This window comes from Natronocalculus amylovorans (genome assembly GCF_023638035.1).
GTDB lineage: Archaea > Halobacteriota > Halobacteria > Halobacteriales > Haloferacaceae > Natronocalculus > Natronocalculus amylovorans.
In genome coordinates this window covers 54,677-112,347 of sequence record NZ_JAKRVX010000001.1, presented here as the reverse complement: position 1 = coordinate 112,347, position 57,671 = coordinate 54,677, and the positions used below count along the sequence as shown (strand labels likewise).

Annotated in this window: 54 protein-coding genes, 1 tRNA gene and 1 pseudogene (2 of these 56 running past the window's edge); 28 read left to right on the top strand and 28 right to left on the bottom strand. The window is 50.6% G+C overall.

Translation table 11 applies throughout. The features are described 5' to 3' along the window. Positions 1–623, bottom strand: the 5' portion of a protein-coding gene (locus AArcSt2_RS00610; protein WP_174653019.1) for an HD domain-containing protein. Its footprint begins 67 nt before the window's first position; the window shows 623 of its 690 coding nt (coding positions 1–623); the start codon lies at positions 621–623; its stop codon lies off the left edge, out of view. Between the two features lie 157 nt (positions 624–780). Here AArcSt2_RS00610 and AArcSt2_RS00605 point away from each other — a divergent pair, with 157 nt between their 5' ends. The 4 genes from AArcSt2_RS00605 to AArcSt2_RS00590 all read left to right on the top strand — a co-directional run bounded on the left by AArcSt2_RS00605 (position 781) and on the right by AArcSt2_RS00590 (position 3,980). Next, the gene (locus AArcSt2_RS00605) at positions 781–1,515 is read left to right on the top strand and encodes an alanyl-tRNA editing protein (RefSeq protein ID WP_250582227.1); all 735 of its coding nucleotides are present in this window, start codon (positions 781–783) and stop codon (positions 1,513–1,515) included. Between the two features lie 113 nt (positions 1,516–1,628). After that, positions 1,629–2,081 (top strand): FlaD/FlaE family flagellar protein, encoded by a 453-nt coding sequence (locus AArcSt2_RS00600; protein ID WP_174653021.1) that lies wholly within the window; start codon positions 1,629–1,631, stop codon positions 2,079–2,081. A gap of 31 nt (positions 2,082–2,112) precedes the next feature. After that, a complete protein-coding gene (locus AArcSt2_RS00595) occupies positions 2,113–3,183 on the top strand; it encodes an actin-like salactin (RefSeq protein ID WP_250582225.1) in 1,071 nt (356 codons plus the stop codon). A gap of 68 nt (positions 3,184–3,251) precedes the next feature. Further along, entirely contained in the window at positions 3,252–3,980 is a 729-nt protein-coding gene (locus tag AArcSt2_RS00590) for a hypothetical protein (protein ID WP_250582223.1), read from the top strand. 145 nt (positions 3,981–4,125) lie between these two features. Here AArcSt2_RS00590 and AArcSt2_RS00585 read toward each other — a convergent pair whose 3' ends face one another. The 6 genes from AArcSt2_RS00585 to AArcSt2_RS00560 are packed head-to-tail and all read right to left on the bottom strand — an operon-like array spanning position 4,126 to position 10,679. Beyond that, the gene (locus tag AArcSt2_RS00585) at positions 4,126–4,410 is read right to left on the bottom strand and encodes a hypothetical protein (RefSeq protein ID WP_250582221.1); all 285 of its coding nucleotides are present in this window, start codon (positions 4,408–4,410) and stop codon (positions 4,126–4,128) included. Between the two features lie 60 nt (positions 4,411–4,470). Further along, the gene (locus AArcSt2_RS00580; protein WP_250582219.1) at positions 4,471–5,784 is read right to left on the bottom strand and encodes an ABC transporter ATP-binding protein; all 1,314 of its coding nucleotides are present in this window, start codon (positions 5,782–5,784) and stop codon (positions 4,471–4,473) included. Further along, positions 5,784–7,013 carry an ABC transporter ATP-binding protein gene (locus AArcSt2_RS00575; RefSeq protein WP_250582217.1) on the bottom strand — a complete coding sequence of 410 codons (1,230 nt, stop codon included), beginning with the start codon at positions 7,011–7,013 and terminating at the stop codon, positions 5,784–5,786. Before AArcSt2_RS00575 ends, AArcSt2_RS00580 begins: the two co-directional genes overlap by 1 nt. 1 nt (position 7,014) lies before the next feature. Beyond that, positions 7,015–8,016: an ABC transporter permease gene (locus tag AArcSt2_RS00570; RefSeq protein ID WP_250582215.1), complete on the bottom strand. Its 1,002-nt coding sequence runs from the start codon at positions 8,014–8,016 to the stop codon at positions 7,015–7,017. 16 nt (positions 8,017–8,032) lie between these two features. Then, complete coding sequence (locus AArcSt2_RS00565; RefSeq protein WP_250582213.1) at positions 8,033–9,022, bottom strand: ABC transporter permease; 990 nt, start codon at positions 9,020–9,022, stop codon at positions 8,033–8,035. Between the two features lie 34 nt (positions 9,023–9,056). Beyond that, entirely contained in the window at positions 9,057–10,679 is a 1,623-nt protein-coding gene (locus tag AArcSt2_RS00560; protein ID WP_250582210.1) for an ABC transporter substrate-binding protein, read from the bottom strand. A gap of 203 nt (positions 10,680–10,882) precedes the next feature. Between AArcSt2_RS00560 and AArcSt2_RS16775 the strand changes: the two are divergent. After that, positions 10,883–11,838: pseudogene (locus AArcSt2_RS16775) on the top strand (hypothetical protein); the annotation flags it as partial. A 100-nt stretch (positions 11,839–11,938) separates the two neighbouring features. On the opposite strand, the gene AArcSt2_RS00545 reads toward AArcSt2_RS16775, so the two are convergent. The 7 genes from AArcSt2_RS00545 to AArcSt2_RS00515 all read right to left on the bottom strand — a co-directional run bounded on the left by AArcSt2_RS00545 (position 11,939) and on the right by AArcSt2_RS00515 (position 20,976). Then, positions 11,939–12,011: transfer RNA gene (locus AArcSt2_RS00545), tRNA-Gln, on the bottom strand. A gap of 91 nt (positions 12,012–12,102) precedes the next feature. Then, positions 12,103–12,543, bottom strand: coding sequence for a metal-dependent transcriptional regulator (locus tag AArcSt2_RS00540; RefSeq protein WP_174653029.1), 441 nt, complete (start codon positions 12,541–12,543; stop codon positions 12,103–12,105). A 43-nt stretch (positions 12,544–12,586) separates the two neighbouring features. Continuing rightward, complete coding sequence (locus AArcSt2_RS00535; RefSeq protein ID WP_174653030.1) at positions 12,587–13,084, bottom strand: ferritin-like domain-containing protein; 498 nt, start codon at positions 13,082–13,084, stop codon at positions 12,587–12,589. A 131-nt stretch (positions 13,085–13,215) separates the two neighbouring features. Next, positions 13,216–14,424, bottom strand: coding sequence for a Fe-S cluster assembly protein SufD (gene sufD / locus AArcSt2_RS00530; protein ID WP_174653031.1), 1,209 nt, complete (start codon positions 14,422–14,424; stop codon positions 13,216–13,218). Beyond that, positions 14,421–15,848 (bottom strand): Fe-S cluster assembly protein SufB, encoded by a 1,428-nt coding sequence (sufB, locus tag AArcSt2_RS00525; RefSeq protein ID WP_174653032.1) that lies wholly within the window; start codon positions 15,846–15,848, stop codon positions 14,421–14,423. Before sufB ends, sufD begins: the two co-directional genes overlap by 4 nt. Positions 15,849–15,898: 50 nt before the next feature. Further along, the gene (locus AArcSt2_RS00520) at positions 15,899–16,810 is read right to left on the bottom strand and encodes an ABC transporter ATP-binding protein (RefSeq protein ID WP_174653033.1); all 912 of its coding nucleotides are present in this window, start codon (positions 16,808–16,810) and stop codon (positions 15,899–15,901) included. 179 nt (positions 16,811–16,989) lie between these two features. Then, positions 16,990–20,976 (bottom strand): DNA polymerase domain-containing protein, encoded by a 3,987-nt coding sequence (locus AArcSt2_RS00515; RefSeq protein ID WP_250582204.1) that lies wholly within the window; start codon positions 20,974–20,976, stop codon positions 16,990–16,992. Positions 20,977–21,093: 117 nt separating this feature from the next. Between AArcSt2_RS00515 and AArcSt2_RS00510 the strand changes: the two genes are divergently transcribed. The 3 genes from AArcSt2_RS00510 (at position 21,094) to AArcSt2_RS00500 (ending at position 22,257) form a co-directional block, all read left to right on the top strand. Next, complete coding sequence (locus AArcSt2_RS00510) at positions 21,094–21,273, top strand: DUF7331 family protein (RefSeq protein WP_250582202.1); 180 nt, start codon at positions 21,094–21,096, stop codon at positions 21,271–21,273. 65 nt (positions 21,274–21,338) lie between these two features. Continuing rightward, positions 21,339–21,779 carry a DUF7322 domain-containing protein gene (locus AArcSt2_RS00505; protein WP_174653035.1) on the top strand — a complete coding sequence of 147 codons (441 nt, stop codon included), beginning with the start codon at positions 21,339–21,341 and terminating at the stop codon, positions 21,777–21,779. 25 nt (positions 21,780–21,804) lie between these two features. Continuing rightward, positions 21,805–22,257 (top strand): DUF7346 family protein, encoded by a 453-nt coding sequence (locus AArcSt2_RS00500; protein ID WP_250582200.1) that lies wholly within the window; start codon positions 21,805–21,807, stop codon positions 22,255–22,257. On the opposite strand, the gene rad50 is transcribed toward AArcSt2_RS00500, so the two are convergent. From rad50 to AArcSt2_RS00480, 4 genes are all read right to left on the bottom strand, one after another. Then, positions 22,254–24,941, bottom strand: coding sequence for a DNA double-strand break repair ATPase Rad50 (rad50, locus tag AArcSt2_RS00495; protein WP_250582197.1), 2,688 nt, complete (start codon positions 24,939–24,941; stop codon positions 22,254–22,256). The genes AArcSt2_RS00500 and rad50 overlap by 4 nt on opposite strands. After that, positions 24,938–26,209 carry a DNA double-strand break repair protein Mre11 gene (gene mre11, locus AArcSt2_RS00490; RefSeq protein WP_302927989.1) on the bottom strand — a complete coding sequence of 424 codons (1,272 nt, stop codon included), beginning with the start codon at positions 26,207–26,209 and terminating at the stop codon, positions 24,938–24,940. The genes rad50 and mre11 overlap by 4 nt, the downstream gene beginning before the upstream one ends. Positions 26,210–26,268: 59 nt before the next feature. Beyond that, complete coding sequence (locus AArcSt2_RS00485) at positions 26,269–26,523, bottom strand: hypothetical protein (protein WP_250582195.1); 255 nt, start codon at positions 26,521–26,523, stop codon at positions 26,269–26,271. A 70-nt stretch (positions 26,524–26,593) separates the two neighbouring features. After that, positions 26,594–26,854, bottom strand: a complete 261-nt coding sequence (locus tag AArcSt2_RS00480) for a MarR family transcriptional regulator (protein ID WP_174653040.1) — start codon at positions 26,852–26,854, stop codon at positions 26,594–26,596. Between the two features lie 138 nt (positions 26,855–26,992). Between AArcSt2_RS00480 and pan1 the strand changes: the two genes are divergently transcribed. Further along, the gene (gene pan1, locus AArcSt2_RS00475; protein ID WP_250582193.1) at positions 26,993–28,207 is read left to right on the top strand and encodes a proteasome-activating nucleotidase Pan1; all 1,215 of its coding nucleotides are present in this window, start codon (positions 26,993–26,995) and stop codon (positions 28,205–28,207) included. Between the two features lie 270 nt (positions 28,208–28,477). Then, positions 28,478–29,161, top strand: coding sequence for an endonuclease III (nth, locus tag AArcSt2_RS00470; RefSeq protein ID WP_250582191.1), 684 nt, complete (start codon positions 28,478–28,480; stop codon positions 29,159–29,161). Here the strand turns inward: nth and AArcSt2_RS00465 are convergent, their stop codons facing one another. Then, positions 29,162–29,641: a DUF7321 family protein gene (locus tag AArcSt2_RS00465; protein ID WP_174653043.1), complete on the bottom strand. Its 480-nt coding sequence runs from the start codon at positions 29,639–29,641 to the stop codon at positions 29,162–29,164. An 89-nt stretch (positions 29,642–29,730) separates the two neighbouring features. Between AArcSt2_RS00465 and AArcSt2_RS00460 the strand changes: the two genes are divergently transcribed. From AArcSt2_RS00460 to AArcSt2_RS00400, 13 genes are all read left to right on the top strand, one after another. Further along, positions 29,731–30,537, top strand: coding sequence for a DUF7319 domain-containing protein (locus tag AArcSt2_RS00460; protein WP_174653044.1), 807 nt, complete (start codon positions 29,731–29,733; stop codon positions 30,535–30,537). 99 nt (positions 30,538–30,636) lie between these two features. Further along, positions 30,637–31,263, top strand: a complete 627-nt coding sequence (locus tag AArcSt2_RS00455; RefSeq protein WP_174653045.1) for a halocyanin domain-containing protein — start codon at positions 30,637–30,639, stop codon at positions 31,261–31,263. Beyond that, entirely contained in the window at positions 31,263–31,652 is a 390-nt protein-coding gene (locus tag AArcSt2_RS00450) for a DUF7318 family protein (RefSeq protein WP_174653046.1), read from the top strand. The genes AArcSt2_RS00455 and AArcSt2_RS00450 overlap by 1 nt, the downstream gene beginning before the upstream one ends. 6 nt (positions 31,653–31,658) lie before the next feature. Continuing rightward, the gene (locus AArcSt2_RS00445; RefSeq protein ID WP_174653047.1) at positions 31,659–32,453 is read left to right on the top strand and encodes a cytochrome b; all 795 of its coding nucleotides are present in this window, start codon (positions 31,659–31,661) and stop codon (positions 32,451–32,453) included. 4 nt (positions 32,454–32,457) lie between these two features. Then, on the top strand, positions 32,458–33,231 hold the full coding sequence (locus tag AArcSt2_RS00440; RefSeq protein WP_250582189.1) for a cytochrome b family protein: 774 nt from the start codon (positions 32,458–32,460) through the stop codon (positions 33,229–33,231). A gap of 104 nt (positions 33,232–33,335) precedes the next feature. Next, positions 33,336–33,704 carry a DUF7315 family membrane protein gene (locus AArcSt2_RS00435; protein ID WP_250582187.1) on the top strand — a complete coding sequence of 123 codons (369 nt, stop codon included), beginning with the start codon at positions 33,336–33,338 and terminating at the stop codon, positions 33,702–33,704. Continuing rightward, positions 33,697–33,969: a DUF7314 family protein gene (locus AArcSt2_RS00430; RefSeq protein ID WP_174653050.1), complete on the top strand. Its 273-nt coding sequence runs from the start codon at positions 33,697–33,699 to the stop codon at positions 33,967–33,969. Before AArcSt2_RS00435 ends, AArcSt2_RS00430 begins: the two co-directional genes overlap by 8 nt. A 76-nt stretch (positions 33,970–34,045) precedes the next feature. Then, a complete protein-coding gene (locus tag AArcSt2_RS00425; protein WP_250582185.1) occupies positions 34,046–34,423 on the top strand; it encodes a DUF7541 family protein in 378 nt (125 codons plus the stop codon). A gap of 45 nt (positions 34,424–34,468) precedes the next feature. Next, positions 34,469–34,825 carry a DUF6684 family protein gene (locus AArcSt2_RS00420; RefSeq protein WP_174653052.1) on the top strand — a complete coding sequence of 119 codons (357 nt, stop codon included), beginning with the start codon at positions 34,469–34,471 and terminating at the stop codon, positions 34,823–34,825. A gap of 200 nt (positions 34,826–35,025) precedes the next feature. After that, entirely contained in the window at positions 35,026–36,786 is a 1,761-nt protein-coding gene (ctaD, locus tag AArcSt2_RS00415) for a cytochrome c oxidase subunit I (RefSeq protein ID WP_174654565.1), read from the top strand. Between the two features lie 240 nt (positions 36,787–37,026). Further along, complete coding sequence (locus tag AArcSt2_RS00410) at positions 37,027–37,299, top strand: DUF7520 family protein (protein WP_174653053.1); 273 nt, start codon at positions 37,027–37,029, stop codon at positions 37,297–37,299. 43 nt (positions 37,300–37,342) lie between these two features. Then, on the top strand, positions 37,343–37,732 hold the full coding sequence (locus AArcSt2_RS00405; RefSeq protein WP_250582183.1) for a universal stress protein: 390 nt from the start codon (positions 37,343–37,345) through the stop codon (positions 37,730–37,732). 73 nt (positions 37,733–37,805) lie between these two features. Further along, the gene (locus AArcSt2_RS00400) at positions 37,806–38,681 is read left to right on the top strand and encodes a MinD/ParA family ATP-binding protein (RefSeq protein ID WP_250582182.1); all 876 of its coding nucleotides are present in this window, start codon (positions 37,806–37,808) and stop codon (positions 38,679–38,681) included. 55 nt (positions 38,682–38,736) lie between these two features. Here the strand turns inward: AArcSt2_RS00400 and AArcSt2_RS00395 are convergent, their stop codons facing one another. Beyond that, the gene (locus AArcSt2_RS00395) at positions 38,737–40,347 is read right to left on the bottom strand and encodes a long-chain-fatty-acid--CoA ligase (RefSeq protein ID WP_250582180.1); all 1,611 of its coding nucleotides are present in this window, start codon (positions 40,345–40,347) and stop codon (positions 38,737–38,739) included. Positions 40,348–40,442: 95 nt separating this feature from the next. Here AArcSt2_RS00395 and AArcSt2_RS00390 point away from each other — a divergent pair, with 95 nt between their 5' ends. Next, on the top strand, positions 40,443–41,813 hold the full coding sequence (locus tag AArcSt2_RS00390; protein ID WP_174653057.1) for an HD domain-containing protein: 1,371 nt from the start codon (positions 40,443–40,445) through the stop codon (positions 41,811–41,813). Between the two features lie 373 nt (positions 41,814–42,186). Here AArcSt2_RS00390 and AArcSt2_RS00385 read toward each other — a convergent pair whose 3' ends face one another. The 8 genes from AArcSt2_RS00385 to AArcSt2_RS00350 form a co-directional block, all read right to left on the bottom strand. After that, complete coding sequence (locus AArcSt2_RS00385) at positions 42,187–42,648, bottom strand: universal stress protein (RefSeq protein ID WP_174653059.1); 462 nt, start codon at positions 42,646–42,648, stop codon at positions 42,187–42,189. Positions 42,649–42,650: 2 nt separating this feature from the next. Further along, positions 42,651–44,282: a sodium:solute symporter family transporter gene (locus AArcSt2_RS00380; protein ID WP_425493632.1), complete on the bottom strand. Its 1,632-nt coding sequence runs from the start codon at positions 44,280–44,282 to the stop codon at positions 42,651–42,653. After that, entirely contained in the window at positions 44,279–44,698 is a 420-nt protein-coding gene (locus AArcSt2_RS00375; protein ID WP_250582178.1) for a DUF4212 domain-containing protein, read from the bottom strand. The genes AArcSt2_RS00380 and AArcSt2_RS00375 overlap by 4 nt, the downstream gene beginning before the upstream one ends. Before the next feature lie 94 nt (positions 44,699–44,792). Continuing rightward, complete coding sequence (gene acs / locus AArcSt2_RS00370) at positions 44,793–46,772, bottom strand: acetate--CoA ligase (RefSeq protein ID WP_250582176.1); 1,980 nt, start codon at positions 46,770–46,772, stop codon at positions 44,793–44,795. Positions 46,773–46,861: 89 nt separating this feature from the next. Further along, the gene (locus AArcSt2_RS00365; RefSeq protein WP_250582174.1) at positions 46,862–48,601 is read right to left on the bottom strand and encodes a bacterio-opsin activator domain-containing protein; all 1,740 of its coding nucleotides are present in this window, start codon (positions 48,599–48,601) and stop codon (positions 46,862–46,864) included. A 127-nt stretch (positions 48,602–48,728) separates the two neighbouring features. Next, entirely contained in the window at positions 48,729–50,690 is a 1,962-nt protein-coding gene (gene acs / locus AArcSt2_RS00360) for an acetate--CoA ligase (protein WP_250582172.1), read from the bottom strand. Between the two features lie 63 nt (positions 50,691–50,753). Then, positions 50,754–52,454, bottom strand: a complete 1,701-nt coding sequence (locus tag AArcSt2_RS00355; RefSeq protein ID WP_250582170.1) for a methylmalonyl-CoA mutase family protein — start codon at positions 52,452–52,454, stop codon at positions 50,754–50,756. Positions 52,455–52,503: 49 nt separating this feature from the next. Beyond that, positions 52,504–53,142 (bottom strand): FAD-dependent oxidoreductase, encoded by a 639-nt coding sequence (locus AArcSt2_RS00350; protein ID WP_174653066.1) that lies wholly within the window; start codon positions 53,140–53,142, stop codon positions 52,504–52,506. A gap of 326 nt (positions 53,143–53,468) precedes the next feature. On the opposite strand from AArcSt2_RS00350, the gene AArcSt2_RS00345 reads away from it, so the two are divergent. The 4 genes from AArcSt2_RS00345 to AArcSt2_RS00330 form a co-directional block, all read left to right on the top strand. Continuing rightward, positions 53,469–55,232 carry a 2-oxoacid:acceptor oxidoreductase subunit alpha gene (locus tag AArcSt2_RS00345; protein ID WP_174653067.1) on the top strand — a complete coding sequence of 588 codons (1,764 nt, stop codon included), beginning with the start codon at positions 53,469–53,471 and terminating at the stop codon, positions 55,230–55,232. Continuing rightward, a complete protein-coding gene (locus AArcSt2_RS00340) occupies positions 55,229–56,092 on the top strand; it encodes a 2-oxoacid:ferredoxin oxidoreductase subunit beta (RefSeq protein ID WP_174653068.1) in 864 nt (287 codons plus the stop codon). The genes AArcSt2_RS00345 and AArcSt2_RS00340 overlap by 4 nt, the downstream gene beginning before the upstream one ends. Positions 56,093–56,207: 115 nt before the next feature. Beyond that, positions 56,208–57,455 carry a digeranylgeranylglycerophospholipid reductase gene (locus tag AArcSt2_RS00335; protein ID WP_174653069.1) on the top strand — a complete coding sequence of 416 codons (1,248 nt, stop codon included), beginning with the start codon at positions 56,208–56,210 and terminating at the stop codon, positions 57,453–57,455. A gap of 76 nt (positions 57,456–57,531) precedes the next feature. Beyond that, on the top strand, positions 57,532–57,671 hold the start of the coding sequence (locus AArcSt2_RS00330; RefSeq protein WP_174653070.1) for an aldo/keto reductase. Its footprint extends 700 nt past the window's final position; 140 of the gene's 840 nt are visible here — the first part of the coding sequence; its start codon is at positions 57,532–57,534; its stop codon lies off the right edge, out of view.

Genomic DNA, 57,671 nt, shown 5'->3' with positions numbered 1-57,671 from the left:
ACTCGTTTGAGACGTTGAAACGCGATGCTCTCTGCAGTGTCGGATTCAACGCGATCGGCGTGATCTTGTCCGCGTTCAAGAACGCGATCGACCATTGCCGCGGCATCCATGTGTGTCCGGGCTTCATATCCCATTCGCAGTAACATGAGTGCAGTTCCGTTTGCACCGATTTTGTCCAGTACGTCCGCTTCAATTAGACACTGGCTTTCCAATGACACATCATCAAGCGGGCCTTGATAAGAGTGATCGATAATCGATTGACAAACCTGTTCAATAAATGACTGTGGGACGTTGGCATGTGTCTTGAGGTACTCTCGTGCGACTCGTGCGCCTTCGTCAGCATGCGCTTCCTGATCTGCTTCGAGTTTTGAAATGTCGTGAAAGATTGCCGCTGCACGAACCACGTCAGCATCTGCTCCTTCTCTTTCAGCGATTTTTGTAGCAAGTGCAGTCACGTTTTTAATGTGATTAAATCTGTACTCCGCACTATGCCACGGGTACCACCGCATTCGTCCGCCACCATCTTCATTCTCCACGCTTGCGGAGAGATAATCGTAAACAAACTGCTCCATGTCAGCAAACTCTTCATCACTGATGGCGGATTCTTTTATTTCAACGCCCACGCATGCACCTCCCAGTGGGGCTTTTTATGTATCTCATTACATGAATTAACGGTTCTTCATGCCTTATGCGTTACGACACCCCAAACAATCGGTGATCAGCCGTTCACAGATATAACCACAAGAGAGACCATCCTGCGTTACTAAACACATGATATCCATGACTGAACCGCTCTATTTTATTGACAGCTCTGTTGGAACATTTACCGGAACCGTTGAGCGAACGCTCGACGATCGTGTGGTCCTCGATCGAACGCAGTTCTACCCAACCGGTGGGGGACAACCACACGATACTGGTGTCATAACAAGTGCCGAAGCTACATGGGACGTGACTGCAGTGGAAAAGAACGATGAGATATATCATACGTTAGCAGGCCCTGACCCGCTCCCCGAACCTGGAACGAACGTTTCAGGTGAGCTCAATTGGGACCGCCGTTTTGCGCACATGCGCTATCACACTGCCCAGCATCTCCTCTCTGCCTATTTGTTAGAGACATATGACGCAGAAACAACAGGCAATCAACTCTATGATGACCATGCACATCTGGATTGTGCGCACGACCGATTCACTGAGACGGATCTTGCGGATATTGAGGCTGGATTAAACGCGCTTGTTGTGGACGAACGTGACGTGACCTGGTATGAAATGGATCGAGAGGCTGCAGAACAAGCGTTGGATCCAGACCGAACCCGAATTAATCTTCTCCCGGCGTCTATCACCGAACTTCGAATTGTCGAGATTTCAGGGGGCTCCAAGTCCGAGATACCGTTCGATCGGACTGCATGCGCTGGCACACATGTCGAAAATACAGCAGAGATTGGGACTATTACCGTAACAAAGCGACAAACACAGGGCAGTGAACATGAGCGGATTCATTTCGAACTGTCACCGTAGATTGTTTGTAGCGGATGGAAATCACCACAATACTGATAGTCTGTGCATGAGTTATATCACGGTAGCGGGACGAAAGCGGTCCAGCAACTGTGAGACATGGTGTGATGAGTAGTATGGGAGTAAACCCACGAGAGTATGATCCAACTGAACTGCGATCGCTGGCAGGAATCGCAGAGCCAGAGGTTCGCTCGACAGCAACGGTAAAAAAGAGCCTTACTGCAGAGGAATCTGTCCGGGCACAGCAGTTCAAAGAGCTGCTGGCCCTCCGTACAAAGAAGGCTGCAGACGGTCTGGAACGACCATACCTCCGGACGATACCCGACACTGACCTTGGACGTCGGCTTCTTTATGATTGGGTCGAATTTCTCACACTCGTCGGAGGGCACGCTGAAGCGCGTACTGCACTTCGATATTACAAGCAACTCGGGTGGATCACACCAGCAATTCAACATACAATCTCGGGCGAGGTTGGTTCATTACCAGAGCCGGTCCACGCCCGATCGTTTGAAATTGGCGACCACCGTCTTAGTCTCCTGTATATTGCTACGTTGGCATCGCTTTCGTGAGCCGTATACTACAATCTAACAACGAATACTTATGACAGAAACAGAATCCGATGCATTCGACGGGAGCTCAACCAGTAGTGACGATCCAACACCAGTCGGTGTGAAGCTTGGAAGTACTCGAACAGTTATCCAGATCGAGCGAAACGGCGAGATCGAAACAATACGAACACTAACGTGTCTCGCAACGTATGAAGATCCAATTACCGGCAGTGAGCGGGTACTGTACGGCGAGCAAGCTGCACAAGAATATCCCGATAGTGTCGAATTTATGCTCCGATCGGGACTTCCAGAGGACGATGCCCGCGCAGAGCTTGCAAAAAAGTTCTTCAATGAACTGATCACCGCTCAAAATATTCCGGAAGATAGTGTGGTCGTGTATGCAATACCAACGATCGACAACGAAGCTGGATTGAAAAACCTCAGCGACGTAATTGAAGGGAGTCCAATTGGTGAAGCAACGATCAGAAGCTTCCCGGAGTCCCTCTGTGGGTCGATTCCAGCAATGGGCGATGAGCTTGAAGCAATTGATGAGGTCTTCGTATCGATCAATATGGGATCAACAAATCTCGAAGCATGTGCATACCGCCACGGTGAGCAGCTTGCGCCGTTCTCAACCGGTGCGGTAACTGGTACCGAGGTCGATCGACGCATTGCAAATGCTGTCGAAGAGGAGACACAGGGGCGAGTCAACATCGACCGTACAACCGCACGAGAGTACAAAGAAGAACACGCCTCCTTCGTTGATTTCGAACCATTTACCGACATTATCCAGCAGCCGGGCGGTGGCTCACATGAGTTTACTGTCAACCGTGGACTCATGGACCCTGTCGATGAGTATGTGGATGAGGCTGTTGATGAGATTGCAAATAACTTCCTCTCAGAGCTTGCAAACACACACATGAAGCCATATCAGCTTGCGCTCGGAAAACCGATCGCGCTCACTGGTGGAATGGCATGTATCCCAGGCATTACAGATGTGTTCGAAGAACGTCTCTCAGAAGAGCTTTCACGCGATATTTCGGTTGTCTCCGCAGAGCGCCCTGACCTTGCAGCAGCAGAGGGTGCCCACCGAATCGCAGAAAGACTCGCAGATAACCTATAGTTGTCATTACAGTGAACTGATTTATCAAACGACGGCAGATTTACCTTTTTTGCGTGTACATCATTGGTATGAATAGGCGCTCATATCTTCTCCTCTCGGGTGGGGCACTCACAGCGGTTGCGGGCTGTACGGGCGATGGTGATGGAAACGGTGAACGAACGCCATACGCGGACTCAAGTAACTCATACGAAAGCGACGGTGGCGACGCCGTCACACACACGTTTTCGGGCACCGGAACGGCTGGTGGTGACGACAGCGACGGAGAACCAGCGTACACAGATACGTTCTCTCACAACACTACCGGGCCAACAATTGTCGAATATGATCACGATGGGGATGACGCGTTTTCGGTTTGGTTTGTCGACGAGAATCAAGACCGTATTTCGCTTGGCTACAGTGCAGTCGGTCCGTTTGAGGGCCGGACAATCCACTCATTTGATGAACAAACGCTTGGTCTGTCTGTTGACGCTGACGGTGACTGGGAGGTTTCGGTTACAGAACTCCCAGTGTACAACACCGGTGAGTCGTTGCCAGTCACTGTTGAGAGTATTCTTGTAGATGTTGTTGGCCCGGTCGAATTCTCTGATGATTCCGACATTACCTTCACATTCACTGCAACCGGTGGTGCCGGCCACACTGTTGATCTGTTCAATCGTGAGGGTGAGCTTAGTGCGCGCGTATTTGAAATCGAGGATGATATTGAGGATGAAACGCTCACTGCGGATATCGGTGGTGTCGGGTACATATTGGTCGAAAGCGGTGGTGAGTGGGAACTCAGTATTGACACCGTAGACTAGGTACGTCCTATTTTTTGGCCGATAGATTTAGGATATTACCCATATGAGTATCTGGTATGTTTGGTTGGCTTCTCCGCCGGGCAGCGCAAGCACTGACATGGAAACTACTCACACGGATCGCTAAACGGCTGTTCAAAAAGTAGCATTACTTTTCAAGTGTATCCAGTGCCATCGAAATCGCATTGATAAGCGCCTCTGCATCTGATTCCGTGAGTTCAATATCGGCGTGGCCGGTTGCATGATCGCCCGCTGTTGCATCGATAGTCAATAGAATCTGCGAATCGGTTCCTGTTTGCACGCTTAGATCGACGCTGTCAGGATACTCTCGTGGACGTCCAATTTCAGTATTAAATTCGCCTCGTGTGGCCCCTATTCGAACCCGGCCGGGGCGGGTTAGATCGATTGTCGCAAGTGGATCGGTATCACTCATCGCGATTTGAACTATCCGTCTATCCTCTTAGCTGTGAGGTGTAATCTGATCCAGTGTCACCTACTCTCGGGTCGCTTCCCACTCCCGTACTTGATCGGTGATGTGAGCAGGTTGTTCAACAAGGTGACACGCAGATGGGTGTGCTGTATCCTGTAGCACTGGATTCACCTGCTCGCAGATCGACGCGAATCGATCGGTAAGAAGTGCGGTTGCAGTCTCTGTATCGTCTTCAGCGAGACAGCGAAGCGATTCTTCGATGATCTCCTCATTCTCCCCAGCGAAGGTATGAGTGAACAGTTCATCACGCAGTGATTCAATGAATGCTCCTGTATCCTCTTTGTCTGGATCGCCAACAAGGTCCCAACGGCTCTTGATGCTTATTCGCCCTGTTTCAAGCCGGGTTCGGTACTCCGTAACCTCCCTATATGCGTCCTGCTCCATCTGTAATCCCGGTGGCTGAATAATCGACGGACAGCGAGTTCGGAATGAACACCCAGATGGTGGGTTTCGCGGGGATGGGACATCTCCGGTAATAACGTCTCGATCACGGCCCTGTTCCTCTGTTGACGCACGTGGGACACTTTCAAGCAGTGCACGAGTGTATGGATGCTGTGGGTCCTTGAAGATCTCATCAACTGGGCCGATTTCGACGATCTCACCAAGATACATCACTGCAACACGATCGCAAACGTGTTTGATTACAGAGAGGTCGTGGCTAATAAGTAGATACGTGAGATCAAACTCGTCTTGGAGGTCTTCAAGCAGATTCAGCACCTGTGCCTGCACAGAGACATCCAGCGCACTTGTTGGCTCATCAAGCATAATGAAATCGGGCTCTAAGGCAAGCGCTCTTGCAATCCCGATTCGCTGGCGCTGACCACCTGAAAACTCATGTGGGTAGCGATCGACCTGCCCCGCAGACAGCCCAACATACTCCAATAGCTCTTTTGTTCGCTCCAGTCGCTCTTTTTTTGTCCCAATATTGTGGACATTCATCGGCTGCATGATGCTTTGGCCGATCGTCAGCCGAGGATCGAGACTTGAGAATGGGTCTTGGAAGACCACTTGACACTCTCTTCGGAACTGCTGAAGCCCCTCGCCATCAAGATCGTAGATATTCTTCCCTTCGAACTCAACAATACCGTTTGTCGGTTCTTGGAGCCGTACCATCGTTTCTCCAGTGGTGGACTTCCCACACCCGGATTCACCAACGAGGCCAAGGGTCTCGCCTCGTTTAATATCAAAGCTTATTCCATCAACTGCTTTGACTGCCGTTGGCTCTTGCCCAAGCAAGCGATCAAGGAGCCCGTCATTCTCATAGAAGTATTTTTGTAGCCCGTCCACTCGAACGAGCGGCTCATCAGCGCTCGCCATTACTGTGTTCCTCCATCTGATTCAATCTGTTGTGTCTCAGCAGTTTCACTACTGAAATAATCCTCGGTCAGCGCGTCTGTTTCGTCGTAGCTCGTCCGTGCTAAGTAGCATTTTGTTGCGTGTGACGATGACTCCGCAATTCCAAACTCAGGTGGTTTCTCAAGACACTCTTGCATTGCTTTCGGGCATCGATCGGCGAAGAAACACCGGTCTGGCATTTCATGATCCAAGAGGCTTGGCACATTGCCCGCAATTGGCTGTAACCGATCTCGCGTGCCGTCTAAATCAGGGATACTGCCAAGCAATCCTTGCGTGTACGGATGAACGGGGTCATTGAACACGTCATGTAGTGTCCCACGTTCAACAATTTCTCCAGCATACATCACCCCAAGTCGGTCACACATTCGCGCAACAACACCAAGATTGTGCGTGATGAGGAGGATTGTCATTCCCGTTTCCTCTTGCAACTCCAACAGAAGATCCAACACTTGCGCTTGAATTGTCACATCAAGTGCCGTTGTCGGCTCGTCTGCAATAAGCACATTTGGTTCCCCTGCAAGCGCTTGTGCGATCATTGCACGCTGGAGCATCCCGCCTGAAAACTCGTGTGGATACTCTTCGGCTCGAAGCACCGGATCAGGTATGCCAACCATCTCCAACAGTTCGATCGCCCGATCCAGACTCTCCTCTTTCACGTATCGCTTTGATGGCATTACGGTGCTCATAATGAATGAGCTCAGTCCGTATCCTTGGGTGCGCGAAGCGACCGATCGGGGGTTTGCCCGTGCGCGCTGTTGTGATTCAACTGCCTCTGCAATCTGCTCTCCAACGGTGAGGCTTGGGTTGAAACTGCTCATTGGATCTTGGAAGATCATACTGAAGTGTGTCCCTCTCAGTGTGCGACGGACTCGAGGAGAGAGCGCTTGTAGATCAACATACTCACCATCAACTGCCGATGGTTCATCTGCACCAATGGATTCAACAAGCTCTGGGCTGCGGTACCAGACATGTCCATCCGTGATTCGACCGGGGGACTCAATTAGCCCCAATACCGAGAGTGCGGTCACACTTTTTCCGGACCCGGATTCACCAACAATACCAAACACTTCGCTGTCATTGATCGAGAGATCAATGCCATCGACTGCGTTTACTTGCCCTTCTTCTGTAAAGAACCGTGTCTTGAGCCCTTCAACACGAAGGAGTGGTTTCTCACCTGTATGTACACTCATGTTAGACGCCTCCCTCACCGCTTAAACCTGGATCAAGCGCATCACGGAGCCAATCACCAAGTAGGTTGATACCAATCACTGCGAACATGATGGCTAGTCCTGGAATGCTCGAAATCCACCATGACGTTCCAAGATAGTCTCTGCCCTGTGCAATATCGAATCCCCAAGAGAGCGTTGTCCCAGAGAAGCCGAGGAAAGACAGCGAACTCTCTAAGAGAATAATCGCCGCAACTTGGATCGTCGCAAGTACGATGATCGGTGTTAGACTGTTCGGCAGAATATGCTGCCGTAAGATCGTCCAATCACTCGCACCAACGCTTCGAGCAGCTTTCACGTACTCCTCTTGTCGTATAGATAACGCTTCCCCACGAGCAATCCGCGCAAACCAGACCCAATTTACCACACCAACAACGATGGTTAACGTAATCGGGAAGACGAACGTTGCTGGCATTCCCTCAACCAATCCTGCTGCCACGAATGGATCCGGTATCCTGACTGTTAACGGTCCGAGTAATCCGACAAGCGCAATTGCCAACACAAGTGCAGGGAACGCTAACATAATGTCTGCAAACCGCATCAGCGAATCATCAACGCGCCCGCCGTAATACCCGGCAACGAGACCAATGCTCACACCGGTTCCAACTGCAAACAACGTCCCAAACAGCCCAACCATGAGCGATGTTCTCGCACCGAATAACACCCGCGAGAACAGATCACGGCCCAGTGAATCAGTACCGAATGGGTGTTCAGCAGTTCCTTGAATGGTTACTTCTTGTATCTGCCGTTCACCATCAACAAATCGGAACTCTTCGCTCGTCTGTGTCACACCAAGCGGCGGCTGGTGCGCCCGATCGAGCTGCTGTTGTGTTGGATTATGCATCGCAAAGAACGGCGCAAACATCGCCATCAACATAATAGCAAGAACAAGTACAATACCAATCTTGGCCATCAAGCTATGATTTAGCTCACGCTTGAGGCTCTTTTTCACTCGATCTGAAATCATAGATACCCTCCTCGGTTCATTCGTAGCTCACCCGTGGATTCAGTTTTGTGTAGAGTGCATCAACCGCAATGTTGATGACAACGAACCCAATCCCGATGACGATCAGTGCGCCCTGAATAATCGGCCAATCTCGAACCACAATTGCATCAATCACCAGCGTCCCCAGCCCAGGCCAATTAAATACAAATTCAGTAATTACAGCACCGCCAATAAGCGAACCCAGCTGAAGCCCGAGCACGGTAATGATTGGAATCATCGTATTCCGTAGTGCGTGTTTGTATGTGACAAGTGTCTCCGGAAGCCCTTTTGCGCGAGCAGCCTTGACATATGGCTGTCCAAGCTCATCAAGCATCCCACTCCGGGTGAGGCGAACGATCATTGCAGTAAAGTACGTGCCAAGTGTCACTGCTGGAAGGATCATGTGTGCGATCCATGTGCGTATCCCGCTAATCTGTAGCTGGAATATCAGCATCTCTAATGCAGGTATCAGCCCGATCGGCCGCCGACTTGTCGGCAGTATTCCCAACCCAACAGAGACAATGAGGATCAGCATAATGCCAAGCCAAAAGTTTGGCGTGCTGATTCCAACCAGCGAGAACGTGGTTGCAGCATAGTCTGTTGGCTCGTGTCTCCGTGTTGCGCTCAACACGCCTAGTGGAATTGAGAAGATGATCGCGACAATAGTCGCAGCGACTGCAAGCTCAATGGTTGCAGGGAGCCGTGAGAGGATAATCCCGCTTGCTGGCCGCCCTCGAATGTAGGAAAATCCCATGTCACCGCGAACAAGCCCGAATAAATAGTCAAAATACTGTACGTAAATCGGTTGGTGAAGTCCAAGATTGATCGCGATCTGGGCGCGTAGCTCAGGTGATGCATCCAGTGGCGCAACAAAATCAACCGGACTCCCAGGAGTAATAAACCGGAGTAAAAATACCAGTGTAATCACTCCCCAAACGACTAGTAGCCCTTGCAGACTCCGTCTGATAAGAAATCTAGCTTGTGACATTATGCAAATAACTCAAAATTAACAGTCGATTCGCCTATCTGAACGACATCTCGTATGCAAGCGAGTATTCGTCCTGCCGTGGCTCCCACTCGACACGTTGGCTGAGGCCGTAAATAAGATATTCTCGATTCAAGAAAACAAACACTGCTAATTCATGCGCACGAGCATTCGCTTCCTGAAGTAGTTGTTCACGGGCGTCTTCGTCAACTTCGGTCTGTGCAGCGCTGATAAGGTCTTCAAGTTCCTCGTCAACAAATGTGTACTGTGACGTTCCCTCAGTCAACCACGGAAGGAGGTTTTGTTGCGCGTCGAATGTTGTGTTACCCCACCCAATGAGGAAGAACGGCGGCGTTGAACTGATATCTCCATCGAGTAATTGGCCTGCGAGTTCACCGAAATCACGAATTTCAGCTTCACAAGAGACGTTACTCAGATCGTCAATAAACCCGACACAGGCTTGAGCAATCTCGTCACTACGGAGATATCGGCCTGCTGGGATGTGCAACTCGATCTCTGCACCTGCGTATCCGCTTTCTTCAACAAGTTCTTCGGCTCGCTCTGGATCGTATGGATACGGTTCAAGATCCGGGTTGTGTCCAAAGTATCCTTCAAGTGTCGGTTGCGCCGTTGCATCACCGAAGCCAGCGAGAACAGTATTAATAATTTCATCGAAATCAATTGCGTAGTTCATCGCTTGACGGAATTCAACGCTGTCAAATGGCTCTTCATTGTACAGCATCGGGAGCATCAGAACACGCGTACTAGGTGCGTCTCCAACGTACGTGTCCTCGTCTGCTTCGATCGCTGATGCATCGCTTGGTGGAATTGCTGTTGCCACATCAATTTCACCGGCACGGAGGCTGTTAACACGAGAACTTGATTCGCTCGCTGCGTCAATAATTAGCTCACCAATCGGCGGCTCGCCATTCCAATGGTCGGCGAAACTGCTGAATCGAGTGAATTCACCGTCAACAAACTCTTCTAATTGGTATGGACCTGTTCCGTTGATATCTTCTGCGACTTCTTCAGGTTGGCGGTCCATAATCCACGACTCTTGGACGACTGGTACGTATGAAGCAAGGTTTGAGAAGACCATCGGGTTTGCTCCCTCTGTGTGGACAATAATTGCATGATCATCGTCGTCGACCTCTGCACCAGTTACACCTGCAATCTGGTCTTGCTGTGGACTCTGCAAATTCCCAACATCATCATCTGCGACACGGTTGATGGTGAATGCACAGTCTGCGGGGGTAAGTTCATCACCGTTGTGGAACATTACGCCTTCACGAATTGTGAGTTTGTGGCGATCTTCTTCAAGAACTTCCCAGTCAGTTGCAATTCCATCACCCATCTCACCATCACGGTCACGGGAAATGTGGTGATCATATGCTTGGAGCAACACATTGTCGGTTGTCGTTTCACGGTGGTCATGAGGATCAAGCGTTGTTGGGTTCTGCGTTTGGGAGATACGAAGGGTATCGTCATCATCACCAGTTCCAGTATCGTCAGTCCCATTGCCGTTTCCGTTTCCATTTCCGGCACCAGGGTCTTCAACGTCTTCGCCTGTACAACCAGCGAGCGTCACCGCAGCCGCTGCAGCACCTGCATATGAGAGGTACCGACGTCGACTTACGTTATGATTGGTATTTTCTGGCATAGCTATGCGGTAGTGACCCCGGTATAAATATTCACCGCCTGGTCCGTTTCACAACCCATTATATGATTTTTATTTGACTTTTATTTATTTCAGATATGTGATGGGATATCGTGTCAGCCACTCGAATATGTATTGTAACTCTGAGAATTATACATTTATTGCCATTTTATTCCTCATAAAATATTACTGTGGTTAATTTCACCCTCATTCCCAACCGTGGGTACGACGAACCGAAGTACGGCGGCTCGTCGAACTGGGGAGTCTGCAACATCCGGATCGACGCACCTGAGGCAAACGGCATCATGCCTGCACATGCGAAGAGCGTCCGGTTAGAGAATATCTATGGTGACAGAATCTACTACCACCACATCGATATCGTCTCGTCGAAAAACGTCGTCGTGGACGGCTACTGGGCAACTCGCGGCGGGGAAGGCAACTCCGACGCGCCGATTCAGTTCGACAATCAGACCGAGGGCACAACTGCCAACGGCGTGTGGGACGGAGACAGCTATACACTTGCAGCCAACGACGGAACACCGACTAGCAACTGCGCGCTCAGGACTTCACAATCGATCCAGCAAACGGCCCCTCGAACGGTGTCCACCTCCACCGCGACGGGAACAAGACGATCACGATTGAAGACAGCTATATTATCGGCTGTGAATACGCGGCGATTCGGGCTGATACCGGCGCGCTGCTCGAGGATCTAACGATCGATCGCATCTCATGTATCGAAAATGCGTGGGGGATTTCGCTGGGTCACAAAAAGAGCGGACGTCGGGAGTTGGCGATCAGCAACGTTACTGTCAGGACTGACGATAGTGACCTAGCGTCTGGGTCAGGTCTGTATGCAAGCGGATGCAATGGTACTGCGATTTCAAACGTCAGCATTGAGGGCTCGTTTACAAACACATTTGTTTTTGACGATATGGATGATCTGAAAATGACCAATATCACAGCGAAGAGAGCGATAGACCAAGCCTTCCGGTTCCGGGAAAACGTTGACGCAACGCTCACGACTGTTCATGCCGAAGATTGTGGACGCGCAGCTATTTATTCGGGAACAGACAGTTGTATCGCTTACGGTGGCGTTACGTTGGATAACGTTGGGGCAGAAGTTGTTACTGACGGAGAGATTCGAGAATGGAAAACATCGTGAGTTTATCTGCGGATTTGAAGGGTTCTAGAGTGTAGATCAATCGAAAAAGAATATCTTTTGAGAGTGAAATCATCGAGAGGGAATATTGTCAGTAGGTTGATAGTCCCGGGCGGATTCGAACCGCCGTCAACGGCTCCAAAGGCCGCTATGATTGGCCACTACACCACGGGACTGCATCGATCGTCATCGCGCCGATCACGACTACACTCAATCGTAGTTGCTACCACGTAAAACGGTTTGCGATTTCCGTTGGTCGATCGGTAGTCAGTCTGCTGCTGGCTCTTCGCCAAATGGTAACTCAAGACACGCACACGCATCATCTTCTGGATCAAAACAGTCAGGACACTCCGGGCGACGTTCAATAATGGTATCCAGACGCTCGGCGACGGTCCCATCAATCACTGCTTCAAGTTCTCTGGCCTCTTTTCGAAACTCTTTGACTGCAAGCACATTTGCAAGAAACCGCTCAATAATACAGTAGGTCTGGATTGCATCCCGTGCGCGAACGATTCCCTCATCAGTTAGCTGCACACCTTTGTACTTTTCATGCTCGGCAAACCCTCTTGATTCGAGTTTCCCGATCATTTCGTTTGCACTCGCCGGACTCACATCCAACATGTCTGCAAGTTTTCCTGTTGCAGCGGGGCCATCCTCCATCTGTTGAATGAGGTAGATCGCCTTGAGATACTGATCTGCGGTATTCATGCTCAGATACCTCCAAACTGTACACGCATATTCACGGTCATGCTCATGCTCGTTCCTCCATGATTTTCGTCACTGTTTCAACGCCATCGCGCTCTGCTGCTCGTAGTTCTCGAAGGACGGACAGCACATGCGATCGATCAACAGAAAAATCTGCATCACTAGCTTCGATTGCATCAATCAAGTCATCGTAGAACTTGTATGCAGTCTCCTCATTGCAGAGTTGATCATAGAGTACCCCGTCGAAATCCTCTGGCTTTGTTTGTCCATATCGGGCCTCAACAAGCGTTTCAACGTCCTCAAATGGAATGCTTTCGACATCTAGCCCATCAATAAGTCCCTCAAGCATCTCTCTGTGCTCTGCAGATTCTTCTGCAGCATGCTCAAGTAACTCTTCTAACTCAGTATCTAGCTCTCGCTCTTCCTCAGATAGTGACTGATAGTGGTGATATGCTCGTGCCTCAACGACCTCTTCAAGGACAATCCCAATCTGCAGGAGTCGAGCTAGCTGATGATCCGATGAGACGCTGTGGCCAACACTCATGGCCACCCTGTGTGTCTGTAATCATCTCTCGTCACGATACAACGCATACACAGTTCTCCGAGTGTGTCCAACTTAAGCCGTTCCCTCTTGATAATGAAATAAAAAGATGGGCCGTATTGTACTTGCGACAGTTAGTTCAATCGAGCCTGTACAAGCTCTTCGAGGTCGTTTCGGAACTCATCAACCTCAATCTCTTCGAGCACCGGTACAAAGAACCCTTCAACAAGCATGTTCCGTGCTGTTTGTGGGTCAATCGCTCGGGATGTCATGTAGAACATCTCCTCTGCGTCTACCTGCCCGACGGTTGCGGAGTGGCTTGCTTCAGTGTCGTGGTTGTGGATGATCAGCTTTGGTGAGGCATCTGCTTCGGACTCATCCGAGAGCATAAGCGTATTCTCACGCTGGTAGGAACTCGTGTTCCATGCATCAACACCAACATCTTGGACACCCTCGTACACCGATCGTGCCTCATCGTCGAGGACGCCGCGGGTGACAAGATCCGCGGTGGTGTGCTCGGCTTGATGCCAGACACGTGCGTTGACGTCAAGATGCTGGTCATCGTGGCCGAAGAAGGCACCGACAATCTTTGTCTCGGAGCCATCGCCGTTGAGTGTGGTCTCAACATCCGATCGGGTGAGACGTGAGCCGATGTTCCCTTCGATCCAGTTGATCGTGCTGTAGGTATCGGTATCACCACGTTTGAGCGTGTAATGATACGTGTCTTCGTTCAGATTTTGTAGCGATCCGAACTGAACATAGCTATTCTCACCAGCGACCACTTCAACGATATTGCTGAAGTAGCGATCGCCGTCGACATCATCTCCGCTCTCGATCGATTCGAGAATTGTTGCGGAGGAAGACTCCTCAGTCACAACAAGCGTGTGGCTAAAGAGCGTCTGTGAGTTCATCTCTGCACGAATCTTCACATCTTCGGCGTCGACGCCTTCTGGAACGTAGATGAATGTTCCCGTTGTAAAGAGCGCCGCAGAGAGCGCAGTCAGATAGTTTGTATCTGCAGGAACCACTGAGCCGAAGTACTCTTTAATGAGGTCTTCGTGCTCGTCAAGCGCGTCAACAAATGAGAGGACAGTTGCGCCCTCTGCACTGACGCGCTCGGTCTCATCGGACTGGTTGAGCGGGTCAACAAGGTTCTCGAAATCAAGCGCTTCGAGGTTTGTCCAGCGCCGCCCCGGTGTCTGGATAACATCAGGAAGCGCAACGTCGTCAAGCGCTTCAAATGCATCAAGACGGGCCTCAAGCAGCCATTCTGGCTCGTTTCGATCCTCGGAGATCTCTCGAACAGTCTCCGCAGAGAGCGTTGGTGGAATCTGCACGCTCATCCGAGACTACCCTCCATTTCGAGTTCAACCAAGCGGTTAAGTTCGACTGCGTATTCGATCGGTAGCTCTTCCGTGATTGGTTCGATGAATCCTGACACAATCATCTGTTTTGCATCGTCATCATCGAGGCCACGGCTTTGCAGGTAGAAGATATCTTCGTCGCCGATCTTGCCGACGGTTGCCTCGTGTGCAACGTCAACACGTGATTCGTTGATCTCCATGTATGGCATCGTATCCGATGTCGATTCGTTATCGAACATCAGTGCGTCACACTCGACTGCTGTTGAGGAGTTGTACGCTCCGTCTGCAATGTGGACCAATCCACGGTAGTTCGTTCGGCCACCGTCTTTCGAGATCGATTTTGACTCGATCGTCGATTTTGTCTCGGGTGCGTTGTGGTAGACTTTTGCACCAGTGTCGATGTTCTGGCCTTTTCCCGCGAACGCGATCGTAATGTGGTTGTCGGATGCACCACGGCCTTTGAGGATCGATGCTGGGTAGAGCATCGTTGCTTTCGACCCCATCGAGCCGGAGATCCACTCCATCCGGCCGTTCTTCTCAACGATTGCACGTTTGGTGTTGAGGTTGTAGGTGTTTTTCGACCAGTTCTGGACGGTGGAGTACTGCACGTGCGCGTCTTCTTTGACGAAGACTTCGACGCCACCGGAGTGGAGGTTGAATGCGGAGTACTTCGGTGCGGAACAGCCCTCAATATAGTGGACCTCCGAGCCTTTCTCTGCGATGATGAGCGTGTGCTCAAACTGTCCCATTCCTTCGGAGTTCATGCGGAAGTATGCCTGAATTGGCATATTAACCGTGACATCTTCTGGGACGTAGACGAACGATCCACCGGACCAGATTGCCCCGTGAAGTGCAGCGAACTTGTTGTCGCTCGGTGGCACGCACTTGGTCATGAAGTACTCTTTGACGATCTCTTCGTGCTCTTGGACCGCTTTGTCCATGTCACAGAAGACAACGCCTTTCTCTTGCCACTGCTCTTGCATGTTCTGATACACAATCTCGGATTCGTACTGTGCGCCGACACCCGAGAGTGCGTTCTTTTCTGCCTCTGGAATCCCCAGTTTGTCGAACGTGTCTTTGATCTCGTCTGGGAGATCGCGCCAGTCGTCAACCCCACCGCGGACATCGACGTCCGGACGGATGTATGGGACGATGGCATCAACGTCGACTTCGCTGAGATCTGGGGCTTCCGGCCAGCCAGTCGGCATCGGCATGTTCTGGAAGTGCTTAAGGGCGCGGAGACGGCGCTGTAGCATCCATTCGGGCTCATCTTTGTCTTCGGAGATGACGCGAATCGTTTCCTCATTGAGGCCTTTTTCGGCCTGGAACGCCGATTTCTGCTCCTTTTTAAATTCGAAGCGGGCTTCGGTGTCTGTCTGTTTTAGGTGTTCTTCGGAACTCATAGTATGTATTTACGTTTGCTTGCTTTTGGAGTATTCGCAACCTATTGTGGTTACGCAGTCTCGTAGACTTCTTCGCGGACCCAGTCGTATCCTTTGTCCTCAAGCTGGCTTGCCAAGCTTGCGTCGCCGCTTTTTACGATACGGCCGTCAAGCATGATGTGGACGTGGTCGGGCTCGACGTAGTCAAGGATTCGCTGGTAGTGTGTAATCTGGAGGATTCCCGTTCCCTGCTCGTCGCGTAGCGCGTTGATTCCCTCAGAAACATCCTGGAGGCGATCGATATCAAGTCCTGAGTCAATCTCGTCAAGAACTGCGATCGATGGCTCAAGAATTGCCGCCTGTAGAACCTCGTTCTGTTTCTTCTCTCCGCCAGAGAAGCCAGCGTTGAGGTATCGGCGTGCGAACTTCTCGTCCATGTCGAGCAGTTCCATCTTTTCTTTGAGGAGCTGTTGGAACTCAGCAACGCCAACCTCACCATCGTCAACTGGTCCTTCCATCGGGGAGGTCTCGTAGCCTGCCTCTTCCTCTTCTGCGTCTTCATCCTCGTCCTCGAAGAGTTCCTGTCGCTCTCCAAGTTTGGCATTGAGTGCCTGACGGAGGAAGTTCGTCATGGTGACGCCTTCGATCTCCGCTGGGTACTGGAAGCCAAGGAAGATGCCGAGTGCTGCGCGCTCGTTTGGTTCCAGCTCAAGAAGGCTCCAGCGGTAATCTTCCTCATCGAGGTCCTCGTCGATATCTGCGAGATCGTCCTCGTCAAGGTGGAGAATAATGTCTCCGTCAGTGACTCTGTACGCTGGGTGGCCAGCGATGATTTTGGCGGTCGTAGATTTACCGGATCCGTTTGGACCCATCAGTGCGTGAATTTCTCCGGAGTTGACCTCAAGGTCAACGCCGCGAAGAATCGTTTCGCCATCCTCATCGGCTACCTCAGCGTGAAGGTTTTTGATTTCGAGTGTTGCCATTGTTAAATTGTTCCCTCGTACTCGAAGGATGGGGGTTTATGCCCATAATGGTTACGCATTTGCCCCTCTGTATTTCTATTGAGGAAAAATATATTTTCCAAAATGGAAACCCAGTGCAAGCACCCGTATTGTTACTATCTTTCACAAAACAGCATCTAAACGGGGCTTAACCCCTGTTTCTACATAAAGCTTCCAAGGCCAGTCTGCTCTTGGCCGCTTTTGACTTCATCCCAAGACATTCCAAGTGCCTCAATAACCCGTTCGATCGGCCCTTTCAACGTCTTTTCGAGCATTTTGTCCCAATCGATTTCAAACTCATCTGGAATTTCGTCGGCGTATTCAAAACAGATTACGTCCGGGTCCCGCTTGAACTCTCCATATAGCAGATTTGTTTGTGGATTAAGCTCGTGTTCATTCTCCATCCGTTGCCAGAAGTCCGGATGAACCTTTTTTAAATAGAGTCGCTTTGGCTTTGAGCCGCGATCAAAGTTCGTTCCCAACATGAGATTCGCATATTTTGCACCCCGTACCTGTGCAGTGTCCGTCTCATAGTTTGAGAGTCGTTTTCCGATTCCGCCAGGAATACCGATCTCTTCGAGCGAGAGTTCTCCTTCTAAGAACCCAGTTATTACCTCATTGAGATAGGTTTTAACCTCCTCTAGATCGTCGTCGATGTTCTCTCCAGTCACGATCGTGTCGATCACGTTCTTTTGGACTTCCTTCGTGATCTGTGCAATATCCGATCGTTTGTACTCAAACCCAGTAATGTCAATGTCATCGACATCCTTGCCCTCCTTCCAGATAATGTGGCCCGCGTATCGTTTTTTTCGACCGGCTTGGAAGAAGCGCCGATACAGCTTTTCGAACTCGATCTGGAATCGATGGGCCTCCGCATTGAGCTCTTCTCGAGCAAAGTCATCATATCGATCGTTGATATACTCCTCAATGTCGAAGGACTGCTCGATCGCATCTGATTTTGTTGTGTCATGTCCAAGTTCTAACATGACAGAATCCGTATCTCCGTATGCAACCTGATAGTCTAATTCCGTTGCAGCAGTCTCTGTAAAGTTGATCACCTCTCTTCCAGTGGCGGTTACCGCTGCGGCACCCTCCTTATCATAGAGACGGAACCGATCCCACCCCGTCACGCCGTATAGACTCTGTCCAACAAATTGGAATTTGCCGTTTCTGCCGGCAAGCAGGGAGTGATTATCTGCAACCGTTACACAGTAGACACCATTATCTGCTGTACTACGGCTCGAACTTCGATGCATACGAAGGGAGTTTTTGTTGTCTTCGAGACCATACACTCTCCACGAACCGCTATCATGATTGTAGCTTGCAGTCGTTCCAAGTTCGGCACAAAGCCGGAGCACATCGTCTCGCAACCGTTCGCTCGCTGTTGTGTATCTCCAAGAGCCAGATTGGCGATCGCCATCACCATCAATCAGTCGTTCGAGGAACTGTTCTTTTTGTGATGTGGCTGCTTCAAAAACAAGCGATGGAATCTGTTTGTTGAAGCTTCCACTGCCGCACAGAGACTCTAATACGCGTCCGAGAAGTTCCGACGTGAACTGATAGGATTTATTATCGACGTAGTAATCGAATCCCATCCGATCGAGCAATTCTCCGATCCCTGCATGATGATCGATTCCGCCATCTGTAACGGCGTCTTGTGCAATCTTGACAGTAGTGCTTGACCCACGATAATTTTCACCAAACTGTTTTGGCGTTGACGTGTATACATTTCCTTCCGTAATATACCATGCGAGCAATACGAGGAAGTCATCTCCGTCGTAGGTTCGTGGAATCCATTTCTGTCCGGATTTGAGGTGTATGTAACTTCTCTCACAGACTGATTCAATGTATTCTCTGTGGGCTTCAAATTCTTCTGCAGTAAAAACATAGCCTGTTTGTCCAAGATCCGCTTTTGGGACTCGTCGAGGTTTCCACCCTAACTCTGCGGTAAATGTGTGTCCATGTATTGATGGCCGTACCCAAATCTCATACTCATCAGCGAAGGTTGTCAAATCAATCTCTTCGAGGAACGTACCGTTGTCATATGACCACCCATGTGGCAGTTCGTAGTGACAATAATCATATAATTCGCCCGCTTCGACAAAATTCCATCCGTTCTCAGTAATCCCATTTGTATCGTTTTTCCGGACAAGCATTCGGTGATTTGGCGTCACGCGGAAATCGATCTTGTTTGTCTGTATATCAATGAGCTCACCACGATAATCTGGATATGCATGGGTCTCTGTTACGGGTTTGACCTCCATAGCCATCGTCTCCGGATCGAGTGAGTACACCAGATCACCAGTTTCCAGTTCGGTAATCGATCGAACACCCTTCGGTGTCAAAACTTCTGTATCCGGTGTAAAGCAGTTCATGATCACTTTCACTGCCCCTTGTTGACGATCGTACTGGATGTATGGCTCCGATCCAGGATCGTGCTCGTTTCGCAACGATTTCTTCTCTTCACGTTCGGTCAACAACTCATCGACCATCTCCCGCATAATCCCGTCCGGCTCCTTTCTAAATCGCGTCCCATTTGGTGCACGGTAGGTTTCACCATCAAATTCATCTCCCACCTTTGTTTCCGGCCCCGCGTTAATTGTGACCATGCACATTGGATAGAGCGACTTCAAATCCAGTACCGTCACATTCTCACGAACGCCGGTAATCGGATCGAACACTGCACCTCCTTCGAAGTCCTCGGACTCCTGTTGTCCCTTTGTCGGGAGCGCAAACTTGCCATGCGCTTTATGAAGGACGTACACATCCACTGCATCACCCGGTGTTGGTGCATCCTCAATCTTACAGCCGACAAATTTTCGCACCTCATTCCAGAATGGAATGATTGCTTGCTTCCGATCGATCTCGACACATAGCTCAACATCCCGAACGTTGTACTCAAGCAATCGGGTTGGGTCCTGCTCCCAAAGATCCCCAATATCGCCGGAGTATCGCTCTTTTCCAATATCCAACTCCAACTCACCAACTGCATCAAGCCTGTAGGATTCAAGTTCGGTGAACTGTGTCCGCTTGTACGCATACAACAGATCGAAGACAACTCGTCCTTTGATGTCGGGACCACCCCAGCCCGATCGCCATACCTCTCCAACTCGCGAGAGCCGTTCGATCGAGAGATCGTGTTCGGTTTGGGGGTTCAACAGCTCAAGCCGATCGAGGAAGTACGGCGCGTCGAAATCTTCAAAATTCCATCCGGTGAGGAGGTCCGGATCCGTCTCCTCGATGTAGCTGATAAACGCGTCAAGCATCGCTTCCTCTGTCGCAAACGCTCGAATGTCGATCGCCGTTTCATTTTTTAATGGCTCATACCCAGGGAGCGAATCAGGTGTGGAGTTGTTAGTTGCCGCTGGCGCTTCATACAGCCAGCAGATGTAGACATCGTCAACGGAATCATGACTCGTAATACAGATGATCTCCTCTTCACCATCTTCAGGGAAGCCGTTTCGATCGTCAACCTCGATATCGAACGTGTTAACGCGAATATCCGCAGCGACGGTTGCCGGTTCGACCTCCGTATGGGGAACCTGAATCGGTTGTCGACCCGCAGCGTTGTGTTCATCGTCAAGACGTCGTGCAGGAACTCGGACTCCATCACCAAGCCCGTTATCAATCAAAAACCGATTTGGGAATAGAATATCCGCTTCGTAATGTTCGAAATCATCACGGATCTGCCCGACATCTCGTGGTGTCCGTGCAATAATCTTTGTCAGTTTTTCACCACGGATACTCTCATATGGTTCACCATTTGTATCCGTTTCTTGTGCGGAGAGAACGACATCATACTCCTCCACAGGGTCACGGTTTAGTGTGTCCGTTGGTGTGTAAAAATATGGTTCAAACCCGAGGACACGAACGTGCTCGACGTCACCTGCCTCAGTCCGGCCAAACACGTGCACTACGGGGTATTCCTCGCGCCCACTGCCTTCGATCGTATAATCGACCTGTGTGATTGTAAGTTCGATATAGCCGTCCGCTTCTGGGAAGCGGGCGTCATCAATACTGATCACCTCGCTTACGTGTCCGCCACCGTTCCCGGCGATCGCAGCAGCCTCTGCAGCTACAGAATCAGGATCCGAATCGCCGTCGGAGTCGGCGGATGAGCCAAACTGTCCGAGAGCCGACTGTGTCATACTCGTGGCTCCGTCTCGTGGGGTAAAAAGGACGGGTATTCGGCTTTCACCCACCGTTGCAAAACCATGCCCCGAACAAAAGAGCTATATCCTGGTATGTTATAGCATATCTTGGTTATGACTACCCGCGCCAATGATACGGAGTTGGATCGTGCCGACGGACTGCCAGCCCTGCCTGAAGGGAATGCAACCGTCGAGACGTATGACGTAGAGAACGGCGTGGTGTTCTATGACGCAGAGAACCCGCTTGCGTGGCTTGAGTCCTCACACGCGTTTTCTCTACAAGATTGCACCTAACCATCCGGGCAACGACTCAAACGCCGAAACGAACTCTTTTGCAGGCTCCGGCCAACTGTACAACCATGAGCGATCGGTCTTCCGATGAAACTGCGTCCGATCGGGTCGCACGGTACGTGGATGAACATGCATCGGATGATGGGTTTTCCGACATGCCTGGTGTTGGATTCCCCGGAGGGTCCTCGCTGGAAAAAGAGATTCAAGTTGATACCGAAAAGCTGGAAAAGAATCTCAGTAACGCGGATCCAAATACAAGCCGTCGATTCATTACCGCTGTTATACTCGCAAACGTTGGCCTCCTTGCAGTGAGCCTTAGTCTGATGCTCATCGTTTTTCGAAGCAGTTTCGATGTCGGCGGAGTGTTACTTCTTGTTGGACTCCTCGCACTTGGACGGACATATCAACAGGTGAAATCACATCGAAGATACGTCGAAAAAAAGAACGAGTCAGAGCCCGAAACGGACGCAGAGGAGCAGTCGAACACCCCGGCTGAGCACAACGGCTAACCGCTCGCGCCCCTGAATCCGTTCTATGCGTACTGTTCGGGATGCTGATGGTACTGAATATATTCTTCGAAAGTCTTCAAGCGACGCGTGGCTCGTGTATGATCCGAACGCAAAAACGGAGTCGTATATGCCAGCTGACGAGCTCACAATCGTCTCAGACACGTCTCCGCTCACTGTTGCTGCCTCAACGGTCTCCCCACCTGTTCGTCGGATTCTCTCTGCAACACATAATGACCAATCGCTTGGACTCCTCATCGAACTTGTCGATCGTGGACCGATTTCAGTAATTGATTTATTGAATTCGTATGACTTTTGTGAGAGCGATCTTCACGGTTTACTTTCCGAGTTTCGTGCGGCAGGATTAGTGACAGAAGAAGCGGTACTCGATACACGTGGGTATGCCGCCACAGATATCGCTAGTGACGGTATCTCAATGCTTCGATCGACAGCGCGTGGTGACGAATATCACTCCGATTAGTCGTCTCCAACTTGTACTTGCAATGCTGATAGTGCTGGTTTGTCTGCACGGTTGACTGTCGACCGGTTTGTGGTCGGATTCTTTTCAACGGTTACGAGATCGTCCGCTGCATCGATTAGTTTGTCATCGTGACTTACGATCAAAATCTGGTCGACACCAAATCCACGCATTTCGGACACAAGTTGGACGAGGCGATCGACGTGCCCAGTGTCAAGGAAAACAGTTGGCTCATCAAGTATAAGCGGCGGTGTCGGTGCCGCCCCATCAATCCCTTCTGCAAGCAATCGGTAGATTGCACACCGGAGACTCAGGTTGAACAGCGCACGTTCGCCACCGGAGAGCTGTTCGGGGTCTAATCGCTCCCCATCTTTTTGGAACACGGACAGTTCGTACTCCCCGTCTAATTCAATATGTGAGTATGCATCATTCGCGTAGATCAGATCGAACATCTCGTTCACCATCCGTTCGAGCGTTTCGACGTTCTGTTGACGGAGTGTTGCCCGAATCTCCCCGTACATCGATTCAAGGTCCGAAGTCTCCGATCGGAGCGCACTAAGTGCATCAACCCGCTGTTGTAACTGTGTTTGTTGTTTGTTTAGCGATTCAAGTTGCTCGATCTCTGCGGTAATCTCTCCACGCTCGCTCGTGAGTCGGTCGCGCTTTGTTGTGAGTTGCGTGAGCATCTCGGTAACTTGTTCGAGATACTGCTCTGCATTCGACTTTTGTTCTTTTGCGGATTCAATTGCACGTTCATCAACGGCCTCTTTGAGCGACTCCCGCTCATCGCGTTGCTGCTTGAGCCATTCTCGCCGCTCATCGTTTCGTGATTGTAGCTCAGAACGCTTCTCAGTCAGTCGTTCAATTCTCTCTTCGAGTTCAGTTTGACGCTCCGTAATTTCACTGAGTTCTGTTAGTTGGTCACGTTCAGATTCGATCTCAGATAGCTCGTCAGTGAACGCAGAAATTTCCGCCGTAACCTCCGCATGTTGATCCTGTTTTGTTTGTGCATCTGCAGAGACTGATTCCGCTTGTGAACGATACTCTGCGATCGCGTCTTGTTTTGTGTTGAGTTGGTGTTCCTTCTGTGATCTGCGCTCGGCTAACTCATCAATCCGTTCTGTAAGCAGTGTTATGGTGGTCTCAATCTCGTCAATACGGGATTCGGTTTCGACGAGCTTCTGCGCTTCAGCCAGCTCCGTTGTTAGCGACGAAACCTTCTCTTCGATCGCTGCTTTTTTCCTCTGATATTCTGATAGCCTTTCACGATCATCAGACAAGTCATGCACATGTGGTGAGCCATCGACTGGCTGACCACATTCAGGACATTTTCCCTCCGCAAGCAGATGTTCTGTCTCTTCAATTGCGTCGGTGAGCGACTCAATCGTTGCCGAGAGCTCCGCTTTCCGAGTCGTTTGTTCTTCTTTCTGGGTCTGTATCTCTTTCACATACGACGACGCAGAACCAGAGTCGATCGGTGCAGCATCAAAACGACTGCTGAGTGATTGGCGCTCTGTTTTGAGCGTCTCTAGCCGCTCTTTTTGTTCCTTGATCTGGTCGGTCACCGACTGAATCTCTTCTTGGAGCGTTTCTACCTCTGTTTCTGTTGTCTCTGCACGCTCTGAGAGGTGTGTCGCTTTTTCCGAGAGCGCATTTGCTTGGTTTTTGTACGCAGACTGTTTGATACGCAACTCTTCGCGCTTTTCACGAATTTCATCCAAGTTTTCGGTGAGTTGCTGTTCGTACTCTTCAATGATATTCGCTGTTGGAACTTCTTTTGAGAGTGATTCACGGAGGCGGTCTGCTTGTGCTGACAGCTGTTGGATCTGTGCTCTGTGCTCCGTACTTTGTTCTTTGAGTGTCGACCGTTCGGCTGCAGTTGATTCAATCTGGTTCTGGATGCCGTCGATTGATTCAGTCAACGAGGCAACTCGTTGTTGCTTTTCTTCGTATTCCGAAAGAGTAGATTCGGCAGCATCGCGGGCTTTTTCGGCCTTCTGTTTTTCTCCTTCATAGTTTTCGATACGTGTCGTAACGTCTGATAACTCGTTTTCAACGTTATTGAGCCGCGCGTACGGTTCTGTGTCCTCTTTTGTTTTGATCTGGTTCCTAATATTTTGGAGTGCGCCCTCTGTGTTTCCAAGGACGTCCTCAACGCCAAGCCGTGCCTGTCCTGCACGCGTTCGATACTCCTCAAGAACCCCTAATTGGAGCAGGTCATCGATCATATCCTGACGCTGTTTCGGCGTTGCGTTGATTAGCTTGTTAACATCACCTTGCTGCACATACGCACAATTAATGAATGCTTCTGCGTCCATCCGCAAGAGTTCGGTAACAAATGTCCGAACATCACGTGCACCCTCGATCGTCACATCCGGTCCAGTAAGTACGCATTTACGCGTTGAAACACGTTCGCCCGATCGTTTTAGCTCACGAATGAGTTCATACGTCTCACCTTGATGTGTGAATATGAGGTCGATCTCACATGCCTCTGTGCCATTCGTCACAACATCGTCAAGCGTTCCTTCGAGCGCTTTTGATCCATACAGTGCAAAAAATACCGCTTCAAGTAGCGACGACTTACCGCTTCCGTTCACTCCGTGAATAACAGTTACTCCATCACGAAGATCGATCTCTGCTGTCGCATATGGCTTAAAATTCGTCAGTGAGAGTTTAGTTACCCTCATCGGTACTCCTCCATCGAGGCCTGCCCATCAACGTCTTGCTTTTGTTCTGTTTTTTCCACGTTCCCATTCAATTTCACGCTCCCTTTGTTTTCTTGCTCAGGTTGTTCTCCTGACGCGTCTACCGTGTCTGAGCGGTTTGGATCCGACTCACTGACGCCCATGAAGGCTGAAAGCCCATCGTCAAGCCGATCGGTAATCTGCTCTTTAACGAGCGATCGAACGTTCGAATCGGCAACTTTTGACGCGCGAACCGCTTCGTCAATATCTTGGGCCGCCTCCGAAAGCCCAAGTTCACCGATGCGTGTATCAACAGCGGCATCAGGATCTGCAAATTCAACACCGATTTCTCGTCCCGCGTCCGCTGCTCGGTCTCTGTTATCAGTGACACGAGCGATAAGTGCGCCATGCTCCACCGCATGCGACTCTACATCTGCTGGTGCGATAGGCTCACCCGACCCATCTATACGGACAATCACAACCGCATCTGTAAGCTCATGCTGACTAACCTGCTCTCGAACACGATCGATGCCCTCGTTTTCACCCAATTGAACGTCAACGAACACAAATGTGCGTGTGTCAAGCGTCCGTCTTCGGATATCGACGCCATCAGTTACCGAAATAATGTTGTATCCACGAGGGGCTTCTTCGCTTGCGCTCGCACGCTCTGTCGAACCACAGTATGTTACCCAGGTATCGTCTACTTGCTCAACCCCTGGTGCGTGATTATCACCAAGTAACACTGCATCGAACTCAACAGTGGCTGCTTCGAGGACATGCTCTGTCTCCCAGTCAGCATATGCAAACGGAGTAAACAGCCCGTGGCTCACAAGAATATTGTGTGTCGCTTCGCAGCGATCAAACTGGTACGTTAGGTCATCTCGGCGAGATGGTGGAACGTGATCTAGCCCGTAGAATGCAACGTCATTCACTTGAACCGGTGTTGACCCAAGCCGTGTCGCAAGCCCCAGTCGCTCAAAAAGGTCGAGCCATTGTCCGCTTCGCGTTGATTCGTGGTTACCAACGACAGCAAGAAATGGGATCGCTGCATCATTGAGCCTTCGAAGGACGCTGAGTGTGCCAAGCAGGTCTTGAAGATCTGGTCGTCGATCATGGAATAAGTCTCCTGCATGGATAACTGCATCAACGTCGTCTTCGATCGCAGCAGAAATTACGGCCTCAAATGCAGAGAGAAAGTCCGCTCGTCGTTCCGGCGAGTGGTACTGTCGATACCCAATGTGGGTGTCGCCGGTGTGGATCACCCGTGTCATCTATTCGGGTGTTATCTATCCATGAGTAAAGACGTTCCGTGACTGGAGCGAAAGTGGAGTTAGGATTCGTCAGCTGGTATTCGCCCTGCTAATTGCTCATGGGCCTGCCGTCCATCTGCCGCAAGCTGTGTTCGCTCGTCTGCCGTCGCGGAGTCTACTGCACGCTCCAGTCGAGAAAGGAATGTCTCGTCGATGGGTGTGTCTGTCTGCTCTGCAAGACGGACTGCTTCAGTGATAATAGCCTCATACGGAGGACATTCAATCGTTGTTGCTTTTTGCGCCCGTTTGATGACGTCAACAACCAGTTGATACATTATGGGTTCTGTGAATGCAATAATAAAAAAAGCGCCGGGTGGAGAGAACGGGTAACGTTGTACTGAGTGGTTAGATGCTGAGTGTGTAGAGCCGTTTTCGAGCGTCCGAAAATGAAAACCGCGATTCAACGACATCTTCTTCCTCGAGTCTGCTTAGTGCGTATCTGACAGTGCGCGGCGGAAGTAGCGTTTCTTCAGCCAGTTGGCTCTGTGTAAGGGTTTCGTTATAATCTAGCACTTTTGCAACCAGTTTTGCACTCGGTGGGAGGTCACGCACTGCTTCCCAGCGATCGCCTGTGTCTTCCGTCGCAACTGCTTCTGATACGCTCATTCTCATTTGCACATGTGGGATACTCAGTAATAATACTTCTTATCTCTATTAATTACTATAGGGCATAATGCCGCTTGGTAACTCATAATAAGGTCCGTGACCCGAAGCCTCTTATTCGTCTCCGTCCTATACCCGTCGATGACCGACACTGTGGACGATGTTGATCTCCCATACGACGAGGAGTCGACGTCCCATCAGGAGAAGATCGAGACACTCGAAGATCGTCTCGAGGTTCTTGAGTCGCAAAACGAGGAGATGCGCGACAAACTCCTTGATGCGAACGCCGAGAACAATAAATACCAACAGAAACTCGAACGCCTCACACACGAGAATAAAAAGCTCAAGCAGTCCCCACTGTTCGTCGCAACCGTCCAAGAGCTCAACAGCGACGGTGTGATTATCAAACAGCATGGGAACAATCAGGAAGCGCTCACGGAAGTGACCGCAGAGATGCGTGACGAATTAGAACCGGATGCGCGTGTCGCGGTTAACAACTCACTCTCTATTGTAAAGCGGCTTGATAATGAGACTGACGTGCGCGCTCGCGTGATGCAAGTTGAGCATTCACCGGATGTCACATACGAGGACATTGGTGGACTTGATGAGCAGATGACGGAAGTTCGCGAAACTGTTGAGATGCCACTGAAACACCCTGAGATGTTTGAAGAGGTGGGTATTCAGCCACCATCTGGTGTTCTTCTGTACGGGCCGCCGGGAACCGGGAAAACAATGCTTGCAAAAGCAGTTGCAAATCAGACAGATGCATCCTTTATAAAAATGGCTGGCTCAGAGCTGGTTCACAAATTCATTGGTGAGGGTGCAAAACTCGTTCGTGACCTGTTCGAGGTTGCACGAGATAACGAGCCGGCTGTAATATTCATTGATGAGATCGATGCGATCGCATCCAAACGAACTGACTCAAAAACCTCTGGCGATGCAGAGGTTCAGCGGACGATGATGCAGTTGCTTTCGGAGATGGACGGGTTCGATGAGCGCGGCGAAATCCGAATTATCGCTGCAACGAACCGCTTCGATATGCTCGATCCCGCAATTCTCCGTCCGGGACGTTTCGATCGACTCATTGAGGTTCCAAAACCGAACGCAACGGGCCGCGAACTGATCTTCCAGATTCACACCCGCAACATGAACGTTGCAGACGACGTGAATTTCGAAGAGCTTGCAGAGCTCGCAACTGACGCCTCCGGTGCGGATATTAAAGCGATCTGTACTGAAGCAGGAATGTTCGCTATCCGTGACGATCGCACAGAGATCTACATGGGTGACTTCATTGACGCGTGGGAGAAAATTAACATCGAAGACGACGACACCGGCGACTCGCTCGCGTTCGCCTGAAACGCCCTTTTTGACCGGTGGCTTCCGGTTTATGTTATAACGCTGTAAACAGTAGATACGGCAGTATAAAAAGCGCCACAAAGATTATTGTAAGCAATAGTAGATATCCGATGCTAACGGCTCCGATCGTATACCACGACCCGTGTTCATATGTTAATGGACGCATCTGTCTAATACAGCATTGTGGTTCGTACATAGCTTTTGCTCTCGATTGGCTCCGATCGAAACGTCTATCGAACGATTCAATCTATCAGACACAAACACCACAGCATGGGCACACCGATTTCTGATAGACACGATCAGACGCTTGAAGTGATCGATCGACTGTATGATGCATATCCTGACACCACAATCTCGCTTCGGTTTTCAAATCGTCTGGAACTGCTTATCGCTGTCATGCTCTCTGCACAGTGTACTGACGAGCGAGTGAACAAGGTCACAAAAGAACTGTTCAAACAGTATCAGAGTGCGGATGAGTTCGCAAACGCCGAGCAAGACGAGCTTGCGGATGCCATCTCTTCGATCACCTACTACAATAACAAAGCCAAATATATCCGATCTGCCTGTACTGACATCATTGAGAAGCACGACGGAAATGTTCCAGACACAATGAACGAACTCACCGATCTTGCAGGCGTCGGCCGCAAGACCGCAAATGTCGTGCTTCAACACGGCCATCAAATCGTTGAAGGGATCGTTGTCGATACACATGTCCAACGAATCTCGCGACGATTAGGGATCACCGAGGAACAGTACCCAGAACAGATTGAACAGGATCTGATGCCGATCGTCCCTGAAGAGGACTGGCAGTGGTTTACACATCTGATGATTAGTCACGGGCGAGCAACATGCACCGCGCTTAATCCGGATTGCAAGAGCTGTAGGCTCGAAGACATCTGTCCATCTTCAAAGAGTGATCATGATGTTGACCTTGCAAGCGGTGACACGTGGTAACTAGAGCACGTACCCGATTACGTACCGATAAAGGCCGGTAAGCCACGCAGCAAACCAGAAGAACACGTAGCCGAAGACACCAACACGGAGCCGCATTCGCCAGTGACCCATGTTTTCATGTAGTTCGTCGATATCGACATGTGGGTCCGGATTATGGTAGAGGTCTGCTTCTCGCTTTGCTTGGAAGATTCGAACAATTCCAGTGAGTGCAAACAACAACAACGCATACGCCTGAAGACCAAGCACTGCGTGGAGACCAGTAATCCCGCTCAACTGGTCCACAAGCCGCGGGATCATCCATGTGACCATCGGAACTGTCGTCAGCGTCAGTCCGACAACAATGTATTTCAGATGGTGGATAAGGATCGCCCACGTAACCGTTTCTGCATCAATCATGATCCACGCACCCTTGAGATAGAATGGGAGGCTCAGTGTAACCATGATTGCTACGATGGTTGCAGTCGTCGCATCGTCAAGCATTAGATGCTACTTAGGACGACGCTTGGGTAAAGGGTCCGAATCACTGCGATACCGTCATGCTAAGGACGCTTGAGTACGTATACTCACCAATGAGTAACGCCTCTGACGAGCAGTCAACGGAAGAGACGCTCGACCCACCAGTAGATGCTGATGATTCGCAATCGAGCGATGAAGAGCTTGAGGCGCTTCGACAAGCGGTCGAAGAGAAGTACGACTTCGATGACTTTCGGCCCGCAGACATGGCCGAAATGACCCCAGAAGAGTGGGATGCAGTCTTCGATGCGGACTCCTGGGTTACAGGCGCTGAACTGCTTGATCGAGTAGAGATGGACCTCAAATCCCGTATCGCAACCCGAGATGTATTCGCTGTGCTTGAACGTGTTGTTCAAGATGGCGAAGAGACGATCGTCGCCTATTCGGATGAAGGCTACGCAACAGTGTATCCTGATGGAAGTGTGGAGGGGCGTGGAACGATACTGCGGGATGTTAAACCAACAGTGGCGCTCTGTTCGATGGATGATTACACGCCACAGGTTCCACCTGAAGATTACGAGCTTCCATCACCGGATGATGTAGCTGAACAAAGTGGTGAGCTTGGAAATCTTATGTTGCAGATCATCGCTTTTGGACAGCTCTTTGCGGGAGTTGGGTTATTGGCGGTTTGGCTCCTCCCTGGATTTATTGCACGAGATAATATTGTTGCACCAATTGTTGGTGCGATATTCGTTGTTATCGCTTTGTTTTTATTCACTGTTGTCGCAAATGCACGCCTCTCCGATCGGTTCCGTTCCGAACAGTATCGGAATCGACTTCGCGCAGTCCAGATCGAAGGTGGTGAGCGTCCCGAAAATCTTCCGATTGAAACCCCAACTGAGCAGGAGAAAACCAACGAGTAGCAATGCGTCGATATCGCGTGACTGAATGGCCTTACTCGCGCGTATTCGGTCGGTGATAGTCGGTGGGTTTAAGAACGTCCCATTCTGACCATTAGCTGTATGAAACGGCGGGAGTTTATGCGTACAGCCGGTGGGTCTGCCGCCGCCGCAACGGCCGTTGCCGCAGGAAGTGGCACGGCTGCCGCTCAGGAAGAAGAGCCCGACTGGGGCGGCTTCCTTGACGGCATTGACGGTGGCTATGAGGACGCCCGTGGACAGGATGAAGTGACTGTGGAAGTTGGCGCATCTGGGAACGATGGCAACCTTGCATATAGCCCAGCTGGTCTTTGGATCGATCCTGGTACCACAGTGGTCTTTGAGTGGACAGGACAAGGAGGCGAGCACAACGTTGTTGCACGAAGTGGCCCTGCTGACCTCGACAGCGAGTTGCTTGAAGCAGAGGGTGAAACATACGAGCACACATTCGAAGAAGAAGGTATCACAGAATATGTTTGCACGCCACACGAAAACCTTGGAATGGTTGGTGCCGTCGCTGTTGGCGATGTCGATACTGTAGAAGTAACAGCAGGCGGTGGTGCATGGCCAGAGAATATGGCTGATATTGGTGTTCCGCTCCAGAAGCACTTCCTTGGGATTATTACCTTCCTTGCAATTGGAATGAGCCTCGTGTTCACCTTCTACGTGCTCAAATATGGTGAATCGCCGAACACTGGGAGGGGACAGTAATGTCTTCTTCAGGAAGTACATACGGTGACATCCATCGATATGAGCCTGCACGTGAAGATACTGCAGCAGCAATTGCGATCGTCCTCTTGACAATCATTGAGGTCATTTTTGTCTTTATTTTCATTTATGGCTTTATGGAAGGATGGGGGCTCACAGAGTTCGGTAATCAATTCCTTGGTGGAGTTCTTGCGATCATATTCATTGATCTTGGGTTCATTCTTGCACTCTACCGCAAGGAGTTCCTTCCAGATGTGATGATTGTGAAGAAGCGCCGACGCAAGTGGGAAGACATCTACATTGAGGAAGACCAAGTTGATGGTGCCCAAGTTGGTGCGGATCAGGCATGGGATACGGTCAAGCGAGCGATCTATCCATACTACAAACGGTGACCTACGATGAGTTTAGAAAAAAAAGACGACTTCGATCATAACGCGTGGCTCAAAGAGCGCGATTTAACGCTGATCGAGACAACATTCCTCACGACGCTTATCTATCTTGATCGTCGTCTACGGATTGTTGACTACCTCGAGATTCTGGAGACAATGTACTATCGAATCAATCTCCAGATGCCGAAGAGCCACACAGAACAGTACAATCTTGATAACAAATTCTGGTACTGGTACCCGCTGTATTCGCTTGGATTCTTTTCGATCCTCGCATACATCATTGCGGCAGTCAGTGGCGCACTACTTGGATTCTACTATTCCCCATCGACAGAGGGTGACCCAAGTGCGGCGTATAATTCCATCATTGCGATCTCACAGGACCTCAACTTCGGAGCGTATCTACGGAGCCTCCACCGATGGTCTGCGCAGTTCATGACCGCTGCGGTCTTCTTGCACATGGTCCGTGTGTACTTCACTGGATCGTACAAAGAGCCGCGTGAACTCAACTGGATCCTTGGAATTATTTTGATCAGTCTTACACTGGTCTTCGGATACACTGGCTATCTGCTCCCATGGAACCAGCTTGCATTCTGGGCCGCTCAGATCGGCGTCGAGATGTCGCTTGCAGTTCCAATTGTCGGTGAATGGGGTGCACAGCTACTCTTCGGTGGGTTCACATTAGGAGAGGCAACGATTGTGAGAATGTACATCCTGCACGTGTTCATCTTACCATTTGTGGTGACTGCACTGATTGCACTCCACGTTGGTATTGTCTGGATGCAGGGAATCGCGGAGCCACACTGATACTATGAGCGATAACGAATCAGACAATTCAAACGCAAACGAAATTCGAACCGACGGCACGGGCATCGTCGCACCTGACGATGAAACACCGACATGGTCGGAGCGAAAAGCACGAAAGACGGGCTTGTCACGAGTCACGTACGAGTACTTCGAGCGTGCCCGCCGTGAAGACCAAGACCTACGCACAGAATCCGACTATGTCGAACGTGACGTGCTTGGATTCCCAACATGGCCACACGAAGTCATTCGGAACCTTGCGATCGCCATGTTCTTCAGTGGAATTATATTGCTCGTCTCTGCGGCACTCCCACCACACCTTGGTGACGCAGCCAACCCAAGTCAGACGCCGGAGATTATCCTTCCTGACTGGTATCTGTACTGGTCATTCGGGCTGCTCCACTTGGACCCAGTCAACCCAGAGCTAGCTGTGCTTGGTGGCGAGAAGATCATGTCGGATGAGCTGTACGGCGTACTCGCAAACGTTGTCGTCGTCGGCATCGTTGCAGTTGTCCCGTTCCTTAACAAGGGAAGCGCTCGCCGACCAGTTGAACAGCCATTCTGGGCTGCAGTTGGTGTCGCAGGTGTTGTGTTCTCGCTAACGATCGCAGCACTCGCAATTCAGAATTTGATCCCAATGCCCTTGGACCTCCTGTTGAATCTGGTGTTCGTCCTTCCACTTGTGAGCGGGTTCATCACGTATGCAGCGCTGAAAACAATGCGCGAAGGATACACCTACGATCTCAACCGCCGATACTACCGGCTCCGCCCACCAAAGTAACGCCGGGGCAGTTAGTATTGTTGAATTAGCAGCCTTTTTTTAACCCGTACGATCACACAAGATATCTCGTTGGATAAATATAGCCACGGCACGAATGTTGGGGTATGAGTGGTGCTGATACGGAGAAACCCAAATCAACCGGGCGTGGACGGAGAGATATTGTGGTCCCAATGCGGTTGTACAAAACAATCACCGTCTTTTCGACGATGATTGCGGCCTTTTCTATTGTTGCTGGGTTCTTTTTCCTTGATGCGGCAACACTGCAAGTCAGTATCTTCAGAGCAATATTAGAGCTGTTCTTTGCATCGATCGGCTTCCCACTTTCGCAAGATGTGTTAAGTGGAATCCTCGCAACGATTGGAATAATCATCATTGCGCTTGGGACAGGTGTATTTGTCCTCGGAACCCGGTTCCGCACAGAAGGGATGGGAAAGTCTCAAGAGGACTCCGACGAAGAGTCTACTAATGGCTGATGAGTTCATCAAAGGGTTCGGAATTATGTCAACGGCCGGCCTCGCGTGGATTACGCTCGCTGCATGGTATCAAACGCCGTCGTTCTACGATGTCCAGCTGATCGCGCCCCCACCAGAGCCTGAAACGCTATTTGACGCAATGGGTATCTTCCTCATTGATGTATTCCTGTGGACAACCATTCTCGGGATGCTCGCATTTTGGGTACTTATTCCGCTTGGACGAGAAATTGCAACGAGCGTCGAAGAGCGTCGAAACGCCAACTAAACAGACTGATTGTTGAGCAGCTATTTGTAGACCTTGCTTCCGAAGGGCTTTGTATCAACCATTCCCTATATTGTGTATGGATGAGAACCCCGGACTGAGCGACCAGTACCGGAAAGCAAGCCCGTGGCCGATCTTTATTGCACTCGGACTGCCAGTCTCTGAGATCGGACTTGTGTTCGACATTTTTCCACTTGCGGTTGGGGGGCTACTGCTCTTCTGTGGCTGTATCGCAGGAATCCTACTTGAATCGAACTATGCGAAGACACTGTGGGGACCAGTTCTCACGATGATCGCCATTCTGGTTGCCTTCGGTGCTGCGTTGCTGGTCGCAGATGGATATACAGAGATTGGATTAGTCACGCGCGCGTACGCTGTATTTGCATCGGCAATAATCATGAGTGCAGGGCTTGTTGCAGGTAAATTATTTGTTCCAAAGCAACAGGCATCGGTGTAGCGACGAACCAATAATCTATTTGTGCTCGACTCGTAAGCGAAGTATATGGCAACGAAAATCTTCGACAAAGATACCATACTTGACCTAACGGTTAATTTTGTCCCGCTTGGGATCTTGGCCGTATTTATTGGCATCTTTGTATTCGCCGATCCGTGGGGATTTGACCTGCGAGCATCGCTCCCAATGTACCTCATCATGTTTTCAATGGTGATTAGTCTCGGTATTCTCACATACATTTCCGGAAAGGCGATCGCCGGTGATGAAAAGAAGGCCGAAGTCTACTCACAAGGGCAAGCATTTCTCGATGGTGCGGAGCCAATTGATCCTCACGGACACGGTGAAAACAGCGAAGAGACAGACGAACACGAATCGAAGACTGATCCCGAAAACGAAGAACACTGATTGCGCGGGATTCGATTACTTAAATTACACCAGCAAACACTTGATTTTGACGTTTAAATTCCAATCAAATACTGTATGGAATTTATCTATCAACGGTGGTGATTTATAATACTTCCACGACGGACATGCAAGCGTTCTTTAGGGAGTATCCCTGAGAGGTATTCATGGAGATTAACGCCCAGATCGCACTAACGGTTTTCATGGGGGTTCTCCTCGTGGCCGTGGCTGCGTGGCTGACCCGCATCGAGGATTGGCGGTCCTACTCTTCGACTGCTGGAGGCGTGGTTAGTCAAGGAGAACGATCCGAATATATCGAACAAGAAAAGCCGGCCGGGCTCATTCGCTGGCTGACAACAGTTGATCACAAAGATATCGGTATTTTGTACGGCATCTATGGCCTTACCGCATTTGCAGTTGGTGGCTTGATGGTCGTTTTAATGCGTGTCGAACTTGCAACGCCAAGTACAACGCTCGTAGGACCTGCGTTGTATAACTCATTGATGACGAGCCATGGAATCACGATGTTGTTCCTTTTCGGAACACCAATTATCGCTGCATTCTCTAACTACCTCATACCGCTCATCATCGGAGCGGACGACATGGCATTCCCACGGATCAATGCCATTGCATTCTGGTTGCTTCCACCGTCTGCACTAATGATTTGGGCAGGGTTCTTCGCTGGCCCACTCGGTCTTGGGTTTGAAGCGCCACAGACCGCATGGACTCTATATACGCCACTTTCAACTGGTTCCGCTGGTGGAAGCTTGGATCCAGCAGGTGGTGCCGGTATCGATCTCATGCTTCTTGGGCTTCACCTCTCGGGTGTTGCAGCAACCATGGGTGCAATCAATTTTATCGCGACAATCTTCACCCAGCGTGATGAGAACGTTACATGGGCAAACCTCGACATCTTCTCATGGACGATTCTCACACAATCGGGCCTGATTCTGTTCGCATTCCCACTCCTTGGTAGTGCACTACTGATGCTGCTCGCCGATCGAAACTTTGGAACATCGTTCTTCCTTGCAGACGGTGGGAATTTGCTCTGGCAGCACCTGTTTTGGTTCTTCGGCCATCCAGAAGTGTACATTCTCGTATTGCCGATGATGGGTATTGTCAGCTATGTCCTCCCGCGATTTGCAGGGCGCAAACTGTTCGGTTTCAAATTTGTTGTGTACTCCACGCTCGCGATTGGTGTCCTTTCGTTTGGTGTTTGGGCACACCACATGTTCGCGACTGGGATGGACCCACGTCTTCGAGCATCCTTCATGGCAGTCTCAATGGCGATCGCAATCCCATCGGCTGTGAAGACGTTTAATTGGATTACGACGCTTTGGAACGGCCGAATTCGACTCACTACACCAATGCTGTTCTGTATCGGATTTGTCTCGAACTTCATTATTGGTGGTGTGACCGGTGTCTTCCTTGCGTCGATCCCTGTTGATCTTGTGCTTCACGACACCTACTACGTTGTTGGGCACTTCCACTACATCGTGATGGGTGCAATTGCGTTCGCTGGCTTTGCTGGAATCTACTACTGGTTCCCACTCGTTACCGGGCGAATGTACCAAGCAACGCTTGGTAAAGCGCACTTCTGGCTATCGTTTATTGGAACGAACATCACGTTCTTTGCAATGATCCTGCTCGGATACGGTGGTATGCCACGGCGGTACGCAACCTACCTTCCGCAGTTCACCAGCCTCAATGTTATCGCCACTGTTGGTGCGATGATCCTCTTCGTCGGACAGATCATCTTTGTCTGGAACTTGGTCAACTCGTGGTATGCCGGCAAGCGCGTTGAATCTGGAGACCCATGGGACCTCAAACGCGACGGCGTTCACACTGTTGAGTGGCAGTGGTTCGATCGGAAGATCGAAACAGCGATCACAGATGGTGGCGAGGAAGAGCAAAACGCAGTGACTGACGGCGGCGAGCCGATCGACAAGTCAGAAAACAACTAACACGTAACTGCGTCTATTGTCTGTGAGATAGACCTAATTTTCAATTGGAACTGACCTCAGATGACGAGGACGATTCCAGTAATAAACATCATAATTGCGATACCTGCAAGGACGAGGCCAAGGAGGTCACGGTCTTCCATACTCGGGCTATGCGTCCCATCTTGAAATTCACATCGGTTACAGTGACTGCGCTATATTGAACCCGAAACGGCTATTGGCCGATATTGAATAGTGTCTAGTGTGTCTGAACGCTCGTTAAGTGGCCCACGGTTGATTATCATCATTTATCTTGGTGTTGTTGCGTTTGCTGGCCTCACTGGGTTCTTATTGCCACGAATTGTGTCTGATGTTACAGAGCCCCGCCTGTTCTTTCTGATAGAGCTCCCAGCAACGTCAGTGGGGCTTGCAGTGTATGGTGCGGTAACGATTGCGGTAGTGCTTGGAGTATTGTTGTGGCTTGTTACATATGTCTCAGAACATATTGACGACGCTGAGCCAGGGCAGAATCGCTGAGTAACGTCAGAATCAATACTCCTCGTATCTAACCTGATTAAATATGTACCAAATTGTTGTTGGTGTTGACCAGTCCGAAGACTCGGGTACAAGCCTCGGAAAAGCAATAGTGTCGCTTCCAATCGATACTGCGGATGTAAATATCACCGTTCTCCATTGTTTTGAGGATAATCCAAGCGGTGCATCGGCGACACAGATTGGCAGCGTCCGTCGGCTGACTGAGCAGTTGAATGATGCAGGAATAGGCTATACTGTCCGAGAAGACAGTGGTAATCCAAGCGATGCAATCTTGTCATTAGCAGCAGATGTGGATGCAGACCTTCTTGTGATTGGTGGACGAAAGCGCTCCCCGACAGGAAAGGCGCTCTTCGGAAGCGTTACCCAAAGCGTCATCCTTGAGTCGGATCGCCCAATCACAGTTGTGAAAACATAACCCATCGCTGTTGTTCTCGGAGTCGATAATTGCATCCTGTATATTTATGTCGTGCACGCGATGAGAGGTAGGTATGGCTGAGGGGGTTGTTATTGCAATTGCGGGCGCAAAAGGCGGTGTCGGAAAAACGACGACTGCAGTAAATCTCGGTGTTGCGCTAGCGCAAGCTGGTGAACGAGTTGCTGTTCTTGAGTTTGACCTTGCAATGGCAAACATTGTCGACTTTTTAGATATTGAGCCAACACAGACAATGCACACTGTTCTTTCAGGCACTGCGTCTGTGACGGATGCAGTTCATCGTCTGGACTCAGGAGTCGATATACTTCCCGCTGGAACCGCACTTGAAGATTTTAATGCAGTCAATGTTGCGACGATCGCCCCCGTTGTGCGGACACTAAAACCGTCGTATGATTTTGTGATTTTAGATACCGCCGCAGGGGTGAGTCCCGAAACGATCTACCCGCTTCGACTTGCTGATGAAGTGCTTGTTGTTTCGACCCCACGTGTTGCGGCCGTCCGTGATACAAAGAAAACGATCGCCCTTGCAGAGAGAGTAAATGGCACCGTTGCAGGAGTCATATTTAATCGATGTGGAACTGGGCATGCACCACCACCAGAACGGTTGGCCGCGTTTCTCGAGACCGACCTAGTTGGTGCAGTTCCTAATGATTCGGCGGTCCCAGAAGCACAAGATCGAGGAGAGCCCGTTGTTACGTACCGACCAAAATCGGATGCTGCAACGGAATTTTTCTCAATTGCAGATTCGCTCATTTTCTCTCACCAGTCAACGGACGCAAACACACCTGGTGCGATCGGAACCGGCGGAATCGGCGACCTTACAAATGCAGAACAGATTGCAGATGCAGCGGAAGCAGCCGACCCGGGAGACACCGCATTAAAAACAGATGATGATCCCGACGATGGGTTTCAGTTCGTCACAGATTCCTGACACCAGGTTTTGTACCCAGTGTTCGGTAGGGAAATCTGTTGGCCGTAGCATTCGGTTATTTTTGGCTAACGATTCGGTCTTCGTCGTCCCACTCTCTTGCCCGTAGTTCGTATTTTTGTATTTTCCCTGTTGCGGTGGTTGGGAGCGCTTCAACGAATTCGATCGCTTTTGGAACCTTGTAGCTTGCAATTCGATCGCGACAGAATGCAATCAGTTCTTCAGCCGTTGTCGCTGGATTGTTTGGATCTCCATTCTGTGGAACGACGAACGCCTTGGGTGATTCGCCCCATTTTTCCGATGGTGCGGGGATGACGGCAACGTCACCGACTGCCTCATGCTCAAACAGCGTGTCCTCTAGCTCAATCGATGAAATATTCTCACCACCCGAAATGATGATATCTTTTTTTCGATCCTGAATAGCGATGAATCCATTCTCGTCAACAACACCAAGATCACCCATGTGGTAGTAGCCATCAATCCGTTCGGAGAATGCTTCTTTTGTGGCCGTTGGTTTCTCCCAGTAACCGTCCATCACTTGGTTTCCTCGAACGACAACTTCACCGATCGTTTGTCCATCTGGCTCGACGTCGTGTCCATCTTCATCAACAACTCTGACGTCGGTCCCGAGGTAGCCTATTCCCTGCGTCTTCTTTATTACAAACCGGTTTGATGAATCTCCGTCCAGATACCGACGGGCATCCGACGTGGTAACGAGTGGACCAGTCTCTGTTGCCCCGTACACATGTTTGAGATACCAGCCGAACTCCTCTTCAACCGTCCGAATTGTTGCCTCTGGGGGTGCAGCACCCGCAGTAGCAGCACGAATCGGTCGATCGGCTGTGGGCTCAATCTCGTGATTTTTGTAATGCTCTTGAAGCATATTCAACACTGTTGGTGCAGCGCACATGTACGATACAGCCTCTTCGTGAATGGCATTGAAGATATCAGCTGCATCAATCCCCCGTGTACAGATATGTTTTGCTCCCATTCCTGTAATTGCATAAATATGGCCCCAACCGTTGACGTGGAACATTGGTAGTGTCCACAGATACACATCATCGTCTCGGATCTCTTGGTGGATAGTAATCAGGTACGCATGAAGTGTCTCCGTACGGTGTGTTCGACAGACTCCCTTTGGGTCACCTGTTGTCCCTGAGGTATAGTTGATCGTAATAATCTCATCTTCAGCCATTGCTGGCCGATCGTATACCCTTGATTCATCAATGAGTGAGTCAAACGAGAGCCATTCACCATCGACAGCATCTACATCGTTTGTAATAAAAATCTCAGTTGGAATCTCATCACGGACTGTTTCAATGGTTTCGGCATAGTCAGAATCGGCGTATATCGCTTTCACTCCCGCATCAGCGAGAATGTACGCAAAATCATCAGCAACGAGCCGGTAGTTCAGTGGCGTATGAACCGCGCCAAGCTGCATTGAACCATATGCTGCCTCAAGGTGATAATGTGTGTTTGGGTCAAGCACTGCAACGCGATCGCCTTTTGCAATACCTCGAGTTTGGAGGGCTGCGGAGAATCCGTCTGCACGATCGCCAAGTTCGGTGTATGTAAAACGCTCACCAGTGGTCGCCACGACCGCCTCTTGTTCAGCATAATGACGCCGAGCTCTGTCTAAAAAGTCAGTGACCAGCAGAGGTTTTTCCATACTCTATAATCATACTATATTATTAATTAACGTTTTGACAGTGTCGGATTCTGCGAATCATAATCACTTACTATTGTGGGTACTTGCACAGTATAATGTCGACAACGCAGATCAAAGATCCTGTGCATGGATATATTGAGCTCGATCAGGATCTGATGGATCTTATTGTAGATACACGGCCGTTCCAGCGGCTTCGGTACGTTCGACAGCTATCGGCAACACACCTCGTCTATCCTGGCGCAAACCACACCCGTTTCGAGCACAGTCTTGGAGTGTATCATCTTGCTCGAACCGTTCTGCAGAACCTTCGATCGGAACCGTACTTTCCACGAGAGATGGATGCACATGAGTTAGATAGGATCCAACGAACTCTCGAATGTGCGGCATTATTACACGATATTGGCCATCCACCATTCTCCCATATTTCAGAGCACCTGTTAGACACCACTGCACTCACAACACAACTTCAGTCACATGGGCTTGCAGACGCTTTTGATGCTGCAGGTGTCACGCCATCACCGATCGAGGAGAGTGCACCGCATGAACTGCTTAGCTGTCTCATCGTCTTAGAACGCTATCAAAATGAGCTTCGATCAATGGGTGTTGACCCTCTCGATGTCTGTGCACATATCTTAGGCTACAGTCTCGAGTATGAACGGGGTGGAGAGTGGCAGTATGGTGTTGCGGCGCAAATCCTGCACTCCCCGATTGATGTTGATAGGCTTGATTACATCACTCGAGATAACCAGATGACCGGCGCAGATGTGTTGAGTTTTGACACCGAACGGATGTTGGATTCCTACACCTCGCATCCTGATACCGGATTGGCGCTTTCAGATAAGGCACTGAGTACAATCGGGAACTATCTTGAAAGCCGGATTGCGATCTATATGTGGGTCACACAGCATCACAAATCAGTGTACGCAAACGTTTTGCTCGGAGAACTGTTAAAACGACTTCAAACACATGCACAGGAGCCAGTGTTGACGATCGATCGCGTCCTCGAGGATGGAGCAGACGATAGCACATTATTGTATGAGCTCCATGCCGCTGCAAATGAATCGGCTGGTGTGCTTTCGGATCTGTATGATCGATTCCGGTCTCGAACGTTTCCGAAAACCTGTTGGAAACATCGGATTGCGTATGCCGACCGAGTGGATGCGCCACTCTCCGAATTTAGTAGCTGGCTCATCGCAAATCGAGAGCAGTTGAAACACCAACTCGCGGAAAGACTGTCTGTACCACCACATGAGGTTTGGATCGAGCGATCATACGTACCCGCATATGAACCACAGGAGCTGAAAGATATCCCGATCGCATACGGTGGGACAACCCGATCTGTCGGTGATTGGGGCCTATATGGAGATCGATCGTTTGACAGCCCAATCCCGTTCGTCTTTGTCCCACATGGGCATCACAAAACGGCTGTCAAAACACTCACAGAGTGGTTTCATGCAGATAACTAGTCTCATATCGTATGCAGTATATACGCACACAGTACGACCCCTATCACTATACTCACACAAATATCAATATGTTGAAAAGAATAAAGAGCAACGCGGCCAAACGAGCAGTTATGTCCCTTTCGGAGTACACTGGGCAGACACCACCGGGGTTTGACACGCATACACGAATACAGCGGATCAATCCACATCAGCTGTGGGATCGCCGAGGGAACACTACCGAGTCCTGTATCAATTGCCAGTCTGAAATCCGCCTTTCAGAACGACATCTTATTGCTCGGTTGAGCCAATCGCCGTCAGGCGATCGCGTGACTACTCGCTATCTCTGTGACGAACGCTGCACACACGAATGGTTTGAACATAACGGGTAAAGGAACTACTCGTCTTTTCGCATATCAACCACTAGTACCGGGATCTCTGTCGTTCGGAGTACTCGCTCCGTCACACTCCCGAGTAAGACCCGCTTGACGCCCGATCGGCCGTGCGAACCGATCACAATAAGATCAATGTCATTCTCGTTGGCGTAGGATGCAATCTCTCGGTGCGGTCGGCCAGCGGCAACAGCTTCCGTACAAGCAATTCCCCGGTCTGCAGCCTTCTCCGCAACTGTTTGGGTTGCACTATTTGCTTCTGCTTGTAGCTCAGGCATATCTCGGTATTTTCCGCTTTTAATCCGTTCAACCTGTTCCGTACCGAGGCTGAGGTCCATTGCATCAGTATCAACCACATAGAGTGCGTGTACACTTGCACCGAATCGATCGGCCACTTCAAGCGCGTGGTCAACTGCGTTCTCTGCAACGTTGCTACCATCTGTCGGAATGAGAATATTATCGTACATTGTTAGTCATCTGCTGGTTGGTTCTGTCCACCGTCTGTTGCGGCAACCTCCTCTGCGGTTTGCATTCGACTCATTGGCTCTGGACTGTGACACTGTCGAACCAACCGTTTGATCCGCTCTGGTGGGTCGTTGCTCACGAGCGAGACGCTGATGATTGTGATGAACACGATCGGCACTCCGATGAGTGCTGATGAAGTCGCAGGAAGCACTGCTTGCAGCGCTCCATCTCCAACTTGGAAGAACCACGCATCAAGAATCGAGCCAAATGAGATAATCAGTCCAACGACCATCCCCGTGAGTGCACCTTCTCTCGTCGTGTTCTCCCACCACAGTCCGAGGAAGAACACTGGAAACATTACCGTTCCTGCGATCGCAAACGCCATTCCAACCAGCTCTGCAATCAGTGCCGGTGGATTAAGCGCAGTCAGTGTAACGAGTGCGCCGACGAGCAAGATAGTCGCTCGGCCGACAATCATCTGTTCACGCTGGCTTGCATCTGCTTTGTAGAGGTTAGTGTAGATGTCGTGTGCTGCAGCGGATGATGCAGTAATAAACAGCCCTGCAGTCGTCGCAAGTGCTGCTGCCACACCACCTGCAGCAACTAATCCAACGAGCCACTCAGGGAGGTTTGCAAGTTGGGTGGTCAGTACGACAAGCGCATCTGCCTCTTGTCCGGACATTCCAGTGAACGGACCAACTTCGCGTTCGTAGAGGAGCGCTCCGTATGCCGCGTATGCAGCCGTCCCCCAATAGAGGAGGCAAATAAAGAGCAAGCCCCAGACAGTTGACCAGCGAGCAGTCCGCTCGTTGTCGACAGTATAGAATCGAACAAGCACGTGTGGCAGCCCACATGTTCCAACAATTAACGTGAAACAGGTTGCGACCCACATATAGAAACTTGCGTTCGCAAACGGCTCGGTGAACTGCGCTTCAATACTTGCAGCCGCAGCAACCTCCTCACCAAACTGCAGATATGGGAAGACGTTGGAGAATCCTTGGGAGAATCCAGTCGCGTACAGGCCAACGAGGAAGGCACTGATCAGAATAATGTACTGCAGCGCCATATTCTTCGTTGTCCCCAACATTCCAGAGAGCGCGACATAGCCAATGGTGACACCCATGAGCAGAATGACACCAGCCTCATACGGAACGCCGAAAATGTACTGCGCCATGAGACCCATTCCGCTTCCTTGTCCAACCGCGTAGACAAATGCAATCAGCAGCGTTGTGGCTGCTGCAATTGCACGGCCAGTCTCCGAGTAGAACCGATCGCCGACAAAATCAGGGGCGGTGTATTTTCCGAACCGCCGAAACTGTGCCGCCATGAAGATGAGCAAAATGAAATAGCCGGTTGTCCAGCCGACGAGATACGCCAACCCAAAGTAGCCGGAGAGTGCAATTAACGATGCAACACCGAGATACGAAGCCGCACTCATCCAGTTTGCACCGATCGCCATTCCGTTCTCAATTGACCCGATCGACCGCCCTGCAACCCACAGATCATCAACCTCTGCAACACGGAAGAACCATCCGATCGCAAGAAACAGCCCCAACATTGCAACGACCGTCAGTGCAGGGATGAGTTTGAAATCTCCGACGTCAAGTGCAGTCTCAAGGACGATCGGATCCATCATTCTTCACCACCATCTGCGGCGACGCCAGTTCCTGGATCTGTACTCTGTGACTCGTGTGTAATCCCATACTTTGTGTCAAGCCGATCGCGCTGGTATGCATATGCCGCTGACAGTACAAGCGCTCCAAACGGCGCAATAAGCGCCGTCAAAAAGTAATGAAGCGGGTAGCCACCGAGGACTGTGGTTCCGGTCATTACGTCGGGTGCAAGCACTGTTGCAGTGACCGGGCCAAAAACGAACACGACCCACACAATAAACGACGTCCACACAATTTTGAGATGATCGCGCATGAACGGCGTCTGTGGTTTGAAAATATTGATCTCGGTGTCCAGATAGTCCGCAGTTTCTTTCGTTCCGCCAGCTGTTTCTATCGGTCCCTGTTCTTCTGTCTGATTTTCTGAGCTAATTTTTGACATATTTGGGTTGTGTTGACTAGTATAGTGGCAATACTGGATCGAAGCTGACTCTCAACTGAGCAGCGAAAGTTGGGCGAAGTGTGCCCAATATAAACTAGTTATTTTGTGCCTTTTGTTGGATCTCGGTTACGATTTCGGGGTTTCGAAGCGTGCTTGTATTCCCAATCTCTTCTTTGTTTGCGATGTTTTCAAGCAGACGGCGCATGATCTTCCCAGATCGGGTTTTCGGAAGCTCAGGAGTGAAGACAACCGATTCAGGCTTTGCAATTGGTCCGATCGCCTCATTGACACCAGCAACGATTCGACTTCGGAGTTCCTCGTTCTCTTCGTAGCCGTCTTCGGTGATGACGTACGCATATACAGCTTCACCTTTGATTTCGTGGTTTCCACCGACAACAGCAGCCTCCGCAACCCCTTCGACACCGACGATTGCGGATTCAATCTCCATCGTCCCAAGGCGATGTCCAGAGACATTGATCACATCATCAACGCGACCAAGAACGGTGATGTAGCCATCGGTATCGATCTTGGCACCATCTTCCGGGAAGTAGACCCACTTGTCCTCTTCAGGATCTGAATACTCTTGCCAATACTCAGAAATGAAACGTTCATCGTTTTGATACAGCGTCCGGAGCATTCCAGGCCATGGTTTTTGAACAGTGAGATAGCCTGCTTGACCAGCCTCGACTTCTTCCCCTGCGGCGTTGACAATACGAACATCAACACCGGGGAGCGGTGGGCCTGCAGAGCCCGGTTTCATTGTTTTAATACCTGGAAGGGTTGTTATCATCATACCACCGGTCTCTGTCTGCCACCATGTGTCGACGATCGGACACTCCTCGTTTCCAATGTGTTTGTAGTACCATTTCCATGCGCGAGGGTTGATTGGCTCGCCAACGGTTCCGAGTAGCCGAAGCGATGAGAGATCGTGTTTCTCCGGATGTTCTTTCCCCCACTTCATGAACGCCCGAATTGCGGTTGGGGCGGTGTACAACTGTGTTGCCTCGTATGATTCAACAATATCCCACAGCCGATCTTTATCAGGGTAATCCGGCGTTCCTTCGTACATCATCGTTGTCGTTCCAAGCGCGAGTGGCCCGTAAACGATGTATGAGTGGCCGGTAATCCAACCGATATCTGCCGAACAGAAATATGTATCCTCCGGCTTGAGATCTAAGACATTTTGTGAGGTCCACGCAGCCCACGAGAGATAGCCACCGGTGGTATGTTTGACACCCTTTGGCTGGCCAGTTGTTCCGGAGGTATACATTAAGAACAACATATCCTCCGCATCTCTGTGAACCGGTTCAACCGTCTCCCCTTCATGTGCCGTTCTCAGCTCTGCATATCCTGTCTGTGCGTCTGTGAGGTCGTGTCCGAAGCCATCATCGCCAAGTCGATCGACAACGACAGTCTCTACGGAATGGTCAACTCCGTCGAGGCCCTCATTCGCTTTTTTGAGGTGATCGAGAGGATCACCGCGACGGTAGTAGCCATCGCATGTAATAAGATGCTCAGACGATGCCGCATTCATTCGGGTTGCAAGTGCATCTGCAGAGAAGCCTGCAAAAACCACGCTGTGGGGTGCGCCAATGCGTGCACATGCCAAGAGCGCGATTGTCAGCTCCGGAACCATTGGCATATACATCGTGACGACATCGTCTTCTTCGACACCAATCTCGCGGAGTCCTGCTGCGAACTCATTTACCTCTTGATAAAGCTCTTCGTAGGTGAACGATCGGTTATCCTCATCCACCGGTTCTCCGATCCACTCAAGTGCAACCTTGTCTCCACGCTCGTTGAGATGTCGATCGAGGCAGTTGTAGGATGCATTCGTTTTCCCGTTAACGAACCACTCATAGAATGGTGCGTCACTCTCGTCTAACACCTCGTCATAGTCCTCGAACCACTCAATAAGGTCTGCTGCTTGCTCCCAACACTCCGGCCAGTTTTCTTCGAACTCTTCGTAGATCGCTGGATCGGCTGCGTTTGCCTGCGTTGTGAATGACTCCGGTGGGTCAAACGCCTCCTGTTCAGCTAATCTTGCTTCAAGTTCCACGTCACCATCTGTCATGGTTATCAATATACAATCAATGTGGGGTAATAAACAGCAGGTCTAATTATACAAAACAATCATACAGGACTACACTACCAAGCGGGATATTACCTTGCAGATGGTTCGTCAAACACCGCATCGAGCAGCGCTCGTTGTGCTTTTCGGAGGTGGTTGTGGAATGTTGGAGATGAGACGCCCATCGTATCTGCCATCTCTTCAGCTGTGCTCCCACGGGGCCAATCAAAATATCCGCCATAATAAGCCGCAGAGAGCGTCGATCGTTGCTTGTCTGTAAGGGTGTTTAACGTGCTCTCTCGTACTGATTCAACCGTCTCTGGAGGTCGGTCAACCGTCCGCTTGCCGGCGAGTCGGACCGTTGGAGAGACGGCGCGAATGCCCTCAATAATAGGCGTGATATCGGTTCCTGTTGGGACTTCAGCCGTTATTTTCAGTGTCCCATCTTTCGCATATGCCTCGGTGATGGTACCGCCATGGTTTGTGAGCGTCTGCATGAGTGAATTGTCATGGACGAGGTATGCGATCGTAATCCCATTTTCGTATGATTCTACAATACGAAGGTCAGTGATATCCGAACGTGTATCCGCAACGGTTGCAACATCTTTGGCTGAGACATCACTCACGGATGCGTAACACAACAGTTTCGAATCCGACACAACGACTGTTGAGTCGAGTGTGAAGGTAGCATCAAACTCGGTGCTCACGTTAACGGCAAAATCGGTCGTATCCGTTGATTCAAACTCCAATTCAGTAACGCTGTCCGAGTGCAGAAGATCTCGCCACCGAAACGACGTACACATTCGTCCCACAGCGTCTCCAAGGATCATTAGCTCACGCCGTTCCACCGGTTGCACATCCGTTGGTTCCGAACGTGAAACACAGAGCACCCCATAGCGTGCATTACCGTGAGCAAGCGGGACTGCACCAACAGTGAGTGGTCTAGTGGCCCCATCGTATGGTGTTTCAAACACAGCCTTACCAGTCGTTTCTGCGATTATCCAAGGATCATCGTCCGAAGTCGATCGAAGACCGTTTGCAGTGAGTGTGCTTACAGTTGTTTCTGCTCCCTCAACCGATCGAACTGTTGTCCGATCGCCTGTGTAGCCAGCCTCTACAATCCATGCGCACTGCCATGCACCTGTGAGTGCCGTAAGCACCGCGTTCCGAACGGTTTCTTGATTATTTGCTTGCAGTATCTCTTCAATTGCCGAAAACGTTGCGTGTAATTCAGTGCCGGTTTCTGACGGACTCACTGAATTCGGATTCTGCGTTTCTTTTGCTGAGAGTGCACGTCGCGCCTGTTCTGTATCTACTGTTGGGAGATATGGCTCAAGCGATCCAATTGAAGCCCATCCCCCAACATGACGGACCACGTTTGGATCAACGGCACGTTTAGTGAGCAGCTGGCGTGCAAAAAATGTGCGAAGCGTGTGGCCAGTAACATCCGCAATGTCACTCTCATCGGATCGTTCAGCTGCAGTCTTTGCTGTATCTGCAATAAGCATCTGTACCCGACGCGAAGAGATATCTATGAGCGGTGTCTCCTCCTCAGCACCAACGCTTTCGGCATACCGCGCGAGCTCTCTGGCGATTGATTGTGAAAGAGGAACCTCCCGATCGACTGCGCCGGCGGTATCACGAACAGACAGTAGCGGTTGTCCATCGATTGTTGTCAGATCCCGTATCTGAACCTGCGTAATTTCACCGGTCCGAAGCCCCGCCTCCCCAGCTAGTCGGATGATGAGCGCCGATCGATACGTCTCTGCTGCAGCACACAGTGTCTCGTACTGTGATTGGCTCAACACGTATGTAGTTGACTTGGCGCTCATATTTCGTCTTTTGAAATTATCGCGAAATTATAAGTAGGTTTTCGTACCGCTTTAACTTCAATATATTCCGTTACCAGAGTCAAAAACGGATTATAAGGTTCGTATTTTTCTGGAAAAACGAAATATCTTATTTGTTTCTAACCGTTGAGTCAATTTCACCAACAACTTCGGGGTTGCGAAGCGCACTGATGTCACCAAACTCGTTTCCACAGGCGATATCTTCAAGAAGTCGTCGCATAATCTTTCCAGATCGCGTTTTTGGCAGCTCTGGCGTGAAAATAATCCGTTCTGGTTCAGCAACCGAGCCAATCGTTGACACCAACTGCTCACGGATCCTATTGCGGGCGGTTAACTCGTCGATGGCGGTGGATTTCATTGTCACAAACGCAATAATTAATCCGCTGTCGTCGCCAACAACCGCCGCTTCCGTCACACCGTCTACTTCAACAATCGTTGACTCCAGTTCGGTTGTCGTCAACCGTTGTGCTTGGACGTTTATTACGTCATCAACCCGCCCAAGTATTGTCACATAGCCATCTTCGTCGACCAGTGCACCATCACCGGTTTTGTACGCCCAGCCAGTATCTGTCTCCTGCCAGTACTCACGGTGGTATCGATCGTTCCCTTCACGAAGCCCTTGTAACATTCCGGGCCACGGTTTTGTAATCGTTAGATAGCCTGGCTCATATGGAGCAACTGGCTCGCCAAACTCATCGATTACAGATAGTTCAATCCCTGGAAGGGGTGGCCCCGACGCTCCGGGTTTCATCGCTGAGACACCTGGAAGCGTTGCAAGGAGGATTGCACCCGTTTCTGTCTGCCACCATGTATCGACAACCGGGCATTCGCCACCGCCAACGTGTTCGTAGTACCACTCCCACGCCCGCGGCGTAATTGCCTCACCAACAGTTCCAAGCAGCCGAAGCGATGACAGATCATGCTGTGCTGGGTACGCTTCTCCCCATTTCATGAACGATCGGATTGCAGTTGGTGCAGTATAAAACACATTTACCGCATACTGTTCAATGAGTTCCCACACTCGGCTCCGATCGGGATAATCAGGTGTTCCCTCGTAGAGTACAGATGTTGTTCCAAGCGCCAACGGTCCATAGACGCCGTATGAGTGACCGGTGATCCAACCGATATCGGCTGCACACCAATAGGTATCTTCTGGCTTCACATCGAGGACAGACTCAGTTGTCCATGTAACATGCGAGAGGTAGCCGCCAGTGCTGTGTTCGACACCTTTCGGTTCGCCGGTTGTTCCGGATGTATACATCACAAAAAGTCGATCGGTACTCTGTCGAGCAACTGGTGTGACCGTTTCACCGCGGTGTGCAGAAATGAGTTTATCATAGTCATGTTCGCGTTCACCAAGGTGTACTGTCAGCTCTGTACCGAGCCGATCGACGACAATTACACTCTCAAGCTCATACGGGAGCCTCAGCTGGGCGTTGTCTGCCTTGCTTTTTTGATTAAACGCGGTCTCACGTCGATAGTATCCATCACAAGTGACAAGTAGACTGGAATCAGCGGCGGACATCCGTGTTGCAAGCGCTTCAGCTGAAAGGCCTGCAAAGACTACGTTATGTGGTGCACCGATACGTGCACATGCGAGCATCATAATCGGCAGTTGGGGTATCATCGGAAGATACAGCGTAACCACATCATCTTCAGAGACGCCTTGTGCACGCAGTGCCGCCGCAGCAGCATTGACCTCTCTATAGAGGTCTAAGTAGGTGTATACCTCCCGCTCGTCTCGTTTTCCAATCCATGTCAACGCAAGTTGGTTCTTTCGCGTTTCCAGATGTCGATCGACACAGTTGTAAGCTGCATTGAGTGTGCCCTCCGGAAACCAACGATAGCGTGGCGCATCCGACTGATCAAGGATCGTCTCGTATGGTGTCTCCCAATCTAACCGATCAGCCGCGGTACTCCAACAGGTTGGCCACTCGGTCACAAATTCATCAAACACAGCCCTTTCGGAGAGGTTTGCGGTCTCAACGAACCCGGGCGGTGGATCAATCTTTGTCTCTTCTGAATCGAGACCACTCGGCTGCCCGGTGCGATCGTCCGCATGATCCGTCATACATTCACAAGGAGGCTGCAGCCAAGTATATGTTGCCCGTGTCTGAAGCCGATCCAAAGCACATTACAGTACAGTTACAGTTTCACGATAGCGGCCGTGTTTGGCCTCAAACATATCCATAATCTCGCCCATTGTTGCGTACGCTTTCACCGCCGCAATAAGTGCAGGCATGACGTTTTCTTCGGTGTCGATCGCGGCTTGTAACGTTTCGAGCGCAGCAGCAACGTCAGCGTCATCCCGCTCATCTTTCACCGTTGCAAGTCTTGAGAGCTGACGATCTTGGACTGTTTCATCAACGTGCAGTATTTCGGGACTCGTATCTTCGTTGATCGTGTATTTGTTGACCCCGACCACGGTCTCGTCACCGGTCTCGACCCGTGATTGATATTCGTATGATGCATCCTGTATTTCGCGGTGGAAATATCCTTCTTCGATACCTGCAAGGACTCCATCCCGGACTGAGCCGTTACCCATCTCTTTAATTTCAGAAATGTAGGCCATCGCTTTTTCTTCGGTCTCTTCTGTGAGCGTTTCGATGAGATAGCTCCCACCAAGCGGATCGATCGAATCCGCTGCGCCTGACTCATCAGCAATGATCTGTTGGGTCCGAAGTGCGACACGAACGGACTCTTCGGATGGGAGTGCAAGCGCCTCATCAAAGGAGTTTGTATGCAGTGACTGCGTTCCGCCGAGCACACCTGCGAGTGCCTGAATAGTGACTCGAACAATGTTGTTCAATGGCTGCTGAGCAGTCAATGATTGGCCTGCTGTCTGGGTGTGGAACTTCAGCTGCTTTGATTTTGGATCATCCGCATCATACCACTCATCCATTACCTTCCCGTATATTCGACGGGCGGCACGATACTTTGCAACTTCCTCAAAGATTGAGTTGTGCGCGTTGAAAAAGAACGAGAGCTGTGGGGCGAACTCGTCCACGTCCAACCCGCGATCGATCGCGTCTTCAACGTACGCAAACCCGTTTGCTAACGTAAACGCAAGCTCTTGAACCGCGGTTGAGCCTGCCTCACGAATGTGGTAGCCTGAAATTGAAACAGGCTTGAAGTTTGGTGTTTCCGACGATGCAAATTCAACGACATCCGTGACGAGTGACAGCGATGGATCCGGTGGAATTACCCACTCTTTCTGGGCAATGAACTCTTTGAGCATATCGTTCTGTAGCGTACCACGAATCTCGGATCGATCGACACCCTGCTGATCAGCCAGCGCGATATACATCGCATAAATGACCGGCGCAGATGGGTTGATCGTAAACGAGGTAGAGACATCGCTGATATCTATTCCGTCAAACAGAATCTCCATATCTTTGAGTGTGTCAACGGCGACACCCTCTTTTCCGACTTCTCCGTCAGAGAGCGGGTCATCCGAGTCTTTTCCCATCAATGATGGCATATCAAACGCGGTCGAAAGCCCTGTCTGTCCATTTTCGATCAGATAGTGGAACCGTTCATTTGTTTCCTCAGCAGTCCCGAACCCTGCGAATTGTCGCATTGTCCACGTCCGGCCACGGTGCATCGTCGGGTAGACACCACGGGTGTACGGCTCCTCACCAGGGAAACCAATATCATCCAGATAATCAATCTCTGCGATGTCCGTTGGGGTGTAGAGCCGATCGACCGCTACATTTGAGACGGTCGCAAACCGATCGTTGCGCTCACCAAACCGCTCTAATACCGGAGATAACGTCTCATTCTCCCAGTCGGATTTTCCACTTCGAATCCGATCGAGTTCATCGGGATCGTACATACCGCAATTTTTGCCTTACTATTCATTAAGGATTTGCTTAGTGCAGTGACTACCCGAAGTTTTCGACTTTTGCATCGGATGGGTCCGCTCCAATGGCTTCCAGCGCTGCCTCTGCAGTCTCAATGAATGACGCAAAGCCGTAAATGAATACTTGCTCGCCGGACTCGCCAGAAACGGTGGCTTCAACCGCGTCTTCAATTCCATCGGATACAACGTACACGGTTGCCCCACGCGCTTCTAGTTCAGCGAGTCGTTCTTCATGCGCTGGTGCGTCATCTTGGTAGACGATCGCAGCCTCGTTACCATCCGCAAGTGCACGATCGCCGATGCCAATTGCGGGACCGACACCGGGGCCTCCAGCAAGCACAACAACGCGAGACTCACCCTCGTAGTAGTCGCTGCCGAATGGTCCGCTCATTTCAAGTTCGTCTCCAGCTTCAAGCGTACCAAGGTGGACGCTGAATTCGCCACCTTCGGACTCATCAATGCCGATCGTGACCTCAAACGTGTCCGTGACATCAGGTGAAGAGAGCGTGTAAAATCGAGAATACGATTCATCGTTGACTTCGCCGGTTAGCTTCACAAACTGCCCCGGCTGCGCCTCAAATCCATCAGGAGAGTCAAACTCAATAACGATCGTGTTCGGGCCGACATCTGCTGTCGATCGAACTGAAACTGTTGCATCCATAGAGTAGGGTTATTTTGGGAGTGACAAAGGCTGTTCGTTCTGTCTATTAGATACCACTGAATGAGAGATTCACAGCGGAGGGTTGACCCCGAAATATCAATAAACGGATATTGTTTACGTTGTTTGCCGCGATCGAGTGATGGTTGTAAACCAAGGAATATTCGGAAGATATCGCACAGGATCCGAAATTAAATAGCTATATGAGTCAATTAACTGTACGTTCGTCACTTTGGGGTTGGTAAATATTGCAATTCGTAACAACAATCGTGAGGAGTTCCTTTCAGAAGGCTTTTGATTTATCCACTGAAACGGACGTACGATAGTATATGCCTGCGGACTTTAACTGGGCCATCGGTGGCGAGGCCGGCGATGGGATTGACTCCACAGGGAAGATTTTTGCTCAGGCGCTCTCACGGGCTGGGAGACACGTGTTTACTTCAAAGGACTTTGCGTCCCGTATCCGCGGTGGATACACCGCGTACAAGATCCGCACGTCTGTTGACCAGGTCCAGAGTGTCGTGGACCGACTTGACGTTCTGATCGCGCTCACGCCGCGGACGATCGAAGAGAATCTTGACGAGCTGCACGACGGCTCTGTCATCATCTACGATGGTGACCGAACCACGATGCAGGGTGTTGAGATTCCAGACGAGATGGTCGGATTGGACGTTCCACTGAAATCACTGGCAGAGGATGCTGGTGGGGCCATCATGCGCAACGTTGTTGCACTTGGGGCCGCGTGTGAGGTCACAAACTTCCCGATCGAAAACCTTGATTCAGCGTTGCAGAAACGCTTCGGAAATAAAGGACAGAAACTGGTCGATAACAACAAAGACGCTGCCCGGCTGGGACGCGACTACGTTGGCGATGAGTACGACCACGAGTTTAATTTCAATCTTGAAACGACAGAGAACGACTACGTCTTGTTGAACGGTGATGAGGCGATCGGAATGGGTGCGCTTGCGGCTGGCTGCCGATTCTACTCGGGATACCCAATCACACCAGCGACCAACGTGATGGAGTACCTCGTTGGTCGAATTGAGCGCTATGGTGGACATGTTGTCCAAGCGGAAGACGAACTCTCTGCGATCAACATGGCACTTGGTGCGGCACGTGCTGGTGCACGTTCGATGACTGCAACGTCCGGTCCGGGTATCGACCTCATGACTGAGACGTTCGGCCTCATCGCAACATCTGAAACACCGCTCGTCATTGTTGACGTGATGCGTTCCGGTCCATCGACCGGAATGCCGACGAAACAAGAGCAGGGCGATCTCAACCAGATGCTCTACGGTGGCCACGGTGAGATCCCACGCTTTGTGATCACACCAACATCGATCGATGAGTGTTTCTGGAAGACTGTTGAGGCGTTCAACCTCGCAGAAAAGTACAACATTCCAGTCTACTTGGCTGCAGACCTTGCACTTGCTGTGACCGAACAGACCTACCCGCCGGAAGCGTTCGACATGGATCAAGTCGAGATCGATCGTGGAAAACTCGTTGATGAAGATGAGATTGATGAGTGGCTCGATGAGTCCGAGCACTTCCGAACGCATGCGCTAACTGAAGACGGAATCAGTCCACGTGCAAAGCCAGGAACCGCAGGCGGCGCACATATGTCGACTGGTCTGGAACACGACGAACTCGGTCGCCGAACAGAGGACACCGGCATGCGTGTTGAACAGGTTGACAAGCGGAACCGTAAGGTCGAAACCGCGATTGAACGCGAGAGCTTCGACTACAGAGAGTTCGGGAATCCTGATTCTGACAACTTGGTTATTTCGTGGGGATCAAACGAAGGAGCACTCGTAGAGGCGCTTGACTTCCTCGCGGAGGATGATCTGGATGTCCACGTTATTTCTGTGCCGTACATTTTCCCACGACCAGATCTTTCCGAGGAGATCAACGCCGCAGAGAATGTCATTGTCGTCGAATGTAACAACACTGGACAGTTCGCGAACATTCTCGAACACGATTCGCTCCGCCGTGTGCAGCGGATTAATAAATACAACGGCGTGCGATTCAAGGCCGACGAACTCGCAGAAGATATCAAGGAGACACTCGCCGAAACGGCGGAGGTTCATCAATGAGCTCACAAGTTCGATTCACGGATTTCAAATCCGACAAACAACCAACCTGGTGTCCCGGCTGCGGTGACTTCGGGACGATGAACGGTATGATGAAAGCACTTGCTAACACGGGTAACGATCCTGACAACACGTTTGTTGTTGCTGGGATTGGCTGTTCTGGGAAGATCGGGACATACATGCATAGCTACGCGCTGCATGGCGTCCACGGTCGCGCACTTCCAGTCGGAGCGGGTGTCAAACTCGCAAATCCAGAGCTTGAAGTGATGGTTGCAGGTGGAGACGGTGACGGTTACTCCATCGGTGCAGGCCACTTCATTCACGCTGTTCGACGAAACGTTAACATGACCTACGTTGTCATGGACAACCGGATCTACGGGCTGACCAAGGGACAGGCATCACCAACCTCTCGAGATGACTTCGAGACGTCAACCTCCCCACAAGGGCCAAAACAGCCACCAGTTAATCCACTCGCACTGGCGCTTGCATCCGGTGCAAGCTTCATTGCACAGTCGTTCTCTTCGGACGCGCTTCGACATGCGGAGATCGTCCAGGAAGCGATCGAGCACGACGGTTTTGGATTTGTTAATGTCTTTAGTCCGTGTGTGACGTTCAATGACGTCGATACGTATGACTACTTCCGTGATTCGTTAGTCGACCTGAAAGAGGAGGGACACGACGAGACGGATTACGAAGCAGCAAAGAAGGTAATCCTTGACTCCGAAAAGGAGTACCAGGGTGTCATGTACCGCGACGAGAACGCGGTACCATACGGCGAAGCACACGGTGTGACCGAGAATATGACCGAAATCGGTGATGGTGCACCTGAAGACGCAATGGACCTCGTTCGCGAGTTCTACTAACACACGTTTACAATAGTTTTCTTTTCGCTGGTATCTGTCCTGGCTAAAAGGTCGTATTCGGCCTACAGCGACGCATTTCAGCAACACTGATTAGTGTTTGGAAACACTTTCCAGTATGTCCGATCGTTTCGACGTGATAGTTGCCGGTGCGGGTCCCGCGGGCGCACAATGTGCACGGGATATCGCAGCTCGCGGCTATGATGTCGTTGTTCTCGAAACCGAATCTGAAGAGGAATTCCCTCGACAGAGCAACAAATCGACTGCTGGTACGTTCCCGTCGATGATGGCCTCCTTCGGCATCCCAGATGATGTCGTGATGCAGTTTACAGATGATGTTGTTCTTGAATCGCCAAATAAACACTATGTGCAGACCCAGCCTGGCGCTGTGCTTGAGTTTGCAGATTTCAAGCGGTTCCTCGTAAAAGATAGTCGAGAGAACGGTGCTGAGTACTGGTTTGATTCTCGTGTCTCCCGTCCAATTATGGACGGCGATGAGATCGCAGGTGTCAGATACAACGGTGACGAGGAGGTGTATGCTGATATCATCATTGATGCGACTGGCCCTGCCGCGCCACTTGCTAAAGCGCTTGGCGTCTGCAACCTCAAGCGAGAAAATCAAGCAATTGGGATCGAATACGAGATGGAAGGAGTTGAGATAGACCATCCACAATATGCCGACTTACACGATGCGATGATGCTTCGGCTTGACCATGAGCTTGCCCCCGGTGGCTACTCGTGGATCTTCCATACGGGTGGAGATACCGCAAAAGTCGGCATCTGTTATATTCAGAATAACCGTCATCAAGAGTATGCTAAAGCAGGGATGACCGTGGACGATTATCTTGAGTACTGGTTAGAGAACGATCCGCGTTTCAAGAATGCAACCAAACTGGAAGGGAAACAACATCGTGGCTCCGCACACATCCAGATGCCGACGAGCCTGAGTACCGATCGGTTCATGGCGATCGGAGATACCGTTCCAACGATCGATCCACTGTGGGGAGAGGGAATCCACAAAGGGATGCTCTCCGGTCGTGCGGCTGCAATAACTGTTGACAAATGTCTGACTTCGACGAAACCGGACACGTCTGCAGATGCAATGGCAACGTACGATCAGCTCTGGCATGAGCAGGTTGCCCCACGAATGCGTGCGAGACTTACAATGACCGAACTGTTGTATCTTGCACCGAACGAGCGCTACGACCAACTGATGGACGATCTCAACCGAATCGGTAATGGGTCTCTCTCGAATATCAACTCCGGGAATAAACTCGCACTTCGAAAGCTCATTCATGCAAGAGATATCCCGTTACTACTCGGGTATGCACGTGAGCGGTTGACGAAATCACCACGGTGGAACTAACAGAGGGGGTTTTGATTCCGGCACGATAGGCGGGGTGACAGAACGTCTTTTCATCTGGGCACCCAACGGAGAGATGATGACAAACAAGCCACAGCTAACAGCGAACGACTGCCCAACTGCGGATGGAATACCACTGCTCGGATTAGGGACGTGGGAGAATACAGATCCAGACGCTTGTACAAACAGTGTCAAAACGGCACTCAATATGGGGTATCG

Coding starts and splice junctions, on each gene's coding strand:
- AArcSt2_RS00605 (WP_250582227.1), top strand. CDS start 781: ATGACTGAACCGCTCTATTTTATTGACAGCTCTGTTGGAACATTTACC.
- AArcSt2_RS00600 (WP_174653021.1), top strand. CDS start 1,629: ATGGGAGTAAACCCACGAGAGTATGATCCAACTGAACTGCGATCGCTG.
- AArcSt2_RS00595 (WP_250582225.1), top strand. CDS start 2,113: ATGACAGAAACAGAATCCGATGCATTCGACGGGAGCTCAACCAGTAGT.
- AArcSt2_RS00590 (WP_250582223.1), top strand. CDS start 3,252: ATGAATAGGCGCTCATATCTTCTCCTCTCGGGTGGGGCACTCACAGCG.
- AArcSt2_RS00585 (WP_250582221.1), bottom strand. CDS start 4,410: ATGAGTGATACCGATCCACTTGCGACAATCGATCTAACCCGCCCCGGC.
- AArcSt2_RS00580 (WP_250582219.1), bottom strand. CDS start 5,784: ATGGCGAGCGCTGATGAGCCGCTCGTTCGAGTGGACGGGCTACAAAAA.
- AArcSt2_RS00575 (WP_250582217.1), bottom strand. CDS start 7,013: ATGAGTGTACATACAGGTGAGAAACCACTCCTTCGTGTTGAAGGGCTC.
- AArcSt2_RS00570 (WP_250582215.1), bottom strand. CDS start 8,016: ATGATTTCAGATCGAGTGAAAAAGAGCCTCAAGCGTGAGCTAAATCAT.
- AArcSt2_RS00565 (WP_250582213.1), bottom strand. CDS start 9,022: ATGTCACAAGCTAGATTTCTTATCAGACGGAGTCTGCAAGGGCTACTA.
- AArcSt2_RS00560 (WP_250582210.1), bottom strand. CDS start 10,679: ATGCCAGAAAATACCAATCATAACGTAAGTCGACGTCGGTACCTCTCA.
- AArcSt2_RS00540 (WP_174653029.1), bottom strand. CDS start 12,543: ATGAATACCGCAGATCAGTATCTCAAGGCGATCTACCTCATTCAACAG.
- AArcSt2_RS00535 (WP_174653030.1), bottom strand. CDS start 13,084: ATGAGTGTTGGCCACAGCGTCTCATCGGATCATCAGCTAGCTCGACTC.
- sufD (WP_174653031.1), bottom strand. CDS start 14,424: ATGAGCGTGCAGATTCCACCAACGCTCTCTGCGGAGACTGTTCGAGAG.
- sufB (WP_174653032.1), bottom strand. CDS start 15,848: ATGAGTTCCGAAGAACACCTAAAACAGACAGACACCGAAGCCCGCTTC.
- AArcSt2_RS00520 (WP_174653033.1), bottom strand. CDS start 16,810: ATGGCAACACTCGAAATCAAAAACCTTCACGCTGAGGTAGCCGATGAG.
- AArcSt2_RS00515 (WP_250582204.1), bottom strand. CDS start 20,976: ATGACACAGTCGGCTCTCGGACAGTTTGGCTCATCCGCCGACTCCGAC.
- AArcSt2_RS00510 (WP_250582202.1), top strand. CDS start 21,094: ATGACTACCCGCGCCAATGATACGGAGTTGGATCGTGCCGACGGACTG.
- AArcSt2_RS00505 (WP_174653035.1), top strand. CDS start 21,339: ATGAGCGATCGGTCTTCCGATGAAACTGCGTCCGATCGGGTCGCACGG.
- AArcSt2_RS00500 (WP_250582200.1), top strand. CDS start 21,805: ATGCGTACTGTTCGGGATGCTGATGGTACTGAATATATTCTTCGAAAG.
- rad50 (WP_250582197.1), bottom strand. CDS start 24,941: ATGAGGGTAACTAAACTCTCACTGACGAATTTTAAGCCATATGCGACA.
- mre11 (WP_302927989.1), bottom strand. CDS start 26,209: ATGACACGGGTGATCCACACCGGCGACACCCACATTGGGTATCGACAG.
- AArcSt2_RS00485 (WP_250582195.1), bottom strand. CDS start 26,523: ATGTATCAACTGGTTGTTGACGTCATCAAACGGGCGCAAAAAGCAACA.
- AArcSt2_RS00480 (WP_174653040.1), bottom strand. CDS start 26,854: ATGAGCGTATCAGAAGCAGTTGCGACGGAAGACACAGGCGATCGCTGG.
- pan1 (WP_250582193.1), top strand. CDS start 26,993: ATGACCGACACTGTGGACGATGTTGATCTCCCATACGACGAGGAGTCG.
- nth (WP_250582191.1), top strand. CDS start 28,478: ATGGGCACACCGATTTCTGATAGACACGATCAGACGCTTGAAGTGATC.
- AArcSt2_RS00465 (WP_174653043.1), bottom strand. CDS start 29,641: ATGCTTGACGATGCGACGACTGCAACCATCGTAGCAATCATGGTTACA.
- AArcSt2_RS00460 (WP_174653044.1), top strand. CDS start 29,731: ATGAGTAACGCCTCTGACGAGCAGTCAACGGAAGAGACGCTCGACCCA.
- AArcSt2_RS00455 (WP_174653045.1), top strand. CDS start 30,637: ATGAAACGGCGGGAGTTTATGCGTACAGCCGGTGGGTCTGCCGCCGCC.
- AArcSt2_RS00450 (WP_174653046.1), top strand. CDS start 31,263: ATGTCTTCTTCAGGAAGTACATACGGTGACATCCATCGATATGAGCCT.
- AArcSt2_RS00445 (WP_174653047.1), top strand. CDS start 31,659: ATGAGTTTAGAAAAAAAAGACGACTTCGATCATAACGCGTGGCTCAAA.
- AArcSt2_RS00440 (WP_250582189.1), top strand. CDS start 32,458: ATGAGCGATAACGAATCAGACAATTCAAACGCAAACGAAATTCGAACC.
- AArcSt2_RS00435 (WP_250582187.1), top strand. CDS start 33,336: ATGAGTGGTGCTGATACGGAGAAACCCAAATCAACCGGGCGTGGACGG.
- AArcSt2_RS00430 (WP_174653050.1), top strand. CDS start 33,697: ATGGCTGATGAGTTCATCAAAGGGTTCGGAATTATGTCAACGGCCGGC.
- AArcSt2_RS00425 (WP_250582185.1), top strand. CDS start 34,046: ATGGATGAGAACCCCGGACTGAGCGACCAGTACCGGAAAGCAAGCCCG.
- AArcSt2_RS00420 (WP_174653052.1), top strand. CDS start 34,469: ATGGCAACGAAAATCTTCGACAAAGATACCATACTTGACCTAACGGTT.
- ctaD (WP_174654565.1), top strand. CDS start 35,026: ATGGGGGTTCTCCTCGTGGCCGTGGCTGCGTGGCTGACCCGCATCGAG.
- AArcSt2_RS00405 (WP_250582183.1), top strand. CDS start 37,343: ATGTACCAAATTGTTGTTGGTGTTGACCAGTCCGAAGACTCGGGTACA.
- AArcSt2_RS00400 (WP_250582182.1), top strand. CDS start 37,806: ATGGCTGAGGGGGTTGTTATTGCAATTGCGGGCGCAAAAGGCGGTGTC.
- AArcSt2_RS00395 (WP_250582180.1), bottom strand. CDS start 40,347: ATGGAAAAACCTCTGCTGGTCACTGACTTTTTAGACAGAGCTCGGCGT.
- AArcSt2_RS00390 (WP_174653057.1), top strand. CDS start 40,443: ATGTCGACAACGCAGATCAAAGATCCTGTGCATGGATATATTGAGCTC.
- AArcSt2_RS00385 (WP_174653059.1), bottom strand. CDS start 42,648: ATGTACGATAATATTCTCATTCCGACAGATGGTAGCAACGTTGCAGAG.
- AArcSt2_RS00380 (WP_425493632.1), bottom strand. CDS start 44,282: ATGATGGATCCGATCGTCCTTGAGACTGCACTTGACGTCGGAGATTTC.
- AArcSt2_RS00375 (WP_250582178.1), bottom strand. CDS start 44,698: ATGTCAAAAATTAGCTCAGAAAATCAGACAGAAGAACAGGGACCGATA.
- acs (WP_250582176.1), bottom strand. CDS start 46,772: ATGACAGATGGTGACGTGGAACTTGAAGCAAGATTAGCTGAACAGGAG.
- AArcSt2_RS00365 (WP_250582174.1), bottom strand. CDS start 48,601: ATGAGCGCCAAGTCAACTACATACGTGTTGAGCCAATCACAGTACGAG.
- acs (WP_250582172.1), bottom strand. CDS start 50,690: ATGACGGATCATGCGGACGATCGCACCGGGCAGCCGAGTGGTCTCGAT.
- AArcSt2_RS00355 (WP_250582170.1), bottom strand. CDS start 52,454: ATGTACGATCCCGATGAACTCGATCGGATTCGAAGTGGAAAATCCGAC.
- AArcSt2_RS00350 (WP_174653066.1), bottom strand. CDS start 53,142: ATGGATGCAACAGTTTCAGTTCGATCGACAGCAGATGTCGGCCCGAAC.
- AArcSt2_RS00345 (WP_174653067.1), top strand. CDS start 53,469: ATGCCTGCGGACTTTAACTGGGCCATCGGTGGCGAGGCCGGCGATGGG.
- AArcSt2_RS00340 (WP_174653068.1), top strand. CDS start 55,229: ATGAGCTCACAAGTTCGATTCACGGATTTCAAATCCGACAAACAACCA.
- AArcSt2_RS00335 (WP_174653069.1), top strand. CDS start 56,208: ATGTCCGATCGTTTCGACGTGATAGTTGCCGGTGCGGGTCCCGCGGGC.